The 57,671-nt window shown below is 40.4% G+C and carries 49 protein-coding genes, 5 tRNA genes and 1 other annotated feature (1 of these 55 running past the window's edge); of the genes, 49 read left to right on the forward strand and 5 right to left on the reverse strand.

Translation table 11 applies throughout. The annotated features are described in order from the left end of the window. On the forward strand, positions 1-1,124 hold a 1,124-nt coding region (locus tag HMPREF3182_RS07495), incomplete at its 5' end, for a YadA C-terminal domain-containing protein (protein WP_206445537.1). 150 nt (positions 1,125-1,274) lie between these two features. Here HMPREF3182_RS07495 and rpsD read toward each other — a convergent pair. The 3 genes from rpsD to HMPREF3182_RS02830 form a co-directional block, all read right to left on the reverse strand. Continuing rightward, on the reverse strand, positions 1,275-1,862 hold the full coding sequence (gene rpsD, locus HMPREF3182_RS02820) for a 30S ribosomal protein S4 (RefSeq protein WP_007392711.1): 588 nt from the start codon (positions 1,860-1,862) through the stop codon (positions 1,275-1,277). Between the two features lie 112 nt (positions 1,863-1,974). Further along, on the reverse strand, positions 1,975-2,625 hold the full coding sequence (locus tag HMPREF3182_RS02825; RefSeq protein ID WP_062485350.1) for a hypothetical protein: 651 nt from the start codon (positions 2,623-2,625) through the stop codon (positions 1,975-1,977). A 9-nt stretch (positions 2,626-2,634) separates the two neighbouring features. Beyond that, positions 2,635-3,894: a DEAD/DEAH box helicase gene (locus HMPREF3182_RS02830; RefSeq protein ID WP_062485352.1), complete on the reverse strand. Its 1,260-nt coding sequence runs from the start codon at positions 3,892-3,894 to the stop codon at positions 2,635-2,637. A 135-nt stretch (positions 3,895-4,029) separates the two neighbouring features. After that, positions 4,030-4,251, forward strand: a binding site (T-box leader). A 37-nt stretch (positions 4,252-4,288) separates the two neighbouring features. On the opposite strand from HMPREF3182_RS02830, the gene trpS reads away from it, so the two are divergent. From trpS to HMPREF3182_RS02865, 7 genes are all read left to right on the forward strand, one after another. Beyond that, positions 4,289-5,278 carry a tryptophan--tRNA ligase gene (gene trpS / locus HMPREF3182_RS02835; RefSeq protein ID WP_062485354.1) on the forward strand — a complete coding sequence of 330 codons (990 nt, stop codon included), beginning with the start codon at positions 4,289-4,291 and terminating at the stop codon, positions 5,276-5,278. A gap of 8 nt (positions 5,279-5,286) precedes the next feature. After that, positions 5,287-5,868, forward strand: a complete 582-nt coding sequence (yfbR, locus tag HMPREF3182_RS02840; protein ID WP_007392714.1) for a 5'-deoxynucleotidase — start codon at positions 5,287-5,289, stop codon at positions 5,866-5,868. Positions 5,869-5,965: 97 nt separating this feature from the next. Next, positions 5,966-6,373, forward strand: a complete 408-nt coding sequence (locus HMPREF3182_RS02845) for a hypothetical protein (protein WP_007392708.1) — start codon at positions 5,966-5,968, stop codon at positions 6,371-6,373. Positions 6,374-6,394: 21 nt separating this feature from the next. Continuing rightward, positions 6,395-7,690 carry an NfeD family protein gene (locus HMPREF3182_RS02850; RefSeq protein ID WP_062485356.1) on the forward strand — a complete coding sequence of 432 codons (1,296 nt, stop codon included), beginning with the start codon at positions 6,395-6,397 and terminating at the stop codon, positions 7,688-7,690. A 28-nt stretch (positions 7,691-7,718) separates the two neighbouring features. Then, positions 7,719-8,753, forward strand: coding sequence for a flotillin-like protein FloA (gene floA / locus HMPREF3182_RS02855; RefSeq protein WP_007392707.1), 1,035 nt, complete (start codon positions 7,719-7,721; stop codon positions 8,751-8,753). A gap of 8 nt (positions 8,754-8,761) precedes the next feature. Continuing rightward, positions 8,762-9,193, forward strand: a complete 432-nt coding sequence (locus tag HMPREF3182_RS02860; RefSeq protein ID WP_007392705.1) for a hypothetical protein — start codon at positions 8,762-8,764, stop codon at positions 9,191-9,193. A gap of 15 nt (positions 9,194-9,208) precedes the next feature. After that, positions 9,209-9,946, forward strand: coding sequence for an alpha/beta fold hydrolase (locus HMPREF3182_RS02865; protein ID WP_007392715.1), 738 nt, complete (start codon positions 9,209-9,211; stop codon positions 9,944-9,946). A gap of 50 nt (positions 9,947-9,996) precedes the next feature. Here the strand turns inward: HMPREF3182_RS02865 and rarD are convergent, their stop codons facing one another. Then, entirely contained in the window at positions 9,997-10,860 is an 864-nt protein-coding gene (gene rarD / locus HMPREF3182_RS02870; RefSeq protein ID WP_007392257.1) for an EamA family transporter RarD, read from the reverse strand. A gap of 120 nt (positions 10,861-10,980) precedes the next feature. On the opposite strand from rarD, the gene HMPREF3182_RS02875 reads away from it, so the two are divergent. From HMPREF3182_RS02875 to HMPREF3182_RS03020, 30 genes are all read left to right on the forward strand, one after another. Further along, the gene (locus tag HMPREF3182_RS02875) at positions 10,981-11,964 is read left to right on the forward strand and encodes an asparaginase (RefSeq protein WP_062485358.1); all 984 of its coding nucleotides are present in this window, start codon (positions 10,981-10,983) and stop codon (positions 11,962-11,964) included. An 80-nt stretch (positions 11,965-12,044) separates the two neighbouring features. Then, on the forward strand, positions 12,045-13,148 hold the full coding sequence (locus HMPREF3182_RS02880) for an S-layer homology domain-containing protein (protein ID WP_007392227.1): 1,104 nt from the start codon (positions 12,045-12,047) through the stop codon (positions 13,146-13,148). A 10-nt stretch (positions 13,149-13,158) separates the two neighbouring features. Then, on the forward strand, positions 13,159-14,175 hold the full coding sequence (locus HMPREF3182_RS02885; protein WP_062485360.1) for a hypothetical protein: 1,017 nt from the start codon (positions 13,159-13,161) through the stop codon (positions 14,173-14,175). A 79-nt stretch (positions 14,176-14,254) separates the two neighbouring features. Continuing rightward, entirely contained in the window at positions 14,255-15,943 is a 1,689-nt protein-coding gene (locus HMPREF3182_RS02890; protein WP_062485362.1) for an LPO_1073/Vpar_1526 family protein, read from the forward strand. 384 nt (positions 15,944-16,327) lie between these two features. Beyond that, entirely contained in the window at positions 16,328-16,546 is a 219-nt protein-coding gene (locus HMPREF3182_RS02895) for a hypothetical protein (protein ID WP_007392197.1), read from the forward strand. A gap of 84 nt (positions 16,547-16,630) precedes the next feature. Beyond that, entirely contained in the window at positions 16,631-16,924 is a 294-nt protein-coding gene (locus HMPREF3182_RS02900; RefSeq protein WP_007392161.1) for an HMA2 domain-containing protein, read from the forward strand. Between the two features lie 2 nt (positions 16,925-16,926). Next, entirely contained in the window at positions 16,927-17,574 is a 648-nt protein-coding gene (locus HMPREF3182_RS02905) for an HMA2 domain-containing protein (protein ID WP_007392236.1), read from the forward strand. Positions 17,575-17,576: 2 nt separating this feature from the next. Beyond that, positions 17,577-19,664 carry a heavy metal translocating P-type ATPase gene (locus HMPREF3182_RS02910; protein WP_062485364.1) on the forward strand — a complete coding sequence of 696 codons (2,088 nt, stop codon included), beginning with the start codon at positions 17,577-17,579 and terminating at the stop codon, positions 19,662-19,664. Positions 19,665-20,101: 437 nt separating this feature from the next. Further along, the gene (locus HMPREF3182_RS02915) at positions 20,102-20,287 is read left to right on the forward strand and encodes a hypothetical protein (RefSeq protein ID WP_062485366.1); all 186 of its coding nucleotides are present in this window, start codon (positions 20,102-20,104) and stop codon (positions 20,285-20,287) included. Positions 20,288-20,980: 693 nt separating this feature from the next. Beyond that, positions 20,981-21,397: a SoxR reducing system RseC family protein gene (locus tag HMPREF3182_RS02920; protein WP_036257358.1), complete on the forward strand. Its 417-nt coding sequence runs from the start codon at positions 20,981-20,983 to the stop codon at positions 21,395-21,397. A gap of 121 nt (positions 21,398-21,518) precedes the next feature. Then, positions 21,519-22,706, forward strand: coding sequence for a pyridoxal phosphate-dependent aminotransferase (locus tag HMPREF3182_RS02925; RefSeq protein WP_007392213.1), 1,188 nt, complete (start codon positions 21,519-21,521; stop codon positions 22,704-22,706). 139 nt (positions 22,707-22,845) lie between these two features. Further along, a tRNA-Asn gene (locus HMPREF3182_RS02930) sits at positions 22,846-22,921 on the forward strand. Between the two features lies 1 nt (position 22,922). Next, positions 22,923-22,998: transfer RNA gene (locus HMPREF3182_RS02935), tRNA-Glu, on the forward strand. A 5-nt stretch (positions 22,999-23,003) separates the two neighbouring features. Then, positions 23,004-23,079 (forward strand) — tRNA-Val (locus HMPREF3182_RS02940). A gap of 141 nt (positions 23,080-23,220) precedes the next feature. Then, entirely contained in the window at positions 23,221-23,916 is a 696-nt protein-coding gene (locus HMPREF3182_RS02945) for a TerC family protein (protein ID WP_235808634.1), read from the forward strand. Positions 23,917-23,969: 53 nt separating this feature from the next. Further along, a tRNA-Pro gene (locus HMPREF3182_RS02950) sits at positions 23,970-24,046 on the forward strand. Between the two features lie 27 nt (positions 24,047-24,073). Continuing rightward, positions 24,074-24,165: transfer RNA gene (locus HMPREF3182_RS02955), tRNA-Ser, on the forward strand. A gap of 261 nt (positions 24,166-24,426) precedes the next feature. Beyond that, complete coding sequence (locus HMPREF3182_RS02960; RefSeq protein WP_007392245.1) at positions 24,427-24,837, forward strand: Fur family transcriptional regulator; 411 nt, start codon at positions 24,427-24,429, stop codon at positions 24,835-24,837. A 74-nt stretch (positions 24,838-24,911) separates the two neighbouring features. Then, positions 24,912-26,057 carry an exonuclease SbcCD subunit D gene (locus HMPREF3182_RS02965; protein ID WP_235808635.1) on the forward strand — a complete coding sequence of 382 codons (1,146 nt, stop codon included), beginning with the start codon at positions 24,912-24,914 and terminating at the stop codon, positions 26,055-26,057. Then, the gene (locus HMPREF3182_RS02970; protein WP_062485370.1) at positions 26,054-29,101 is read left to right on the forward strand and encodes an AAA family ATPase; all 3,048 of its coding nucleotides are present in this window, start codon (positions 26,054-26,056) and stop codon (positions 29,099-29,101) included. Before HMPREF3182_RS02965 ends, HMPREF3182_RS02970 begins: the two co-directional genes overlap by 4 nt. 77 nt (positions 29,102-29,178) lie before the next feature. Then, on the forward strand, positions 29,179-29,544 hold the full coding sequence (locus tag HMPREF3182_RS02975) for a VOC family protein (RefSeq protein ID WP_062485372.1): 366 nt from the start codon (positions 29,179-29,181) through the stop codon (positions 29,542-29,544). Continuing rightward, positions 29,545-30,252: a tRNA threonylcarbamoyladenosine dehydratase gene (locus HMPREF3182_RS02980; RefSeq protein WP_007392186.1), complete on the forward strand. Its 708-nt coding sequence runs from the start codon at positions 29,545-29,547 to the stop codon at positions 30,250-30,252. 216 nt (positions 30,253-30,468) lie between these two features. Beyond that, the gene (gene nrdD, locus HMPREF3182_RS02985) at positions 30,469-32,616 is read left to right on the forward strand and encodes an anaerobic ribonucleoside-triphosphate reductase (RefSeq protein ID WP_007392147.1); all 2,148 of its coding nucleotides are present in this window, start codon (positions 30,469-30,471) and stop codon (positions 32,614-32,616) included. Between the two features lie 11 nt (positions 32,617-32,627). Further along, the gene (gene nrdG / locus HMPREF3182_RS02990) at positions 32,628-33,134 is read left to right on the forward strand and encodes an anaerobic ribonucleoside-triphosphate reductase activating protein (protein WP_007392162.1); all 507 of its coding nucleotides are present in this window, start codon (positions 32,628-32,630) and stop codon (positions 33,132-33,134) included. Between the two features lie 295 nt (positions 33,135-33,429). Then, on the forward strand, positions 33,430-38,631 hold the full coding sequence (locus HMPREF3182_RS02995; RefSeq protein WP_062485374.1) for a TonB-dependent receptor plug domain-containing protein: 5,202 nt from the start codon (positions 33,430-33,432) through the stop codon (positions 38,629-38,631). A gap of 300 nt (positions 38,632-38,931) precedes the next feature. Continuing rightward, positions 38,932-39,813, forward strand: a complete 882-nt coding sequence (gene glyQ, locus HMPREF3182_RS03000) for a glycine--tRNA ligase subunit alpha (protein WP_007392241.1) — start codon at positions 38,932-38,934, stop codon at positions 39,811-39,813. Continuing rightward, complete coding sequence (gene glyS / locus HMPREF3182_RS03005) at positions 39,810-41,858, forward strand: glycine--tRNA ligase subunit beta (RefSeq protein WP_062485376.1); 2,049 nt, start codon at positions 39,810-39,812, stop codon at positions 41,856-41,858. Before glyQ ends, glyS begins: the two co-directional genes overlap by 4 nt. Before the next feature lie 67 nt (positions 41,859-41,925). Beyond that, positions 41,926-43,164, forward strand: a complete 1,239-nt coding sequence (gene alr, locus HMPREF3182_RS03010) for an alanine racemase (protein WP_328587209.1) — start codon at positions 41,926-41,928, stop codon at positions 43,162-43,164. 257 nt (positions 43,165-43,421) lie between these two features. Then, positions 43,422-43,790, forward strand: coding sequence for a DUF805 domain-containing protein (locus tag HMPREF3182_RS03015; protein ID WP_062485378.1), 369 nt, complete (start codon positions 43,422-43,424; stop codon positions 43,788-43,790). Positions 43,791-43,810: 20 nt separating this feature from the next. Further along, positions 43,811-44,146 carry a DUF805 domain-containing protein gene (locus tag HMPREF3182_RS03020; RefSeq protein WP_007392277.1) on the forward strand — a complete coding sequence of 112 codons (336 nt, stop codon included), beginning with the start codon at positions 43,811-43,813 and terminating at the stop codon, positions 44,144-44,146. A gap of 574 nt (positions 44,147-44,720) precedes the next feature. Here HMPREF3182_RS03020 and HMPREF3182_RS03025 read toward each other — a convergent pair. Continuing rightward, entirely contained in the window at positions 44,721-45,278 is a 558-nt protein-coding gene (locus HMPREF3182_RS03025) for an Ada metal-binding domain-containing protein (RefSeq protein ID WP_007392212.1), read from the reverse strand. A 255-nt stretch (positions 45,279-45,533) separates the two neighbouring features. On the opposite strand from HMPREF3182_RS03025, the gene HMPREF3182_RS03030 reads away from it, so the two are divergent. The 11 genes from HMPREF3182_RS03030 to gatB all read left to right on the forward strand — a co-directional run. Continuing rightward, positions 45,534-45,749, forward strand: a complete 216-nt coding sequence (locus HMPREF3182_RS03030) for a FeoA family protein (protein ID WP_007392224.1) — start codon at positions 45,534-45,536, stop codon at positions 45,747-45,749. A gap of 17 nt (positions 45,750-45,766) precedes the next feature. Continuing rightward, positions 45,767-45,988 carry a FeoA family protein gene (locus tag HMPREF3182_RS03035; protein WP_007392263.1) on the forward strand — a complete coding sequence of 74 codons (222 nt, stop codon included), beginning with the start codon at positions 45,767-45,769 and terminating at the stop codon, positions 45,986-45,988. 13 nt (positions 45,989-46,001) lie between these two features. Continuing rightward, positions 46,002-48,182 (forward strand): ferrous iron transport protein B, encoded by a 2,181-nt coding sequence (feoB, locus tag HMPREF3182_RS03040; protein ID WP_062485380.1) that lies wholly within the window; start codon positions 46,002-46,004, stop codon positions 48,180-48,182. Positions 48,183-48,205: 23 nt separating this feature from the next. Then, a complete protein-coding gene (locus tag HMPREF3182_RS07405; protein WP_007392248.1) occupies positions 48,206-48,334 on the forward strand; it encodes a FeoB-associated Cys-rich membrane protein in 129 nt (42 codons plus the stop codon). A gap of 394 nt (positions 48,335-48,728) precedes the next feature. Then, positions 48,729-48,851 carry a hypothetical protein gene (locus tag HMPREF3182_RS07805; RefSeq protein WP_007392149.1) on the forward strand — a complete coding sequence of 41 codons (123 nt, stop codon included), beginning with the start codon at positions 48,729-48,731 and terminating at the stop codon, positions 48,849-48,851. 485 nt (positions 48,852-49,336) lie between these two features. Continuing rightward, the gene (locus HMPREF3182_RS03050) at positions 49,337-50,608 is read left to right on the forward strand and encodes a manganese-dependent inorganic pyrophosphatase (RefSeq protein ID WP_062485384.1); all 1,272 of its coding nucleotides are present in this window, start codon (positions 49,337-49,339) and stop codon (positions 50,606-50,608) included. Between the two features lie 63 nt (positions 50,609-50,671). Further along, the gene (pcrA, locus tag HMPREF3182_RS03055) at positions 50,672-52,870 is read left to right on the forward strand and encodes a DNA helicase PcrA (RefSeq protein ID WP_062485385.1); all 2,199 of its coding nucleotides are present in this window, start codon (positions 50,672-50,674) and stop codon (positions 52,868-52,870) included. A 14-nt stretch (positions 52,871-52,884) separates the two neighbouring features. Next, complete coding sequence (gene ligA / locus HMPREF3182_RS03060) at positions 52,885-54,882, forward strand: NAD-dependent DNA ligase LigA (protein WP_062485387.1); 1,998 nt, start codon at positions 52,885-52,887, stop codon at positions 54,880-54,882. 70 nt (positions 54,883-54,952) lie between these two features. Then, positions 54,953-55,243: an Asp-tRNA(Asn)/Glu-tRNA(Gln) amidotransferase subunit GatC gene (gene gatC, locus HMPREF3182_RS03065; RefSeq protein WP_007392163.1), complete on the forward strand. Its 291-nt coding sequence runs from the start codon at positions 54,953-54,955 to the stop codon at positions 55,241-55,243. 20 nt (positions 55,244-55,263) lie between these two features. Beyond that, positions 55,264-56,721, forward strand: coding sequence for an Asp-tRNA(Asn)/Glu-tRNA(Gln) amidotransferase subunit GatA (gene gatA, locus HMPREF3182_RS03070; RefSeq protein WP_062485416.1), 1,458 nt, complete (start codon positions 55,264-55,266; stop codon positions 56,719-56,721). After that, positions 56,718-57,671, forward strand: partial view of an Asp-tRNA(Asn)/Glu-tRNA(Gln) amidotransferase subunit GatB gene (gatB, locus tag HMPREF3182_RS03075; RefSeq protein WP_062485389.1) — the 5' portion only. 486 nt of this gene lie beyond the right edge of the window; 954 of the gene's 1,440 nt are visible here — the first part of the coding sequence; it begins with the start codon at positions 56,718-56,720; its stop codon lies off the right edge, out of view. The genes gatA and gatB overlap by 4 nt, the downstream gene beginning before the upstream one ends.

The following is a 57,671-nucleotide window of genomic DNA, read 5'->3' on the forward strand; positions in this document are numbered from 1 at the left end:
TTAAAGATGAAGGAACGGGAACAAGTAATGTAACCTTAGGCGGTGATACAGCACCGACTATTGAATTTGCCGGCGATGGAAATTTGACATCGAAGGTAGAACAAGGAAAGATTACCTACAGCTTGAATAACAAAATTACTATCGGCGATAAGAAAGTCACCGTAGATGGAACGACAGGAACGATTACGGGACTGACGAATACAAAATGGGATAGTAAGAATATTACATCCGGTCGTGCTGCTACGGAAGATCAGTTGAACGATGTTCAAGCTTCCGTGCAAAAAGAAATAAAAGACATAAAAGAATTAAGTGATAAAACTGTGACTTACAAGGATAAGGAGAAGAATGAGATTGCTCTTGCCGGGAAAGCCGGGACGAAAATCACCAATTTGAAAGATGGAGATATTTCTAAGGATAGTAAGGATGCAGTCAATGGCGGACAACTGTTTGCAGCCAAGAATGATTTGCGTTTGAAAGAAGGAACTGTTTCCTATGACGAAAAGACAGGAAATGGGGTAATGACACTTACGCAAGGAGATGGAGAAACAGCTAACAAAGTTGAAGTTAAAGGGTTGCAGAATACGTACACAGCAAGTGGTCGATATGATGAAAAAGGAAAGAAAATCGAATTTAAGCGCAACGATGGCAAGCTGTATAATGTTGATATGAGTCCGCTTGTTAATGGTATTCAGCAAGGCATGAATGTGTTGCAAGATAAGGTAGTTCGTGCTGGTGCAAGCTCGGCCGCATTAGCTAGTTTGCATCCGCTGGAATATGATCCTGATGATAAGTGGGATGTAGCGGCAGGTGTTGGCAACTATATGGGTGCTAATGCCGTGGCTATTGGTGCTTTCTATCGGCCGAATGAAAATACGATGTTCTCGATGGGAGGTTCTTTCGGTAGTGGACATAATATGGTGAATGCAGGCGTATCCTTGAAAGTAGGGAGAGGTATTGCCCTTATATCAACGAAAGCGGTGATGGCACGAGAAATTATTCAGTTGAAGGAAAATAGTGATGTGAAAGATGAAGAAATTCGCTATTTGAAAGAAAAAGAAGCAAAACATGAAGAACAGATACAGCAATTGATGGCAATGGTTACGGCTTTACAACAGAAAAAATAGGTTGTTTGGTAGTAATGAGAGCTAGTCGATAGCAAAGGAAAAACCCACGGAAAGGAATTTTTTCCGTGGGTTTTGTTTTGCGAAAGTGAACTTTATGGTAGTACAAAAAAAGCAGATACCTTGTAAAAGGAATCTGCTTTTTTTTGTAGCTTATTTAGAATACAATTCGACAATTAGTGTTTCATTGATTTCTACGGGGATTTCATCCCGTTCAGGCATTCGTGTTAAGGTTGCTTCAAAGCCATCGAAGTTCTTTTCGATATAAGGAAGATCGAAAGTTTTGATTTCTTGGAATGTCTTTTTGTACATTTCATTGTTGCGAGAAGCTTCTTTTAATGTGATAGTAGAACCAACTTTTACTGAAGCTGATGGAATATCACAACGTTTGCCATTTACTAAGATGTGCCCATGATTTACCATTTGACGAGCTTGACGCATGGAATTAGCGAAGCCAATACGATAGACGATGTTGTCTAAACGGCATTCTAATAATTTCAGCATGTTTTCACCAGTAACGCCATTCATCTTTTTGGCTTTATCGTAATAACGAACAAACTGACGTTCGAGCAAATTGTAATATGCTCTCAGTTTTTGTTTTTCTAATAATTGGGTTCCATATTCAGACATTTTTTTCTGACGTTGATCTTTTTTCACACGTTTTAGTGCTTTCGGGTGGCCGAATACATTCAGTCCAAAACGACGGCATTGTTTAAAACGTGCTTCTCTCCTCGTTGCCATTGTGCATTTCACCTCATAAATTTATTTTGTGCTATGTATAGTCACAATATGTCTAAGCATACCATAATAGAAAATGATTTGTCAATTGCTAAAGGTTGTTCTGAAGTGGTATTTATTTTTTTACACCAGGCGAACAATTGATAACGACATCTGTATAGGTAGTACCGCTTAGGTTGTGAATGATAGTAAAGTTTCCCTTGGTTTTAGGTATACTTTTGCGGAGTTTTTCGCTGTGCCAGTGTTGGGTGATCATTGTTATTGAGCCAATAACTTTTTTCTTGGTTGTGACGAGAGAACGATCGTCTGGTAATAAATCGTATTGTAAGGGATTTTTGCCATCTTGAGAAATCAAGGTAATAGAGGTGGCATGGTCGTTTTCAAAAATGACTTTACATGCTCCTTCTTGATATATTTTAAGGGTATTGCCTTGCGTATAGGGATGACCAAAATGGTGATTCCAAGAGGCAGGTGTAGCCCCTAATCCGTTAAGATCTGTTGATTTGTTCGATTGTTTGCGCTTGCGGAGATTGCGTGTTAGTGATGGGGTTTCTTCGTCATCAACGTTTTCTTTGTCTACGGTTGTACGGGAGGAGTGTTTCGATTCGGGGGAGGTTGTAGTATCTCTTTCGTGGCGAGAGGAGATGTCTTGGTGTATTTTTTTGATTGGTTCATCTGGTTTATTATCTGTGTAAGTAATGTTTTTACAGCCTGTGCAAGATAGGATGAAAAAGGTTAATAGACCAATGCATAGTTGTTTTTTCATGACAGCTCCTTACCGGCGGCGACGGTTGTCGCTACCTTTGTGTAATGTTTTATGTCGTTTGCTTTTGGTAGTTTGGTATGTTGAAGGAGGTAAGGTAGGGCGAGGGTTTTTCTTCTTTTTCCAGGTTTGGTGAGATTTCTTTACTTTTACTTGGCCCGTTGCAGTGTATTTGGTGATTGTCGCTTGGATGTGTTGCTCAATTCGGCGGACAGTCATTTCGTCCTTGTTTGTAGCATACATGATGGATAATCCCGTTTGACCTGCCCGTCCGGTGCGACCAATGCGGTGGATGTAGTAATCGACATCACGGGGAACATCATAATTAAATACATGGGTAATTCCTTCTATATCAATGCCGCGGGCGGCGATATCGGTGGTAACTAGTAATTGCGTTTTAGCTTTGGCGAAGTCCTTTAATACTTGTGTTCGTCTGCCTTGGGACATATCGCCGCGGAGTTCACTGACTAAAAAACCAGCTTGAATGAGTTGCCCCGCTAAGATGGAAGTACGTTCGCGCGTGTTGCAGAAAACCACGGCTAAGTAGGGGGACATTTCATGAATTTGTTGACATAAGAGAGATAATTTTTTTTCTTCTCGGATCATGTAAATGCGTTGTTCAATTTGTTCTAATGTAATGGTGTCGCCTTCTTGAATGGATAGGACGAGGGGGGCATTCATGTGTTTTTTTGCAAGTCCTTTGATTTTATCGGGAATGGTTGCTGAGAAAAAGAGTAGTTGACGACGTTTAGAGGTCATGCCGATTAAGGTATCTACTTCTTCTAAAAAGCCTTGTTGCAGCATTTGATCAGCCTCATCGACGATGATACGGCGTATACCGCTCAAATGGAGAGCTCGCCGGGTACAATGATCTAATAAGCGACCTGGCGTACCGATGATGAGATGAGGATGGCGGTGTAATTTTTGCAGTTGATTTTCGATGGTTTTACCGCCGATGAGATTTAACACGTCAATGTGCAATGGTGCACCTAAGGTTGTAGCAACGGAGGTAATTTGATTGGCGAGTTCTCGCGTGGGAGCAAGAATTAATACTTGCTCTTGGGACTGAGTGACTTGTATTTGTTGTAAGATTGGCAGAAGAAAAGCCAAGGTTTTGCCCGTTCCTGTTTGTGCACGGCAGAGAATATCTTTCCCCTTTAAGAGAGGGGGAATGGTTTGTTGTTGTACTTTAGTGGGAGTGGTAATGCCTTGTTTTTTTAGGGTCTCCGTGAGGCATGTAATAAGGCCTAATTGCTGAAATGTATCGGTCATAGTGTATTCCTTTCTTTATATAATCTAGGATTATCTTTTTATTATACCAACTTGTTAAGCTAATGACTAGCATATCGCAAGTTGGCATAGCGTTGACAGTAGGGATAAAAAAGTATAAAATAACCATACGTAAAGAAAAAATCAATGATCAGGTGCAAGTACTTTTATTGTAGTTGTTACAGCGAGTCGGTGTAGGTGTGAGACCGCTATGGACGGGTAGAGGAAATGGACTTGGGAGATACGATTTGAAATGATAGTAAGAATCAACGGATCCGCTCCGTTAGGTGGGGACTTGATGAGTGAGCTATAAGCTAATCAGGGTGGTGCCACGGAAAGATCGTTCCTTTCGTCCCTATATGGAGGGGCGAAAGTTTTTTTTTTAGGAGGAAAGCATATGGCAGTTATTTTTTCGGGGATTCAGCCCAGTGGAAATCTTACATTAGGTAACTATTTAGGGGCATTGAGAAATTTTTCAAAAATGCAAGAAGAAAATGAATGTTATTATTGTGTGGTTAATCAACATGCGATTACAGTGCATCAAGAACCATCGTTATTACATCAACGGACGCGTGAATTGGCAGCTATTTATTTGGCATCAGGATTAGATCCGGAAAAAGCAACGTTGTTCGTTCAATCGGAAGTGCCGCAACATGCACAATTAGGTTGGATTATGACTACTTTATCGTATGTGGGTGAGTTAGAACGGATGACTCAATATAAAGATAAAGCGTCAAAGCAGGGCGATTCTATTCCAGCAGGATTACTTACATATCCTCCTCTTATGGCAGCAGATATTTTATTGTACCGAACGAATTTTGTGCCAGTTGGTGAAGATCAAAAGCAACATTTGGAAATTACGCGGGATTTAGCACAACGGTTTAATCGGTTATATGGTGAAGACATTTTTGTCGTACCTGAAATTTATTTGGGGCAAGGTGGTACACGGGTTATGAGTTTGCAAGAACCGACGAAAAAGATGAGTAAATCTGACGCTAATACGACCGCAACGATTTACGTGTTAGATGAACCAAAGGTAATTGAAAAGAAGATTAAACGGGCACAAACGGATAGTGAAAATTCGGTGCATTATGATGTGGTTCAAAAACCAGGCATTTCTAATTTAATGGATATTTATGCAGCACTTACCGATTCAACGCATGAAGAGGTAGAACGGGAATTTGCTGGACAGGGGTATGGAGCCTTTAAAAAAGCAGTGGCAGAAGCGGTTATTGCGGCTTTGGAACCAATTCAACAGCGATATGCTGCGTTGTTAGATGCAACGGAATTGGATGATATTTTGGATCAGGGAGCACGGAAGGCGGAAGCAAAAGCAGCTGTAACATATCAACGTGTGGTAGAGGCGATGGGATTGTATCGAAAGTAGGAGGAGACATGAGTCATTTTTTTGCGATTCTTTCGAGAATGAAGTTAATACGTCGGTGGAGTTTGATGTATAATCGTCGCAAAGAAAATGTACAAGAACATGCGTTAGAAACTGCTCTTTTGGCGTATCATTTGTGTGTCCTTCATAATACTTATTTTGAAGGACATGTAAATTGCGAACATGCAGCAGTGTTAGCCATGTATCATGATGCGACAGAGGTGTTTACGGGCGATATGCCGACGCCAGTAAAATATTTTACACCGCATATGCGACAAACTTACGGGGATGTTGAAAAGCAGGCAGCACTGCGGTTATTGTCTACGTTGCCACAAGAGTTGCAACAGGTATATGAACCCCTTATTTGTCAGCCTGAAGCGGATCCTGTGTGGCCTTTTGTGAAGGCCGCAGATATTCTTTCGGCATATTTAAAATGTGTACAAGAAGTAACGGATGGCAATCATGAATTTAATGATGCTTTTCAGACGTTAGAAGCACGGTTACAATCTTTACATTTACCTGAAGTAACTTTATTTTTGAAAGAATATGCACCTAGTTTTCGTTTATCGCTGGACCAAATGCATAAAGTGTAAAACAAATAAAGGAATTTAGTTATATGAAGTAGAATATTAAGGTATGTGAAGTATAATGTAATCGCATATAATGATACAGAAGATGGAGGTTGTCACGATGACACTCAGTTTGTTTTGGTCGCGATATACGTTGGAATTGCGGGCACAACATATGCGCGAGGTAGATGAGCAGTATCATTATCTTATTGCTCGAGAACGGTGGAATTGGTTTTTGACCAAAATACCCGAATCGGAGCAGGTTAGGTTGTTGCATGGGCATAATCATGGCACAGAAGAATGGACTTGTCGCGTGTGGTTAGAGCATATGGTTGCGTGGGTAAAAGAACATCGATCTTCGGCTGTATATGCAGCAATTATAGAAAAAATGGCAAGAGAAAAAGAAAAAAGTATGGAGGCGTTGGAAAAACAAGTCGCTTATACGTTATCTGAAGAAGAATTGTGTTATTTTCAAAAAGCAGGATATTTTCAAGGTGTTTCCTCTAAGGAAAAAATCATACCTAGGTAGTATGCACAGGAGGTTATTTCTATGCGGAAAGGAAAGTGGTTTTGGGTAGGGGTAGTCAGTTTATTATTTTGTTTTTTTGCTAGTTTTGGTTCATCTACCCAAGGTGCTAGCGTACAAGTACTTACGTTGCAGGGACAGCTTGATGGTAGTCAGGTATCATTGTTGCAACGAGGATTGAAAAAGGCTGCAAAACAAGGTGATAAGGCTGTTGTGTTGAATTTGGCATTACAAGGTGATGATATAAGAGCGGCACAGACCTTGAATAGTATTATTCGTGCTTCTTCGGTACCGACTATTGCGTATGTTACGATGGATGCGGGAAGTCGTATGAATACTATTGCGGCGTTGTCTTGTCGACATATTGTCATGTCGCCTCAGAGTCGTTTAGGTGGGGCAAAACAAGACTCGTTGGAGGATGCAACAAGACCGCAGTGGAATGAGTTGGCACAGGCACTTGCAACGTTAACTGGACGTAATGCACAAGTAGCTATGGCTCTAGTGGATAATCAGGTTGCTTATCCACCGTATTCGGCACAGGGGATGTTTTTGCGGCTTACGGCAGATCAGGCAAAAACATTGTCTATATCGGAAGGAACGGCAAAAACACTTGTTGATGCGTTGCATTTGTTTAGTTTAGATAATCTTCCTGTGTATTATGAAACACAAACGTGGAGCGATCGTCTATCGGGAGTGTTGCAAAATGATTATATTCATGTAATTATCGTGGTATTGATTGCACTGACGATTCTTGTGGAAATTAAGATGGCTGGTATTGGTATCGGTGTGATAACAGCGATTGTTATTGGTGGTATTTTATTTTGTTTTGGCGTGGAACCAGAATACGCAGATATACGAACGTTTATGGCCTTTGTTGTTGGGATATTGTGTTTGATGTTAGAACTAGTTATTCCTGGTGTAGGCATATTTGGTGTGATGGGTATCTGTCTATTATATGGTAGTTTATTCTTCTTTTTTGGAGCAACGGTTCACGCTATATACATATTGGCAATTGGTTCTGTTGTGGCAGCAGTTTTGTTTTATATCATCTTGCGTCGTTTGCCTAAAACGTCGATAACGGCTGAGCTTATTTTGCATGAAAGAGAATTTGGAGATGTGGAGTATGCTACTAATGTAGATAATCATCGTTATCTTGGGATGACAGGTGTTTCTGTAACTACATTGAAACCAGTGGGGATGATAAAAATTAATGGCGAATTATTGGAAGCGGTAACACGGACTATGGTTATTGAGAAGAAACGGCCTGTACGAGTTATACGTCTAGAAGGTAATCGTTTGGTTGTTGCTGAAATAATTTAGTTTAGAGTACAGTAAAGGAGGCGTGTGTATGTTTATTATTTTTCCAGTGTTTATCATTTTTGTCGTTATTGTAGGACTTTCGTTGCTTTTGCATTTTGTTCCCTTAGGGTTGTGGATTTCAGCAATGGCAGCGGGTGTTCCTGTAGGCATTCATACGTTAATCGGTATGCGGTTACGGCGTGTTGTTCCGTCTAAAATTGTATTACCGTTAGTGAAGGCGAATAAAGCTGGGTTGGATATGAATGTAAATCAGTTGGAAGCACATTATTTGGCAGGTGGCGATGTAGATCGTGTGGTGGATGCTTTGATTGCTGCACATCGGGCGGCGATGGCGTTGACGTTTGCTCGTGCTTGTGCGATTGACTTGGCCGGACGCGATGTATTAGAAGCCGTACAGATGAGTGTCAATCCTAAGGTTATTGAAACGCCTTTTATTTCCGCAGTAGCACAAAATGGGATTGAATTAAAGGTACGGGCCAGAGTTACCGTGCGGGCGAATATTGAACGCTTAGTTGGTGGGGCTGGTGAAGCGACAGTTATTGCTCGTGTTGGGGAAGGAATTGTTACGAGTGTTGGTTCGGCAATGGATCATGCATCTGTGCTAGAAAATCCTGATGAAATTTCAAAAACGGTGTTAAATAAAGGGTTAGATGCAGGTACGGCATTTGAAATTCTTTCTATTGATATTGCAGATATTGATGTGGGGCGGAATATTGGCGCACGATTACAAACGGATCAGGCGGAAGCAGATAAGCAAATTGCACAAGCGAAGGCAGAAGAACGTCGGGCTATGGCTGTAGCGAAAGAACAAGAAATGCAGGCGTATACACAAGAAATGCAAGCAAAAGTGGTGGAAGCACAGGCAGAAGTGCCGTTGGCGATGGCCCAAGCTTTAAAAGAGGGAAATTTAGGTGTAATGGATTATTATCAAATGCAAAATATTATGGCGGATACGCAAATGCGTGATGCTGTAGCGAAGGCGGGCGTTCCTAAAAGTAAGGGGAAATCAGCTGGCGGAGAGAAGCCTAAGGGGAGTCATGATACGCCCCGTACAGAACAGTAGGTGAGCGTATGGATGTGATTTGGCAATGGTGGCATCACGTGCAGAATGCATCGGCGTTTTTTCCTATTTTGGTATTTTTAGTGGTTTTTTTATCGGATGCATTGCGGAAGAAACGGAGGTACAAGCCACGTAAGGGGCCTGTGCCTGTCCCGGAAAGGCGCTCTAAAGCAGGGCAAACAATGGTAGAGGAACCGGTGTTAGCACCTGTTCCGCCGGTGGTGATTCGGCCGACAACAACAGTTGTCATGCCTAGCCAAATGGTAGCACCAGCAACGGTAGCTACTACAACACATGTAGTGGTTACACCTGTGCGAAGAGAGGAACCAATAGAAGGGTGGCAAGAGTTGACACCAGAAACGCGTGATATTTATGCGGGATTGGTGTGGGCTGAATTATGGGAGCCACCGGTATCGCAACGATATCGGTATCGGCATAAATAGAAAAGGGGGATATTGATGATTGACGTAACGAAGCATTATATGGAGGGTTTTCCTTGTTTGCATGTATCGTGTGGACAACGCCCAAAAGGAGTTATTCTTTTTTATCATGGCTGGTCATCGAATAAAGAAAATCAGTTAGTACGTGCTCGTTTATTGGCAGCGTATGGTTATGATGTGATTATTCCGGATGCGGTTAATCATGGCGAACGGGGTACGTTAGATTATGACTCTCCGCGTTTATACGGTTCTTTTTGGAAAACTATTTTCCAATCTTATCGAGAAGTGACTTTATGGTTAAAGTATATTATTCATTGGAATCGTCGTGTTCCTAAAATTGTTATGGGACATTCGATGGGGGCGATTACCGCTCTGGGTATTATGACTTTTTATGATGAATTTTGTGCAGCTGTTGCTATCAATGGTACAGGTTGGTGGGAAGAAGCGGACCGACATTTTCATGAAGATTTAAATATTCCTCCTTTACGGACGCAACATGCGTTGGATATGAATTTCCGTGTGACTGATCCGTATCGGCATATGCATTTATTAAAAGGGCGAGCTATTTTAGCTTTGAATGGAGCGGACGATAAGACGGTTAATCCCCTTTCCCAACAGGGATATATGCAAGCTTTAGCAACGCATGAAGAGGTGCGGAGTTTGTATAAAACGTATGATGGGGTTGGTCATGTTGTGACGACAAATATGATGGGCGATGCCTTGGAATGGCTTGATAAAAACATTCCGCGGTATTAATAAAAAAAGCAATTTCATGGTTAACATGAAATTGCTTTTTTGTAGGAGTTTTATTGTTTATATTGGAGAAATAATCCTGTTAAGTAGAGGATAATGGAAATGCCGGTAAAGAAAAAGGTAATTTGCAAGGGAAAGGTAAAAGCTTCACCAGTGAGCAGTCCGATAATTAAGGATAGGGTAGGTGAAACGTACAAACAAATACCCGAAACGGTGATGGGAGCATATTTGATGCCTGCTGTAAAAAAGAGCATGGGAATAGCTGTTACGGGTCCCGTTGCGGGTAATAAGAGCCATTGCCAACCTGTTAAGACCCCGTATGCACCGATATGATTCCATTCGGAAAAGAAAATAAAGAGGAGTGCAAAGGGAACCATGCTAATTGATTCGAGTCCGACCGAAAGAAGGCTGTCTAAGGTGATTCGTTTTTTTAATAGGCTGTATGCTGCCCAAGTAGCACAGGTAAGGATTGCGATATAGGGTACTTCTCCATATAAGAAAATGGCGATGACAAAGCCTAGACTTGCAAAAAATACGGCGAGTTTTTGCAAGCGGCTGAGGGGTTCGTGAAAGAGAATACCGCCAAAAAAAATGACCACTACGGGATTCACGAAGTAGGCTAAACTGGATTGTAAGATGTACTCATGCGTCATAGAATAAATAAAGATGGCCCAGTTACATGTAATCATTAGACAGGCACCGAGAATGTAGAGCCATTCCTTTTTTATTTGTCTAAGACAGACTGAAAGGGAGAATTTCTTTTGGATGAAAAGGATGATAACACATAGTACGGCGGACCAAATAATACGGTTAGCTAAAATGTAAAGAGAGGGAACTTGTTGTAGTAATAACCAAAATAAAGGCAGTAATCCCCAGATACATTGCCCTATTAATACGTTCATTATATGTTTTTTCATAGAGCCTCCTGTTTATCAATATGACTCATTATAACAAGAATAGGCTGAATATGAAAAGGGAGAAGATGAATTTGGGATAAATATGTTATACTGAGGTAAAGTCTATGGGAGGACGAGGAAATGAAGCGAAAGCGTATTTATTTGATTGCTTGTGGTGGTACGATTGCCGGAATTGGCACGGATGCCTGCGATCTTACGCAATATAAGGCAGGGCAAACAACGTGGCAAGAAATGGTACAAGCCGTACCATTTGTACGGGAGATAGCAGAGCTAGAAGGGGAACAGTATTGTAATATAGACAGTTCCGATATGACAGAAGCTCATTGGTTAGGATTGGCTGCACGTGTACAAGCGATTGTGGATGATCCAATATATGATGGGGTTGTGCTTACGCATGGTACAGATACTCTTGAAGAAACGGCGTATGCGTTGAATCTTTTGGTGCATACGGAAAAACCGGTGGTGATAACGGGGGCGATGCGGCCGGCAACGGCGTTAAGTGCGGATGGTCCATTGAATTTTCTAGCAGCCGTACAAACGGCTTGTGATGCTGCGGCTGGTTCGTATGGCGTGTTAGTACTGCTTAATAATCGTTTGTGTGCTGCTCGTTTTGTGGAAAAAATGGATACGATGCAGGTGGACGCGTTTCAGTCACGGCAACAGGGATATGTGGGGATCGTTCAAGATGGAAAACCCGAATTTTATCAGCGGCCAGTGAAACGGTGTACGCAGCAATCGCAATTATATTTACCCGTGACAAATACCTTGCCCTATGTACCGATTGTGTATTGTCATGTCGGTATGCGTGGTAATATTTTCCCCTTTTTTGCTAATGACAATGCTAAGGCGATTATTTTGGTAGGTATGGGACATGGACGTGTGTCAGAAGTGATTAAAAATGAGGTTATGGCGTTACAACAGCGAAGAATTTTATGTGTGCGTACGAGTCGAACCTTCGGTGGCATGGTGACGAAAGTTGATGAGTATGCAACGTGGTTGTGGGCGAATTCTTTGTCGCCACAAAAAGCAAAGATCGTTGTGCAGTTGGCCTTATCACAGGGGTATTCAGCTGCACAGATACAAGATATCCTTAACACACATTAGGGGGATTTTCTTGTTCTCTTTTTGTTACTATGGTACAATAACAGCGAAAGAAGGCTATTGCTGTTTTTAAGGAGGATTGGATGATGAAGGCAATAATGCGTCGGATTTGCTTGATGAGTATGGTGATGACGTTAGGTATGGGGTGTATGCAGGGTGATATAATGGGAAAATCCCCAGAAAGTACGTTGGCGATAGAGTCGTTTTATCAGCATAAGTTTATTCAGGGACGAGGCGAGGCTTTTCATCCGAATGAATATATTACACGGGAAGGATTGGCGACGATTCTTGCACGTATGATTGGTTCACCTGTTGGGCGGATGCATTCATATAAGGATGTAAAAGGACGTTGGTCGGAACAAGCTATTGCTACCGTACAGCAAAAGAAAATTATGACGGGTACGAAGACACGGCTGTTTTATCCAGAAAGACGAATATCGCGGCAGCAATTTGCTATTATTTTATATAATTATATGAAATATCAGAAATGGGATGTATCACGTCAAGGAAAACGTTATCGAGATGATAAACAGATTGAGGCGAAGGCGAAACGGGCGGTGTATGCTGTTGCTACGTATGATATTATGCCTATGACGAAAGAATCCTTTTTACCTCGTGCATGGGTTACACGGAAAGAAGCGGTAATGTGGTTGCATCGGTTATATGTACAGGAAGAAGCACGGATGAAGCAGGCTCATACGACAAATCTTATGGAAACCAGTGGTGTGAAAGGAATTGTACCTGCATCAGCAAAAGGTGTTGTACCAGTTGTAGTTGAGGAAAAACAAATCGAACAGGCTGTTTTTGCGATACTAGAAAAGGAATATGGTTCCATTAAAGCGTTTTCGGAAGATGGCGTATTGTATTGGCAAGGGGATATATTGCATGTGCGTATGAAAAGCACGGTGCATCGAGAAGCCGTACAACGTTGTGTAGCGGTGATGCCGCAGACTATGGCGGTACGGGTTACCGTACAAGCTGCACAGTATAGCACAGTCGATTATCAGCGATTGATAGAGAAAGCAAAACAGGTGTACATTGCTCATAATCCACAAGGCAAGGTACAAGATGCTCGCATTAATTACATACAGGAAAAAATTGTGTTTAAAATGAAAGGAATGTCGACCGAAACGCGTCAAGCGTTACAAGATGCGGTGGGAAATGTCTTGTTATTGATCGTCATATAGGATGGAAGAGATGAAAGTAAAACAAGTTATATGCTGTTTGCTGATTGGAGGTATATTCTCTTTGTCGGCATATGGGATGGAGCCATATCAAGATATCGCATTAGTACAGGGACAGGATGCGATCACTTATTTGCAGCAGACCCAGGGTTTACGTGTGTTTCCTGGTCCGTTATTGCAGCCTCATAAGCCCATTACACGGCAAGAATTGATGCAGTTGATTTGGGATGTCGATGGGAATTTGGGGAGATTGTCATTACAGGAGAAAAGATTCGCTCCGCTAGTGTTGGCGATGATTGTGCCATCTTCTTGGAAAGAACAGACACTGTCAAAAGTAGTGACAAAAGCGGAATTAGCGGATATTTTGGAGGCATGGCAGAAGGTAAATCAATGGCAGCCAATAAAAGGACAAACGTTATCTATGTCAACAACGCCTGTATCACGGTTAGAAGCGATACAAGCGGTGTACGCTGCGTTATATGGAAATAAAGTACATGTAAATTATCAGTTACGAGAAGAGCAGATTTGGCAACGATTGCTGTCATATTATGGTTCTTCAACGGCATTTTTGACAGAAGGGGTACTATATCGTCAAGGGGAAACGTATATTATTGGCGTGTATCCGGAAAAAATGGAACAAATGATAGCTCTCTTTGCAGAAATGCGAGAATTCGTACGTATTAAACCGATTCGGTGGAGTTATGAAACGTATACTACGTATATGAAAGAGGTACAACAGGTGCTTGCGGTAAGGGAACCGCTGAATGCAACGGGATATATCATTCCCGATTTTGAACAAGAACGCTTGCTTTGTGTGGTACCTCATCCTGTTGGCGAAAAGACAAAACAACAGGTTGTAGCATTGGTGGGATCTAGGCATGTGCAGTTTGTTTTGCTTGGTGAGAAACCGGTAAAAGCAGATCGTGATACCACCGTAAAAGGTATTTATTATGCACCTTATGCAGTGGGGATTACAGCTGATATGGAACGGCTTATTCGGGATTTTGAGTATAGTTTAATTCATGGATAGCTGGATTTAAGTAATAGGTTAAAGCAGTTGTTTTTATATAGTCTAGAGGATGTTTCGAGGAAGAATAGGGGAGAGAGTTATGAATAGTTTTTTACCATATGCTATTGTTGTGGGTGTAGTGGTAATTTTTTTCTGTATTTGCTATGTTTTGTTTTCAGGATCATCAACGAAAAAAAAGAAAAAACGTAAACTCCTCAAGATGGAACAGCAAGGGTATCTAGATAATCGGGGTATGCAAAATTCCTTTCAGACGTCACCAGTGCCACGAGTATCGCAAGTACCGATACAGCAACGGGAGGAAAATCCACAGGAAACACGGTTTGTGACGACGAAGGGGGAAGTTGTACGGCGTGATGGAAAAATGGTGTATGAAGAACCTCCAGCAACGGCATCTGGCACAACGAATAGGGAATTTACACGGGCTTTATCGCGAGCGGAATTATTAGCAGCGATGGAAAAAGTAGATAAAGAAGAGGCTGCATCGAAAAAGGCAATACAGGAAGAGCAGAAAAAAAAGACATGCTTACAACAGGCGGCAGAAGAAACAAATCCGTTAGATCAATTAGGGGCGATTGTGACGGCCGATTTATTAGCTAAGACACAGTCTTCTTCCTCTATGGGAGAAAAAGACGATGAGGTGGACGAAGCAACACAGATTATTCAGCGGCAGGATCTTTCCAAAGAGGTACCACGCAAGGAAACGTCGCTTTTGGGAAGACGAGAAAATATTATGATTACTGAGACGAGTGTGCCGGCATCCCCCCTTGTTATACTTACGGATAAACAGGCAGAACAAGCCGTAGCGGCTTCTCCCTTTATGCAAGAATGGGTACAGCGGTTTATTCAGCGTTTTGGTGAAGGCATGGGAGAACGGCGTAGATTAGTTAGCTCTATTACGGCTTCTGCCTTTGCTTGTGTGGGATGTCAGAAGGATGCGGAACGGCAACAGTTGGTAGCCTCTCTTTCTGTACAAGAAGCGTTGGAAAAAGTACAACGAGTGTATGTAACTCAACCGTATCCTTATGTGAAACATATGGCATTAACCGCATTTTATGATATTGCCAGAGGTCGCACTATTTCGACACGACCTGTTGTCGCTATGGATGCACTTAATGTGATGCCTTATTTAACAACGCCCCATTATCAAATTTTATCTATTTTATTACGCTTTTTATATTTGCCGGATCAAACTAATGTAGATAAAGAAACGTTTTGTTCTTTTTTGGATACAAAAGTATTACCTTTTTTTACGAATTTTCCTATGGCTACGGCATATTATCAACAATTAGAGCATGTACGGTGCTTATTTAGAGAAAATAAAGAAACGCGTTTTGCTGAAATATTAGCTAATTCTTATCCCTTATTATTTGGTTATCGAGGGATGACGGAGGATGAATTGCATCAGGCTTTGCATGGTAAGTATTCTCCGAAGGGGTGGATAGTACCATCGGTTTATGCGTCTTTCTTCAAATTAGCTTTGGCGAATGAGCTAGGAATGACGAAGTTTTTCCGAGATGCGTGCATTCAAGATAGGAAAATACAACAACGGTTATTGCAATTAGCGAAAAAACGTCCCGTTCACTTTAGTGGCGAAGAAGCCCTATATATTATGGAACGTATTTCACCCATATTGTCAGAATTAAGTGATATTTGGGATAGTTCGCCTTTGAAGGTGTCAACACTATCTTTATTAGGCTTATATTTAGCACAAGGTTATATTAAAAGTGAGATTGGTGAAACAGTCGATATTTCACGCTGGGTAGAATAGACAATATATCCATACAGCAAATGCCTGTATGGATATATTTTTTTGAAAAGTATTGTTAGTATTAATGTAGTGTACCGGCCGTTTTGTTTTAAGAGATATTCGTTTTTGTAATACTAGAAAAGGGAGCAATAAATAAAATTCATAAAAATAAATGGGATAAAGATGAGAAGGCATGGTTATTTTGTAAATATTTCTTATTAAATATGGAACACAAAACTGTTAACAATTAAAGATAATGAAAATGAGAATAACGGTAAATAGGTAAAATAAGCCGAAAAATAAATAAAAAAAACGCCCATTCTCATTGACAAATAAACATTACCGTCGTATAATAAAAACATCAAAATTATTAAATTTGTTTATATGAAAAGGAGAGGTGCTATTATGTTTCAGAATAGTGATTTTTGGATTGGTTTAGGTGTTGGTGTAATTGCAGGTATTTTTGGTTATAAATTGATGAGCGAAAGAGAACAACAATTGATGGCATTACAACAACCTGCAGGTGGAGCAGTTGCAGCAAATGTACCATTAGCTGAATTGCAACGGCAGAAAGAAGAATTAGAAGATATGATCGCCGCACAGGAAGCAGCTCAGCAACAATAAGATAGTCAAAAAAGACTGTTGCCTTGGAGGTAGCAGTCTTTTTTCGGCATGGTATCATATAGTGCATAAAAAGGAGGGAGCAAGTTGGGCTTTTTTGGTCTGGCGAATGTAAAATGGGAGTTTATATTGCGTGCCGTACAGATTTCTTCTTATATTCCGGGACGCATTCGATTGCGGAGTAGTAAATTAATTGGTAATACGGAGTTAGGGAACAAGTTGACGACAATGGCTAGTGAATACCCAGAAATTCGCAAAGTGGAAATTAATACAACGACCGGCTCAGCTTTGATCTTATATAATGCTCAAGCGGTTCGTGTCAATAGTCAATTTGCTAAGGTAGAACAATATATTAAGATGCATGCAGAAAGGAGAGGGTAGCCATGTCTTTAATTTCAGGGCTTATGTTAGGGGCTTCCATAGGGAAGGCAATTCATGGTATGTTTTTAAAAAATGGGTCCGCAGGACTACATGTGTCACCTTTATTAGGTAGAAAGGTAAAGCAAGGAACGGAAGCACCAAAACAGGGGCAAGCAGATACTGGTCATATGTTGGCGTTTTCTTGTGTAGCGGCTACGCCAGGAAGACGGCGGTATCGAGTTGCTTCGTTAGTGCAAAATCAGGAATTAGCCACGTTGTTGGAAGAACAGTTGTCTCAATTATCGCGAGTGGATAAAGTGCAAGTTAGTGCGTTGACTGGTAGTATTTTAATTTGTGCACATGAGGAAATCGTTTTAGATGAAATTGAACAATTTTTGCGTTTTCAATTATTCCCCCAAGTAAAACAAGAAGAAAATGATGTATCGTCGTCACATGGCGGACCGACGGTATATATGGAAAAGATTTATGAAACGTTAGATGTATTGAGTCATTTTATTTTACAAAAAACGGGACGGTTATTTGATTTGCGTTCTATTATCTCGTTGGTGCTCATTGTTAGGGGGATTCGTAAGATTTTGACATTTGATCAAAGACCGACAGGACCGCAGATGTTGTGGTGGGCTGCCGCCTTGTTGAGAGGACGGCGATAGGCATGTATGTTCGTACAGTAGTGACGTTACAAAAAAAATTGCCCCCTCGTGTACGACCATTATTGGGAGCAAAATTGCGTCATGTTTCGGGAATTGTGTCGGTTACAATTGAAGATAATAGGCTTAGTCTGTTTCATCGAGGTGAAATAGATTGGTTATATGTTCGCTCCCTTATTTCGCTTTTTGAAAAAGCATATGGGAAACAAAAGGAAGAGAAAAAAGAATGGGACGTAGCAGCTTATCGACGGGAAGCAATTTTATCGGTCGGCGGCTTTATTGTGATGAATATATTGCGTAAGACGAATCCAGAATTTTACGATAGTATGTTAATGGTTCGTCGCTTGTTTACGTTGTTTATTGCTCGTCGTATCATGAAAACTGGGGTTATGGGCATCATTAAAGATCATCAAGCAAATGCGGATACGTTGACTGCAACGGCTGTTGTGGCATCTGTCTTGGCTGGTAAGCCTGAATCTAGTCTGACCCTTCTTGCCTTGTCTAATGGTGCGGAAATGTTGACAGAATATGCCGCAGAAAAAGCTCGGCGTCAGATTTCGGGCTTGTTAAAATTGGATCAGCGTGATGTATGGCTTATTGAAGATGGGCGTGAACGGAAAGTTCCTGTTGAATCATTGCAGGTGGGCGATCACATTGCGGTGCATTTAGGTGAAAAAATTTGTGTTGATGGGGTCGTCTTGGCTGGTAATGCTGCTGTTAATCAGGCATCTATTACAGGGGAATCGAATCCGGCTATTAAACAGGGGGGATCGGTTGTCTATGCAGGTAGTATCATTGAGGCAGGGGATCTGGTTATTACTGTAGAAAAGGTAGGAGCCGATACATCATTAGCACAAATCATTCATTTGGTAGAAGAAGCACAAACTCGTCGGGCACCCGTACAAAATTTTGCTGATAAAATGGCAAATATGCTAGTGCCGATTTCTTTTATTGGTGCGGCTATTGTGTATGGTGCTACGAAAGATTGGCAGCGTGTGTTAAATTTGCTCTTTATTGATTTTTCGTGTGGTTTAAAATTATCTACAGCAACGGCGATTTCGGCGGCTATCGGCTTATCGGCTCGACAAGGGATTCTTGTCAAAGGTGGTAACTATATTGAAAATTTAGCGAATATTGATACGGTTGTTTTGGATAAAACGGGGACGATCACGATGGGCGTACCACAAATTTCACACATTGAAACGATTGATGGCGTTACGGAAAAAGAAATGGTATTGCTTGCGGCATCGGCAGAAATGCATTCGGTTCATCCGTTAGCGGTGGCGGTGCAGAAATATGTCAAAGAACAAGGTTGGGAAACACCTCATCATGACCTTTCGGAAACGGTTGTGGCACGGGGAATGCGTGCCATCGTGCCACCATTTGAAGATTTTATTGGTGGGACTGTATTAGTTGGTAGCCGGCGTTTCATGTCGGAAGAACAGGTGTTAGGCGTTCCTTTAGTTAGTGATACAACGTGGGGCAATAATATACTGTATATTGCTCGCGATGGCCAATATATAGGTAGTTTGACTATACAAGATCCAGTACGACCAGAAATGAAAAAAACATTAAATCAAATGCGTCGTATTGGTATTGATGAAGTGGTAATGCTGACGGGTGATTCCAAGGAAGTAGCAGCAGAAGTAGCAAGAAATATGGATATTGATTCCTATCATGCGGAAATTTTACCAGAAGATAAGGCAAATTATGTCTTAAAATTGCAAAAACGCGGAAACGTTATGATGGTTGGCGATGGAATTAATGATGCACCAGCTTTGGCTTGGGCCGATATCGGCGTTAGCCTGGGAGGGAATAAGACAGATATAGCTGCTGAATCGGCAGCCATCACTATTCGTTCGGAAGATCCTAGTCGCTTGTATGAAGCTCTGCGGATTGGTAAACGGACGATGAAGGTAATCAATCAGAATTTTACTGCTACCATTGTAGTTAATTCGGCAGCGATGTTGCTGGGAGCATTAGGCCGTATTAGTCCATTATGGGCAGCGGTTATTCATAATACGGCAACGTTAGCGGTAGTGCTTAATAGTGCAAGTATTTTAAGGTCGACACGGAAACGTATACGCCGGTAAGGACAATAAAATCGTACCACCCGTAGGATAATCCTTTGGTGGTACGATTTTTTTTGTTATCCGTATTAGTGGTAATGGATAAGAGGATCGTAAAGATTTTTGAAAAAATGATTTATATTTAGAAAATAACAACAGAAAAGTAATTGATGAAATATATTTTTGGGAGTAATATACAATATAATAATAAAACATTGTTTATGAAAATCTGTGAAGGAGAAGTTAAAATGGTGTCGTGCATGTACAGAGAATTGATCGAATGCAGCGTGTCAAAAGGAATGTTGAGAGGGCAGTTAAAGGAAAAATCCGGGTATTTTTCGAGGCGGAAGTAATATGTTGACATTCTATTCATAATAGGAGGCAAGTCTTAAGCCAAGGTGTATCTCAGATGTATCCGTCCCTGACAAATAATTGTCTGGACGGATTTTTTTGGAAAGCATATGTTATCGTTTAAGAAAATAGATACATATAAAGATGGGTATACGGTTGTGTTAGTGAGTACATGTATGCTTGTCGATGGATGTATACTAATTGAAATGTTGTGTCGATTACGTCAAGATAGTGTTAGTGGTTATATTTTAGAAAGTAGGGCGATCACAATTGTTGAGATCGATATACCTTTTTAGGTTTTACGTTGTTACTAGAAATTTCTGGGAACAATGGTACGATTACCGATAAATAGGGGAAGGAAACCACTGTACATGACAAACGCTAGGTTGTATTATAGCAGGTGTTGCAGCAGTATAAGAACTTAATTATACTGTTATTAACGTATTTTGAAGGTAGATTAGTAAGGTGTTTTTTGCTATGCTGAAATGGTATTGATGCATTGTCCGCGATGGGGCTGCATCTCTTTCCATTTATGGTACGTGACTTTTAAGTGGTTATTAGTTGAGAAGCACGGTAATAGGCACTTAAATAAGAAGGTAAGTTGTTTGTAGCTGTATTAGTTTGTATGGGGGAGAGTAATGCGATGGGCATGTTTTATCACGTTATTCTTGAATGGTAAGTGTAGTTAATAGGCTGTGCAGTGACGGGTAAAGGCATGGATACAAAAATGCAAGCGGTGACAACACACGTAGAGAAGCATATGACCTCAACACAATAGGGTATGTGTCAATGTGTTTTTATAACTGCAAAAGAGGGAAGGAAATACCGACGGTCTGTGATAGGCATATTGGTTTAGTACATCATTTTGTATTGTTTCAAGGAAAAAACAATGGAGGAGGATATTTTTTTTCGGTTACGATGTATTATCGTTAGAATGGGAATATGGTATAATGAAGAAAAATATAAGAATAAAAGAAAGAAGGGATGATATGAAAATAGAAGAAGGTTCAGTCATTATGGTGCATGAAAATGGATTGGCTGAAGTTAAAGTAGGGCGTCATTCCGATTGTATAGCGTGTGGAGCCTGTCCAGGATCGGATAACATCGTGGTTATGGTTGTTGATCCTATTGGTGTAAAAGTGGGACAACAAGTGAAATTTGAAATGCGTGAAATGAATGTTATCATGGGGGCATTTGTTTGCTTTATTTTGCCTTTACTGTTAATTGGGTTAGGGGCAATTGGCGGCTATTATTATGGACTTTCAACGGGTGTTGAAGAAGTACATTTTGCGGTTTTTGGTGGCATAGTTGGGCTTGTTATTGGTGTTGTGCTTATGAAATGGTTTGATCGAACCTTTCGGACGGACGATACAATTAAACCCAAAATTATTGAGATTTGTGAGTAAAAAAAACAGGTTCTAAAAAGAACCTGTTTTTTTATTAAAATATCAAGAAAAAGAAATAAAATATTTTATAATATAATAGAAGTGTGGTATGATTATAAAAAGTGTAATGGAGGCGATAAATATGGCATCACCAGATATGATGGCGTTAGGATCACAAGCATCGGTTATTCGCGATTTATTTGCTTATGGGCAGGAACAAGCTGCCAAGATAGGAAAGGAACATGTATTTGATTTTAGTATTGGAAACCCGACTGTACCTGCTCCAGCGTGTGTGGCAAAAGCTATTCATCAAGTATTTATGACATATTCGTCAACGGATATCCATGGTTACACGGCAGCGGCTGGTGATAAGAAGGTGCGCGATGGGTTGGCTGCGTACATGAATGAGCAATATGGCGCTAATGTAACGGGTGATTGTTTTTACCTTACCTGTGGGGCAGCAGCGTCTTTGACGATTACCTTGAAGGCGATTGTGGAAAAATCATCAGATGAAATTATTGTTATTGCTCCATTTTTCCCTGAGTATACCGTGTTCATCAAAAATGCAGGTGCAAAGGTGTGTGTCGTGCCACCCGACACGGAACATTTCCAAATTCCGCTGGCTGAGTTTGCCAACGCAATTAATGAGCACACACGGGCGGTTATCTTAAATTCGCCGAACAATCCTTCAGGCGTCGTATATACACCAGAAACATATCAGCAAGTAGCGACTATTTTAGCGGAAAAATCAAAGGAATATGGACATCCGATTTATATTATTGCGGATGAACCATATCGTGAAATTATTTATGACGGTAAGCCGATTGTGTATGTCCCTTCGCATTATCAGGATACGATTATCTGTTATTCTTATAGCAAATCGTTGTCCTTACCGGGAGAACGTATTGGGTATATTTTAGTACCACCACAAGTAACCTCAGCAGCAGATGTATATACGGCGATTTGTGGTGCTGGTCGTTCTATGGGTTTTGTATGTGCCCCCCATCTTTTTCAACATGTTATCTTACAATGCTTGGGCGAGGTGTCAGATATCAGCATTTATGATAGAAACCGTAAATTATTGTATACTGAGTTGACGAAGATGGGCTATGAATGTGTGTATCCTGATGGTGCATTTTATCTCTTTGTTAAATCACCAGAAACGGATGCCAAGGCCTTTTCGGATAAGGCAAAAGCCTTAAATTTGCTTATTGTGCCAGCTGATTCATTTGGCTGTCCTGGCTATGTGCGGATTTCGTATTGCGTAGAGGAAGATATGATTCATCGTGCTTTACCCGTATTTGAACAAGTAATGCAACAATATAAGTAAGAAAAAAGCAAGCTGTAACCCGAAATGTAGGGACCAGTTTGCTTTTTTAGTAAAAAAATAAAAAAATAAGAAAAAAGTACTTGCCAAAGAATGAAAGTCATAGTATAATTCTTATTGTTCGATAGCGAACAATACATATTCCTCAATAGCTCAGTTGGTAGAGCAATCGGCTGTTAACCGATTTGTCGTAGGTTCGAGTCCTACTTGAGGAGCCATGGCCCCTTGGTCAAGTGGTCTAAGACACCGCCCTTTCACGGCGGGAACATGGGTTCAAATCCCGTAGGGGTCACCACATATGGGCGATTAGCTCAGCTGGGAGAGCGCCTGCCTTACAAGCAGGATGTCGGCAGTTCGATCCTGTCATCGCCCACCATATGAATAGGAGAACTTTCAATTTGTACATGTGTACAAAATTGAAAGTTCTTTTTCATAATAATAAAATAAGGTTGCCTTTGTTTCTATGTGAACGGAGCGAGCAAGTGGTGATATTTATGTTGAGGATAATGGAGGTAGTGTGTTGCAATCGTTAGAATCTATATTAGTATTTGATATCACGATGGTTATACAAGTTATTTTAATTGATTTAGCCTTAGGTGCCGATAACTCAGTTGTTATTGGCTTAGCTGCTAAAAATTTAAGACCGGAGTTGCAGCGGAAAGCTATATGGTATGGTACGGCTGGTGCTATTTTATTGCGTTTCTTAATGGCGTTTGCCGTTTCATGGGTACTGCAAATTCCCTATGCCAAGACGATTGGAGGCTTGATATTGGTGTATATTGGTATTTCCCTAATTGGTGCTAAAGAAGCAGAGGGAGATATGAAGGTAGACGCAAAAAATACCTTGCTGGGTGCAATCAAAACTATCATGATGGCTGATATGTTAATGAGTATGGATAATGTTCTAGGTATCGTTGGCGTTACGAATAATCACTGGGGATTGTTGATTTTGGGCATGTTGATTTCTGTTCCGATCATCGTCTTTGGTAGTACTGTTGTAGTGAAGGTGATGCATAAGTTGCCAGTCTTGATTTATATAGGGGGTGCTATTTTAGCTTGGGCTGCGGCGTCTATGGTGATTACGGATCAGTATTTAGCTACTCATATAGGCGATATTCGTGCATATAGTGGAATCGTAAAAGCCGTTTTTTTAGTACTTACTGTTGGTGGCGGTTTCCTATGGAAATACAGCCATAGTAAGGGGGCGGAATGAAAAAATAGCTTGACTTTTTTATGATGTGTGGTATCATATACAAGTCAGGATAACGGGGCGTGGCGCAGTTTGGTAGCGCGCTTGGTTCGGGACTAAGAGGTCGCAGGTTCAAATCCTGTCGCCCCGACCATATAGCAAAAGCGGTTCCAATATACTTGGAGAGGTGTCCGAGTGGTTTAAGGAGCATGATTGGAAATCATGTGTAGGGCTATCGCTCTACCGAGGGTTCGAATCCCTCCCTCTCCGCCAGCATACAAAGAATCTACTATGGTAGGTTCTTTTTTTTTTGTGTATTTGCGTAGAAATGGAAAAAGACAGTTGCTATATAAGCATAGGTGGCGTATAATCGATTTTATTGATGCATAATAAATAGGTATAAGGGATAAAAGTTATATTATAATATTGTAATTCTTTTTAATAACGGTTACAATATAATAAATGATGTTCATTAAGATGCAAGTTGTTTACTATTTATTACAATATGCATCGTAATAGCAAAGGAGGTTTTTTATGAATATTGCCGAAAAGCTGAGAACGAATGGATATAAGGTTACACCACAGCGATTGGCTGTATATGATGCGATCAATAATAACATGTCTCATCCTAATGCGGAGTCTATTTATAAAAAGTTACAACCTAATTATCCCTCTATGAGTTTAGCGACCGTATATAAAACGATGGAAATTTTTGCTAAGATTGGTGTAGTTAGGGTATTGCAATGTGGAGAGGATTCACATCGATATGACTATAAAATAGATTCGCATGCACATATTCGTTGTGTGAAGTGTAATCGTATTTATGATGTCAATATTGATCAGGCACCATTAATCGAATTAGCGGCTAGTCAAACGGGCTTTACCATAGATGATGTAAGCCTATCATTTATTGGGACATGTAAAGATTGTCAAGAAAAAGAATAATATAGTAATATAAAGGGTACAGGACGAATGGTCTGTACTCTTTTTTTTGGGGCAGTCATATGAGTAAGGAGTAGATGATGAGAATATTGCATACGGCCGATTGGCATTTAGGTAAGATGTTTTATGGTGAATATTTGACGGATGATCAAGAATATGTGTTACGACAACAGTTTTTACCGCTGTTAAAAGAAGCGGCGGTGGACGTGGTTGTAATTGCAGGTGATATTTATGACCGGAGCTTACCACCGACAGGGGCAGTGGAATTATTTGATGAAATGATTACCAAAATTGCCAATGAAGCACATATACCTTGTATGATTATTAGTGGCAATCATGACAGTGCTACTCGTCTTTCCTTTGGTAACAATCTATTGTCAGCACAGGGGATTTATATAGCTGGTGATTGGAATAAATTGGTTAATCCCGTGATTATGGAAGACAAGTTTGGGAAGGTGTCTTTTTATTTGATTCCTTTTGCTGATCCAGCGGAAATACGACAACAATTTGGCAATCGGGATGTGCATGATCATGAAAGTGCGTTGCGACAGGTGTTAGCGTATTATCCTCGAGGAACAGCACGTTCCGTTTGTGTCGCACATGCCTTTGTTAAGGGGGGAATTACCAGTGATTCAGAACGCCCGTTGGCGATTGGGGGAACAGAAGTGGTCGATGTGTCTTGTTTCGATGGTTTTTCCTATACTGCACTGGGACATTTACATGGACCACAACAGGCTGGGAGCAGAAAAAACGTTCGCTATGCGGGGAGTTTATTGAAATATTCCTTTGGAGAAGCACGGCAGAAAAAATCATTTCTTCTTGTTGATATGGATGGCAATGGGCAGGTGGGCTTTGAGTCCATTCCCATTATGTCGCGGCGCGATGTACGTATTATCGAAGGTGATTTTGCTACGTTGATGGCTGCGGAGGATACGCAGACGGATGATTTTATCTTGGCACGAGTGTTGGATAGTGAACCTATTTTAGATGGCATGACGAAGATTCGACAAAAGTATCCTAATGCGTTGGCCTTAGAAACCCCAAATCGCCGTATGATGGGAATGCAGGAAGGGCCACGGGCGGTGGGAAAAACGACAGAGTTTGAGTTATTTCAGAGTTTTGTACAGTCTATGCGAGGCGAGGGGCTATCGGTGCAAGAACAAGCATGTGCAACGGATATTTGGCAACGGTTACTAGCAGAGGATGGTGATGGAATGTTATGAGGCCTTTATATTTGGAAATGCAGGCTTTTGGACCATATGCGGGTAAGCAGTGTATTGATTTTAGAGATTTGAAAGAACGGCGGTTATTTTTAATTTATGGGCCTACTGGTGCAGGTAAGACGACGATCTTAGATGCTATGTGTTATGCCTTGTATGGTGATACGAGTGGTAATCGCCGTTCGGGGGCACATATGCGGAGTGAATATGCCTCGCCACAGGTGCCGACTAAGGTGAGCTTTGCTTTTACAGTGGGATCTCATTATTATCGGATTGAACGTAGTCCCGAGCAAGAAATTGCAAAATTACGAGGTTCGGGGTTAAAAAAGGCGGCCGCAATGGTGGCTTTGTATGAAACAGATGCGAATGGTGAAGATACGAAAGTGATCGCAACGAAGAATGTAAATGCACAGGTAGAATCTATCTTAGGGTTTAAGTCGGAACAATTTCGGCAAGTTGTTCTTTTACCACAAGGAGATTTTCGTAAACTCCTTTTAGCCGGTTCAGCTGAACGACAACAAATTATGCAGATTTTGTTTCATACAGAGCGTTATGCACGGTTTCAACTTTTTATGAAAGAAAAGCATGATGCCATACAGCAAGAATATCAGCAACTGGTGCAACAGGAAAAACAGGGATTAGAAAGTGCAGACTTATCAACGGTAGAGTTGTTACAAGCACGGATAACTGAAAATACTCATCAGATACAAGCGATAAAACAGCAGATTGAGGTAGCTCAACGGTTACAGGAACAGCGAACGCAAGAATTACAAGTGGCAACGGAGTTGGAGAGCCATTTTAAGGCACTTGCGGAAGCACAGTTAGCGTATGAACAGTTACAAAAGCAAGAAAAGGAGATGGCACAGCGGAAAGTATATATAGAACAGCTTGAGCAGGCACATATCTTAGTGGATGCTTTTCAACAAGTAGATGATATTATAACGAAAGGAAAAGAAGCAAGTATTCGTAAGCAGCAAGTAGAACAGCAGCGGAATGACGCATGTGAAAAGGCAAAGCAAGCGGCACAAACCTATGCAAAGTTGCAGGCACAACAAGGAGAAATTGAGGTGTTGACGGGTACAATTCAACAGTGGAAAGGATGGCAATCGCGGATTAACGAATACCATAAACAGAAAAAACGGTGGGATTTAATACAAAAGAAAGAAAAGGATGTAAAAGAAAAAGTGGCTGCACAGGAAAAGCTGCGGGTTGAAGTTGAGGCAAAAATACAACACGTACGTCAAGCGGAAGTACAGTTAGCACAGATACAAACGACGATAGGGGATAAGCAACTAGCGTTGAAACAAGCCCACGATGAACAAAATAGGGCAAATAGTAGACAAGAGTATAAGCAGAAAATAGAGACCGAAGAAAAAAATATGCAGTTTGGGTTAGACCAATTGAAGCGTATGCAAGACGAGGCATCTCGTCTTACACGGGAGTATGAACAAGTGTATTGTTTGTTTATTCAAGGGCAGGCAGCGGTACTGGCAACAACTTTACAGGATGATATGCCATGCCCTGTGTGCGGTTCGCAAGAACATCCGGCACCAGCGATACCGTTGGCAGCCATACCAACGCAAGACGAGGTAGAGGAAAAGAAGAAAAAGGTAGAAGAAGTAAAGGAAAAGTGTCAGAAAAAAGAAGTAATTATTCAGGAAAGTATGACGAAGATAGAAAACTGGAAACGGGAATACGGGAAACTTATAACTGGAGATGAGGCGGATAAAACTGTGGCACAGTGTCAAAAGGAGATAGATACATTAGAAGAGATGCTTAAGACTTTATCGACACAGGTACAGATGATAACGACAAGTCTTCAGTGTATGCCGGATATGGAGAAACAGTTACAAACGATAGAGGTAGATATAAAGGAACAACAAGATACATATATGACATATCATGAAGAAGCCATTCGGTTAGCCACGGACATAGCAATAGTAGAACAGGAAATTCCCGTGGAATATAGAATGCCTAACGCGGTAGATAGGGCGATACAAAAGGAAGAAAAAACGGTAGCTAAGTTTAAAGAAAACGTACAGCAGGCCGAAAAAGAACGGCTTCAGCAAGGGCAATTAGAAGTGCAGTTGCAAACCGTATTTGATCAAGAATGCAAGAAGCATAAACAGTTACAAGCGGATTATAAAGAAGCATGGAAGCTGTTAGTTACACGTGTACAAGAGGCTGGTTTTGATAGTCCGGACCGGTGTCGTATGTTGCAAGAACGTTGGAAAGAACGGGACAAAGAAAAACAAATACTTCAGGATTACGAAGAAAAACAGTCGCGGCATATTGGCGTGATCAAAAAAGAAGAAGCATGCATACAAGGACAGGTTCGCCCCGCCGTAGAAGAAAAAAAACAAGCCATGCAAGCAGTGAATGAACAGGTGCGACAGGCGAGTGAAAAAAAAGCAACCTTGAATGAACAGGTGCAACAAGATACTAAATTATATGAACGGATGCAAGCAGGGAAACAGCGACAAAACGTGTTAATGGAAGAATATAAGGTGGTTGGTTCGGTGTATGAACTGGTCAGTGGTAAGCAAACGGGAATTAATTTTGAACGCTATGTCTTAGGTGCGTTATTAGATGAAGTATTGGCAGCAGCGAATTTGCGATTACATACGATGAGTAGGCAACGATATGAATTGCAGCGTTCTCATAGTTGGGATGATAAACGGGTGAAACAAATTGGCTTAGATATTGAAGTGTTTGATAACTATACAGGCTATGCTCGTCCAGCCAATACGCTTTCTGGTGGTGAAACTTTTTTAGCTTCACTGGCACTTGCCCTGGGATTAGCAGATGTAGTACAGACCTATTCGGGCGGTATTCATTTGGATACTATTTTTATTGATGAAGGCTTTGGTACTCTTGATGATGAAACCCTTGATTTTGCACTGAAAACGTTGTTGCAATTACAAGGTAATGGTAGGTTGGTAGGGATCATTTCGCATGTAGCTGAATTAAAAGAACGCATTACGACTCGTTTGGCTATTCAAAAAACAAAACAGGGAAGTACGGCGGCTTTTGAATTGTTGAATTAACGATTATATTGGCAGTGGTTAAAGAAGCGAGTATAATCGAGTATAATAGGGAACATTGCAGAAAGGAAGCGTATAAGATGCAATTTACATTTCGACATACTAATTTTAATGTATTAGATTTATCGCGAAGTCTTGCTTTTTATGAAAAAGCGTTAGGATTAAAAGAAATTCGGCGGATTGAACGACCAGATTTTACGATTGTATATATAGGCGATGGCGTTTCTTCGTTTTGTTTGGAACTCACGTGGCTTAAGGCTCGTACTACCCCGTATAATTTAGGGGAGAATGAATTTCATACGGCGTTTGCCGTCTCGGATATGGATAATGCATTGGCTTTACACCGAAGTATGGATTGTGTGGTTTATGAAAACCCTGATATGGGTATTTATTTTATTGTCGATCCCGATGGCTATTGGTTAGAAATTATTCCAGAGGTACTATAAATGGAAGAAAAATATACACAGCGAACGGCATGGCTTTTAGGCAAGGATAATGTGCAGAAATTGGGCGAAAAGAAGATCTTGCTGTTTGGCGTAGGTGGGGTAGGGTCGTTTGTAGCCGAAGCGTTGATTCGTGCTGGTATTGGACATCTTGTACTTGTCGATGCAGATGTTTTTGAACCGTCAAATATCAATCGTCAATTAGGTGCTACTGTTATTACGATAGGACAGCCAAAAGTAAACGCTATGAAGGAACGATTGCTAATGATTAATCCTACTGCGGATATACAAACTCATCAGTTTTTTTATTTACCGGAAACGCATCGTGACTTCATTTCGCAGATACAACCAGATTATGTGGTTGATGCGATTGATACGGTGGCGGCCAAGATTTCTATTATTGAAGAATCATACACCTTACATATTCCCGTCATCTCTTCTATGGGAGCTGGCAATAAATTACATCCTGAACAGTTTGAAATAGAGAAGATTGAAAAGACGTCTGTTGATCCGTTGGCAAAAAAAATACGCAAAGAATTAAAGCAACGAGGCATACAAGGTATTTTGGTCGTGTATTCCAAAGAAAAGCCGATAATACCGCAAAAAGAGGAAACGGAAAATGCATCGCCAGGAAGTATTTCTTTTGTTCCCGGGGCGGTTGGACTTATTATCGCTGGTGCGGTGATTCGTGAATTGGTACAGATTGATTAAAAAACGACATGTAAAATGAGAAAGTAGTCTCTGTGTAGGATGTGTGTTTTTTTGATAAAAACTAAAAACAACATGATAGAGTATATTTATATTGACACTCTCTACTATATATAGTATTATTAAAGCACGTTAAAAAAACCATCGAAATGGTGTTTATTTACAATATAAATTAGATAAATATAATCCGTATTACTTATATATGGGGGGTACATAGAAGTGGAAGTAATCAAACGTAATGGAAAACGCGTTCCTTTTGATCGTAATAAAATTGTTATTGCTATTGAAAAGGCAATGAATAGTAGTAGTGGTGTTTATGAACCAGGACAAGCGGAACGCATTGCCCAAGAGATTGAAGCGTATGCCGTAGCGATTCGCAAAGATATGACTATATATGGTATTGAAGATAAGGTTTATGAATACTTATTAAAGTACAATAATCCGGCTACGGCACGGGCTTATGAAAATTATAAGGCCATTCAAGCGTTTAAACGCCAGACCAATACGACTGACTCAGATGTGTTTGGTTTGTTGGATAATACAAACGTGGATGTGTTGAATGAAAATTCTAATAAAAATGGTCATGTTGTATCGACACAACGCGATTTAATTGCGGGGGAAGTATCTAAAGATATTGCTCGGCGTAAATTGATTCCTGCGGATATTGTGCAGGCACATGATTCGGGGGCAATTCATTTTCATGATATGGATTATATCATTCAACCCATGTTTAATTGTTGCTTGATTAACTTAGAAGATATGTTGGCAAATGGTACGGTTATTAATGGAAAAAGAATTGATACGCCGAAATCGTTCCAAGTAGCTTGCACGGTGACGACTCAAATTATTGCCCAAGTAGCGAGTGGTCAATATGGAGGTCAGTCGATTAATGGTATTGATCGTATTTTAGCGCCCTATGTACGGAAATCTTTTGAAAAATACATGGCGGCTGTCGTGGAAGAACAGCAAGAAGTATATGGTATTGAACCGGATATGAAAAAAGCGGAAGAAATTGCATGGAAGCGTACACGTAAAGAAATTAAAGATGGAATCCAAACCGTACAATATCAAATTAACACCTTGATGACAACGAATGGGCAAGCACCGTTTGTAACTCTATTTATGTACTTTAAACCTGATTATGAATACGCTAAAGAAGCGGCATTGATTACGGAAGAATTGTTGCGGCAACGGATTCAAGGCATAAAAAATGAAGCAGATGTATATGTAACTCCTGCTTTTCCAAAATTGATTTATGTCTTAGATGAACATAACGTGACGGCTGATAGTCCTTATTTTTATTTGACGAAATTAGCGGCAGAATGTACGGCAAAACGAATGTATCCTGATTATATTTCTGCAAAAAAGATGAAAGAAAATTATGAAGGAAATGTATTTAGTCCAATGGGGTGTCGTTCCTTTTTATCACCGTGGAAGGATGAAACTGGCAAGTATAAATTCGATGGCCGCTTTAATATGGGCGTTGTTTCGATTAATTTACCCCAAATTGGCATTTTAGCCGATGGCGATGAAGAAAAGTTTTTTCAAATTTTGGATAAGCGCTTAGAACTTTGCAAAAAGGCATTGCTCTTGCGGGTAGAATTATTGAAACAAATCACGTCGGATGTATCGCCGATTCATTGGCAATACGGTGCTATTGCACGGTTAAAACCAGGCGAAACGGTAGAACGTTTTATTTATGGTGGTTATGCAACGCTTTCATTAGGGTATATCGGCATGTATGAAGCGACGATGTTGACAAAACATTGTTCCCATACAGCTCCGGAAGGTAAGCGGTTTGCACTGAAAGTTATGGATGTTTTTGATGAACATATTCAAGCGTGGAAAAAAGAAACGGGTATTGGTTTTGCTTTATATGGTACGCCGGCAGAAAACTTGACCCATCGTTTTTGCAAGATTGATCAGACTCGTTTTGGCGATATCGAAAATGTGACCGATAAAGGCTATTACACGAATAGCTATCATGTCGATGTGCGAGAAAAAATCAACGTTTTTGATAAATTTGCTTTTGAATCAGAATTTCAGAAAAAATCTACGGGTGGTTGTATTTCCTATGCAGAAATACCGAATATGACTCATAATATAGATGCCGTATTGGCGATGATTCAGTATATCTACGACAATATTTCCTATGCTGAATTTAATACGAAGTTGGATTATTGCCATAATTGCGGTTTTGATGGCGAAATTGTGTTGAATGAACAAAATGATTGGGAATGCCCACGGTGTCATAATACAGAACGCACAAAGTTGACGGTTATTCGCCGTACGTGTGGGTATTTAGGTGAAAATTTTTGGAATGAAGGACGGACGAAAGAAATTAAAAATCGGGTTCTTCACATTTAGGTGATGATAGTATGCGGTATGGACAAATACGGCAGTTTGATATAGCCAATGGTCCAGGGATTCGCGTATCCGTGTTTGTCACGGGATGTACGCATGGATGTGTAAATTGTTTTAATGTAGAATATCAACGATTTGATGCAGGTAACGTATGGACGAAAAAAGAAACACAGCAAGTATTGACGTATTTACAAAATCCCGCTGTGAAGGGACTCACCCTCTTAGGTGGAGAACCGATGCAAAATACGGAAGGATTGATTCCCTTAGTCCAAGCGGTGAAAAAGTTTTTTCCGCACAAAGATATTTGGGTGTATTCGGGGTTTGTATATGAACAAATTATTAAGGATAAAGAGAAAAAAAAACTTTTGTCCATTTGTGATATTCTTGTCGATGGACCATTTATAGATGCGTTGAAAGATCCGGCGTTGTATTTTAGGGGATCTTCAAATCAGCGTATTATTCAGATTACACCAAGTTTAGAGCAGGGAAAAATAACATTGTTATGGCCAGATGGGCGATAACAGCAAATGATAAAGGTGGTAGCTATAAAAGGTATGGCTACCACCTTTTTTTGATAATCATATACGAATTATAGAACGCTGTTTTGAAAGAAATTTTTGAATAGTTTCATTGTATTTTTGGTGGAAATATAGTTAATAAAGGAAAAAGACACAAATATGCAGAAATAAATGTCTGAATGGATTGTTTTGTGTCTAAATGGAGTTGATAAATTATACTATATACCATATACTTAAAAAAATAATGAAATAAATATTCAAAATACTAGTCATCAATTTTACGAAAAGAGGGAATGAAATGCGTTTTCAGAGCAATTTGAAAAAACAACGAATGGGATTATTGTTATCCTGCGCTGTTTCGCTGTGGCTGACAGCACCACTTATAGGTCAACAAGGGGTAGAAGCAAAAACGGTTTCGACACATGATGTTGTAGTTAAAGCTACGGCAGCGGAAGAAGAAGCGAAATTTAATTCGCAACAGGTATCTATTATTACGCGGAAAGATATCGAACAGAAACAAGCAAAGACCGTTGAAGATATTATTTTTACACAAACGGGCGTATCCCGTACGGTTGATTCTATGGGACGTGTAGGCGTATCCATACGAGGCGCGGAACCGCGGCATACGTTGATTCTTATAGACGGACAGTCCGTTATGGGAGATTTGTCAAAATACTCCGGACAAATGGATGAAGTCATGCGGATCGGGACAGAAAATGTCGATCATATTGAAGTGATTCAAGGGGCGGCCAGTGCAAAATACGGATCCGATGCCATCGGCGGCGTTATTAATATCGTTACGAAAAAGGCCACTAAAAAACCGCAAATTCTCTTTAATGCAGAAGGTATGCGTGTTGCTGGTATGAGTGGAATAGCTCCTTATGCCAATTACTTCTTGCGGGCTGATTCAGGCAAGATAGGTAAAGCACGAGTCGGCGTATACATGAGTAAACGGGATGTGATGCCCGTATTGGCAACACGGGAGTGGAAGAAAACCAATTCTATTTTGGTAGGACAAGATAAAAACCAATTTAAACCGAATGCGTTGCGCTTTTATGGTACGGTAAATTCCGTCGGGATAACTGGTGCGTATGATGTGTCCGATAATCACAAACTGAATTGGCGAGGCGAACATTATACGGAAGATTTAGAACGCACGATGAAGCATACGGATAATGAATTGGAGCCACAGCAAATTTTTCGTCGTAATTCTACACGGGACAGCTATAATGTTGCATGGAACGGTAGAAAAGGAAATACTGATTGGAATATAGAAGCAAATTATTCTAAATTACAAGAAGATGACATTTCTTTGATTAATTATTTTGGCAAGTCACAATATGACGGAAAAAATGAATTGCGTTATGTAGATGATGTTCGTCATCGCCAAACGGATTTAAAGGCAACGGCAAATACACAGGTCAATGATAAGCACTTGCTTTCTTATGGTGTAGGTTATGTGCATGAATTTGGCGAAGGTAGTCGGTTAAAATCATCGCCTAATACAAGATATAAATATGTGGATCCCTTTGATTACGATAAAGAATTGTTAGTAGAAAAATTAGATAGCTTTATGAAAGATGATAATCGTCAAGGGGAATATATTTGGTCTCATTTGCATGACCATAAATTTCAAGAAGACGGTAAAACTTGGGATAAAGATTTTGAATACTATGGATATGATGAAAAAAATAAGCAGACGTATAAACCACAATTGACGATTGATGATTATTATAATTATAAGCTTTGGAAGAGCGGGGATATTGACAGCGAAGTTTATGGCTCCATGTCTGATGAAAAAAAAGATGCGTGGCGTGAGTTGAAAAATCGTTTAGAAAAAGAAAATCATGGAGTTGCACGAGGCAATATTGTCGGGGATTATTTTAAGTACGGCATTGAATATGAAGAATATAAGGCGAAAAACTTAGCAACTCAGCCAGAAAAGTGGAAAGATTTGGAAAAGAAAATTCCTCGTTTAAATGGGAAACGCTTTTTGGAAAATTATTGGGAACGGAATAATCGTATTACCACTGGTTGGGGAACCATAAAAAAATATAATGCTTTTTTACAAGATACGATTAAAATTAATGAAAATACGATTTTTATGCCGATTATTCGTGTAGATAACAGCTCGTTGTTTGGTACGCATGTATCCGGAAACATCGGTTTGACACACAGTATTAATGCCAATCCGCATCGTCGTTTTAAGGTGAACATCGGAACGGGATATACCGAACCGGGGATGGGAGAATTATGGTATAACTGGGAAATGTATGGAAGTAATCCCGTAAGTATGAATCGGGCTAAAATGGGATGGTATTGGCGTGGTAATCCGGATTTAAAACCGGAAACATCTATCAATTTTGACATGAGTATTGAAGGTGAAAGCAATCGCACATCGGCACGTTTAGGCGTATTCCACAATCGGATAAAAAATTATATGACGGTATATTATACGGGCGAATGGCAAGATTTTGCTCCCGATTTACGACCGGAAAATAAATGGACCCAAGCACCTGATTTGATTTATAGCTTTAAAAATATAGGTCAAGTTGAAATTACAGGTATAGAAGCGGAAATCAAGCATCATTTCAATCAACACTGGTCATTAAAAACGGGATGGACCTATTTACATGGAGTCAATAAAAGCGATCCATTGATGCCGAAACAATTGCTTGATAAGCCTGTTCATAAGGTGGATATTTCCTTAAACTATGACAATCAACAATCCGGTTGGAGTGGACAATTATGGGGCGATTATTATATTAATATGCTCGATAGCCATACGCTTAAAGGCAAGGGAAATTATTGGCCGGATATATTGTCGGAAGTACCGCAAGCAGGAACGAAGAAAACGGTAACGATGTACGAGCGAAAAACGTTTGGCACATGGAATGTGATGGTACAAAAAAGAATTTCCCCGGATATGAAAGTATATTTTGGTATTAATAACTTATTTGATCATCGTGATGACGATCGGGCAACGCAAGAACGCATGTATCGTTGGGGGATTAATGTGAAATGGGGTGCATCAAAAGGCATTTCGCCGAAAGCTGTTCGTAAAACTTTAAAACAGACCGTATTGACTGATTTTATTACCCCTGGATTTGTTGAAGATGAAAAAACGGGATTACAGATAGTAGGATCATATCAAACTATTTTCGCTTCTGTTGGGGGACGAAAGCGAGCTATTCCTCCTTTCCGCAGTAATACGATGGTAGAAAAAAATGCATGGCGTAATCTTAAAAATGCACCGGAACATGGGTTTGAACAACGATTGACCGTAGGCGTTAAAGGAAAGTTGTCATCCCATACGTCGATTGATATCCAAGGGAGTCTTTCGGCTTCTGCACAGGTATCGACTAAGTATGATATAGCACCATCTCGCGGCTTGACTAAGATGCGTTTAGAAAAGGCCGACGTAACACAACATGCCGGTAAGTGGGATGTTTCGTTAGGTCGTTTGCAAGAAGTGATGGGGGTAACGGGATATTGGTTCGGTCGTGAATTTGATGGTATCCGTGCCGTATATACGAAACCGCAGACTCAGGTTCGCGTTGGTTTTGGTGCCTTTGATAAGAGTACGGGTATTCATGATTCAGCGTATACGCATTCGGTGTACACGGAATTCTATCGTCCCCCCACAGCAGCAGAGTTGTTAGGTTTGGGGTATGGTGATGCCAGTGATACCGATTTAGCTAAACAGACTGAAAAATACGATAAGATTTATAAAGAAAAATATCAACAAGATGTAAAAGCGGGCAAACAGGTAGATATGTTCTTCTATCAACAATTACGGGATATTTCAGATGAATGGGATGCCTATTTAAAAACAAATCCGCCGAAAGGTCCGGAACGTGATAAAAAAGAGGCTGTTTTTGTAGAACGCCAGTTAAAATTGGTGAAACGGTTCCAAGAAATTTTAACCCATGCTTATCCGGATGCTTTTTATCAGTATGATAAGAAGACGAATACGAAGACATCCAGATTTGTTCCTTTTGAAAGAGATTTGGGTGATGGTACGGATCAGTCCAAGAAGATTTGGATGTATCGGTTGAAAAATAAAAAAGGTGAATATATCTATCGTGCAGCGACGGATACTGGTGTAGAACCGGGTGTGTTCGATTCTGATATTATTAAAGAGGCTCGGGCAAAAGCAAAGGAAGCATTGCAATCATATGCCGGATTGAATTTAAATGATCCGAAGGGGTTGACGATGGTGCATAATCCGGATGGTACGGTTGGTATTGAAGCCTTTAACAAGATGTCTCCTAAGACCCAAGAAGCCTATAAATTGCTAGCTCGTGCGAATGCGTTAGCTGAGTTGGATAATTACAGTCAAGGCAATTTAAATGATACTGCTGGCATGTTTAAACGCAATGAAAAAGGGGAATGGTATCAGGATAGAGATGATACTAAGGAATATAGATATGCTGGTAATGGTAAGTCCATAGAAGATGCTGAAGATGATGAATGGGTATTAGATGGCGTAGAATCTCATTTAATCGGTCGCCTGGACCAAGATGAGGCGGCGACGACAGAAGCACGGAAGAAATATCCATCGCGAACGATGTATAAGTTTGATAATTATGGAGATAAATTGGGTGAGATTTTATATAAGGGGAATTATACCTTGGCTAAAAATAATAGACAAGGCAAAGATAGTATTTATGACTTACATATGCCCCAGTTTGTGGCAAACTTCTTAGAACAATTGGATAAGACTGTTTTACGAGCTTCCGATAGTGGCTCTCAAGGGCCTCGAGCAGCTTTGGAAAAACAATTGGGCAGACCGATCAAAACAAAAGGATTGGTTACTCGTAAGGATGTCATTCCGTCTCTTTCACGGGCAGCTTTCTTGCAAGTAAAACGACAAATGAATACACGCCTTGGGGTACAAGCGTGGTATTTCCGTGGACAAAATAACACTGCTGAGAAGATGGAATATGCTAAGCAACAAGCTGGTGCGGCAGAGCAAAATGGAGTTGCTTCATTCACGCAATTAGCTCAAGTTGTGGGTATTGGTGTAAAAGCACAAATCGGATCAGATTTGTCCTTATCTTTTGATTATGGTCGTAACTACACTGACTTCGGGCGTTTTATGAACGGTTCGAGTATTTTTGAGCATACGAAAGGCACGGCCGATTTTAGAGTACTTGGCAGAACTGTCGGTTCTACGCCGTCCTTCTGGGCAGTGAAATTAGCAATGGGGCGTAGTAATATTAATGTGGAAGGTAGCTGGAATGCGTTTGTCGATTATAAGGCATTTCAACATGGTGCCTTCTTCGGCGGTACCGGCGCGGAAGGTGTGCCGGATCGGTATTTGGATGGCATTCGTAGCTTTACGGTCGGTGCAGGATATGTCCCAAGAAAGAATGTCTTTTTACAAGGATATTACACTTTTGATGCAAAGGGCATGAAAGCACGGGATACCATTTATGGACCAGAAAACTTCCGGCTTGGTGATTATGCACGGGTACAAGTTACATATTTGTTTTAAGTAAACGGTCATGGTAGACGAAAATAAGGTTTGACAAGATTTCATGGGTTTGCTATGATGGAGAAGACAATAAAAGTGGCGATGCAGGAGAGTAGTAGGTATCATGTATAGCGAAACGGGATGGTGTAAGCCGTTACGATGCTGAAGGCGCTCTGAAGGCCGAAGCCGGAAGTTCAGTTGAATGTGTATGGCTTAGTCAAAAAGTGGGTCAATGACCAATGAGGGTGGAACCGCGGGTGTATACTCGTCCCTGTAACACATGGTGTTACAGGGACTTTTTGTATGTAGGAGGTAGAGTGGATGAATTTTCAGGATATGATTTTTGCATTGAAGCGTTTTTGGGCCTCCCAAGGGTGCATTATTTATGAACCATATGATGTGGAAAAAGGGGCAGGCACGATGAATCCAGCGACATTTTTACGCGTTATTGGACCAGAACCATGGAAGGTTGCATATGTGGAACCGTCACGGCGTCCTGCGGATGGTCGGTATGGTGATAATCCGAATCGGTTGTATCAACATCACCAGTTTCAAGTTATTTGTAAACCGTCACCTGATAATATTCAAGAATTATATATTAAAAGTTTGGAAGAATTGGGTATTAATCCGAAAGAACATGATATTCGTTTCGTTGAAGATAACTGGGAATCGCCAACACTCGGTGCGTGGGGATTAGGTTGGGAAGTATGGCTTGATGGCATGGAAATCACGCAGTTCACGTATTTTCAACAAGTGGGTGGCATTGATGTGCATCCAGTGGCATCGGAAATTACGTATGGTATGGAACGACTTGCTATGTATATTCAGGGCGTAGAGAATGTATACGATTTGCAGTGGAATGATCAGGTCACGTACGGTGATATTTTCCATCAAAATGAGGTGGAACAGTCAACGTATTCTTTTGAACAGAGTGATGCGAAGTTATTGTTTGCGTTATTTGATCAGTTTGAAAGCGAAGCAAAGCGGGTTGCGGCGGTTGGATTGGTTATTCCAGCATATGATTATGTGTTGAAATGCTCGCATACGTTTAATTTATTGGATGCACGAGGTGCTATCAGTGTGAGTGAACGAGCTGCGTTTATTGGTCGTGTACGTGCGATGGCACGGTTATGTGCGAAGACGTATTTGACACAACGTGAAGCGTTAGGCTTTCCGTTGCTTAAGAAGGAGGAACACAAATGAGCAAAGATATGGTATTAGAAATTGGTACAGAAGAAATACCGGCTCATTATATGCCGGGAGCGTTAACGCAAATGGCCGAATTAGCACAGCGGTCTTTTCAAGAAGCACATATTTCGTATGGCAATGTGAAAACGTGGGGAACTCCTCGGCGGTTGGTTTTATATGTCACCGACGTAGCTGAATGGCAAGATGATATTTCGACTGTGCGCAAAGGTCCATCTGTTAAGATTGCCTATGAACAAGACGGAAAACCAACTTCCGCTGCGATTGGGTTTGCTCGTGGTCAGGGAATTGAGGTAGATAAGTTAGCTGTAGAAGACGGATATATTTTTGCCAAGGTGTTGCATAAGGGAAAAGAAACGGCATTGTTGTTGGGCGATATTTGCAAGCAAGTGGTTACGGGCTTATCTTTTCCACGTAGCATGCGCTGGGGCGATGGAGAGTTTCGCTTTGTTCGTCCCTTACGGTGGTTGGTGGCTCTTTTTGGTGATGAGGTTATTCCTTTTGAAGTGGCACGAGTCGTTTCAGGCAATATGAGTAGAGGTCATCGTTTTTTGGGAACGGGCGATTTTCTTATTCCTTCGGCAAAGGCGTATGAAGAAACGGTGCGGAATAATTTTGTGTTAGTCGATCCGGAAGAACGGAAACAGCGTATTGTGGCAGGATTGGAAGAGATGGCCAAGCAGCAGGGCGGTATGGTCTTAATGGATGAAGATTTATTAGAAGAAGTGGTGTATTTAGTTGAATATCCGACTGTCCTTTGTGGCACGTTTGATCAAGCTTATTTACAGCTTCCTGAAGCGGCCGTTATTACTCCCATGAAAGATCATCAACGGTATTTCCCATTACGTGATGCAGATGGTACCGTGATGAATCGCTTTTTAACTGTTCGCAATGGTGATGATTTTCATTTGGCAACAGTGCAACATGGGAACGAGCGAGTGTTGCGAGCTAGGTTAGATGATGCGGCATTCTTCTTTGCGGAAGATAGGAAAGTACCTTTAGCATCACGAATTGATAAATTAAAGAAAATTGTTTTTCAAGATGGCTTAGGTACATTATATGATAAGTCGCTGCGGTTACAACAGCTTTGTTATTATTTGAATCATAAACTAGATTTAGGCTTGTCTGATGACGTGTTGCAACGAGCAGCCTTTTTAGCAAAGACCGATTTAGCAACACAAATGGTCATGGAATTTACGGAATTGCAAGGTGTGATGGGCAAGGAATATGCTCTGCTTGATGGGGAAGATGAAGTTGTAGCGGAAGCGTTGAAGGAACAGTATGAACCACGGTTTGCTGGTGATGTATTACCCACCACGATGGTAGGAACGGTGTTGAGCTTGGCTGATAAAGTAGATACCATTGTAGGGATGTTTAGTTTAGGCCATGTACCAACGGGATCACAAGATCCCTTTGCATTACGGCGACAGACCATAGGTGTACTGCATATGCTATTGACATCGGGGTGGAATATTAATTGTCATGAAATATTCACGGTCGTATTGGAATTATTGGGTGTAGATGCGGATAAGGCGGCAGCTGTGCAAGCGACTTTACATGATTATTTCCAATTGCGGTTTAAGAATATGTTACAAGAAAAAGGGTACGACTACCGTATTTTAGAATGTGTGTCTGAAGCGGATACGTTGAATGTTGTGGATATAGAGAAACGAGCAGCCGCGTTGACTAAGGTGGATATTATGCAGCAAGAAACGCTTTTACAGGCGTATACGCGGGTGGGCAATATGGTTAAAGAAGAATCGATTATAACCGTAGATCCTACTTTGTTTGAAACACCCGAAGAAGAAGGGCTGTATCATGTATGCCAAACGTTAGCGAATGCTTTGTCAGCTTGTTATGCTGTATATGATTACGCAGAAGCGTTGCGTCTATTAGCACGTGGTGTAGAACCAATTCATCAATTTTTAGATCATGTATTGGTTATGCATGACAATCTAGCGGTAAAAGAAAATCGCTTACATCTGTTGACTTGGGTATATCAGTTGATTCAGCCTTTAGGTGATATTAAACGATTGAGCTAGGTTGCTTGATAGCCCCATATATAACGCAAATATGGGGCTATTCTTTTATTTAGGAAGAGAATTTTGTGTGTTTTATATAAATTATGAAGAGAAAGAAGCGTGTACTGTGGATAGAAATCTGTCAATTCAGCATTTTATGCAACGTCCTGTTTGGGCACAAATAGATTTAGATGCAGCCGCGTTTAATATACGTCAGATTCGTCGTATGGTTGGACCGGATGTGGCGATTATGTCTGTCGTGAAAGCGAATGCGTATGGGCATGGATCGGTAGAGTTAGCACGGGTGTTTTTGGAGCATGGCGCTGATCGAGTGGCTGTGGCCTGTCTTGGTGAGGCTATCGAGTTGAGACAAGGGGGAATTACGGGGCGTATTGTTATTTTAGGGCATACCGATGGCAGTCAGGCGGCGGAGTTGGTGAATTATGGTATTGATGTGACGGTTTTTCGGTATGAAGATGCGCTTGCTTTTTCGCAGGCGGCTGTAGCACAACAACGTATGGTTCATGTTCATATTGCCGTGGATACGGGGATGGGGCGTATTGGGTATCGACCGGATGCGGCTAGTATTGCCGAGATACAACAAATAGCGATGTTGCCGCATGTTCAGTTAGATAGTGTGTTTACTCATTTTGCCGTATCCGATGAAAGTGATGTGGCTTCTATTGAGTATACACAATTGCAATATAAGCGATTACAAGCGTTTTTAGATGAGCTGCGACAAGTGAATATTGTACCGGCGTATGTTCATTGCTGTAATAGTGCTGGCGTAGTGTGGGGAAAATCGCTTTTGGCAGGCATGGTGCGTCCGGGAATTTTACAATATGGTTATCATCCATCGGCAACGGTACAGGCTACCTCGTTTTGTCCACGTCCCGTCATGTCTTTGCGGGCTTGTATTACCCATATTAAGGTTTTAGAAGCGGGGGAAACGGTTAGTTATGGACGGCATTTTCAAGCCAAGGAACAACGAGTAATTGCCACACTGCCGATTGGTTATGCTGATGGGTATCCTCGGGCATTATCTAATCGTGGCGATGTATTAGTGCGAGGAAAACGAGCAAGGCAGGTAGGGAATATTTGTATGGATCAATGTATGATCGATGTTACGGATATCCCTCAGGTAGCCGTTGGCGATGAGGTTGTGTTGTTTGGACAGCAAGGTGATGAGTCGGTGCCGTTAGAAGAATTAGCATGTTGTATTGGTACGATTGCACATGAAATTCTTTGCAATATTAATCGCCGAGTGCCACGTGTGTATGTGCAGGGTGGTGAAGTGGTACGGCGGTTAGAATATTTAGTGGAATAGGGGTATTACTTTTTTACATACGTTATAAAAGGCACATGCTAATTTGTAATGTAAAAATGAAAGTGATAATGATATAGTTATATATACGCCTCTATATGAGTTATAATAAAATAAATGAGAAAACGCAGACAATATGAACGGATAAGATTGTTTTACTTTTCACAAATACGTGGTATACTAAGCATAGAAAGAATACCACATTGGAGTGGTATTACCCCTTTCGGTAGAAAGGCTGGTAGAAAGTGAGGCGTTACATCATGAAACAAGTACAAGAAGATGTCTATAAACAGAACCAAGGCATGATTACATGTTTTTTCTCTTGTCAAGGTTGCCTTAGACAAAAACAATATGTTTGGCGAATGATTGCATTGGCATTGGTAGGAATGATTGCATCCAGTTTGATACAAGCACAAGGTATGGATGCGGTTGTTGGTGGTATATTAGCTATCGTTGCTGGTATTTCGGGGATTACCTTAGGTATTCGCCGGTTTCATGATTTAGGTAAAACCGGTTGGTGGATGATACTGGGAGTGATCCCTGGCGTTAATATAGGTGTTGTATTATATTTGCTAGGCACATCCGGAATGTATCGTACACAACAATATAGCTTTTCAAAAGTATCTTAAATTACGAGGAGTGATACGGAATGGGAGCATTTCTTTTTTCTTCACGAGGACGAGTGAATCGTAAGCCATATATTATATCTATGATTATATTAGGCATTGTGACAGGATTCTTTTCTTGCCTTAGTGAGGGGGCAGGGGATATATTTATAGTGTCGTTAGTTAGTGTGATTGTTATTTGTTTATGCTCCATCGCATCTATTCTATTAACGATACGCCGGTTTCATGATTTAAATCGATCTGGATGGTATACTTTATTGGGTTTTATTCCGATCGTTAATTTCGTTGTGAGCCTATACTTATTGTTTAAGCGTGGTACTGAAGGTGAAAATAAGTATGGGGCTGATCCGCTGTTGTGAGTTGTGCGATCATTACTTGTTATAAAGCACGTAAAAGAGCGTTTTCCTGAGAAATAGGGAGAACGCTCTTTTATATTGCTTATAGTTGATTGGTATCCTCTTGGAGCTTTTTTGTCAGATAGAAGAAAAACTTAAAATTTATAATAGCGATTATCTGAACGAGAAGGTAAATCTGGATTTGTCAATAAGGATTATAAATTTAATTTTTATAAAAGCATACGAAAAAAGAATATATTTGAAGATAAATTGAAAAAAACGTATAAAGAAAAATGAGAAAAGAAAGCAATATATTTGATAAAAAAGTGGTAAGACTGTATAAAGCCTGTTTTAACAGTAATCTTTAGATGGAGAGAACGGTGACAGAAAAAAACGATAGTTTTTAAAATGAGTTACAATTGAGATTAAAGAGAATTTTTATTCATTTTTTGAATAAAAAAATATATGAATATAAAACCGTAAAAATAGTATTTATATAATAATATGAACGAAAATTCATTTAACCAGATAGAGTATAAATGATGATGAAGATGATAATCTTATTCTACATATAAATAAAGTACACGCAAAAAAAAATTTATTTTTTTTTGCGTGTATGAGTAAGTCTATATATGTGGGGGGTACTATGTATATATTTCTTAAACACCCGTGAAAAATGGGAAGCCGAGGCATAACCGACTATTGTCGCAATATAGGCAATGGAGTATTCGTTAGATCGTAGCAGTTTTTTTGCTTCCTGGCAACGCAATCGATGATGATACGATAAGGGAGTTTCTCCCGTCGTTTCGTGAAATACGCGTACGAGATAGCAAGCATTGACATAGAGTGTTTGACTTAGTTGTGGCAATGAAAATTTTTCTGTATAGTGTTGTTGGATGTACTTTTGTGCTTGTTCGGTTAACTCTTTTTTTGCTCCTTTCCATGTCGGAAGGTCGGGACGACAACGAAAACAAGGACGATAGCCATGCATTTCGGCTATTTTAAATGTAGGAAATATAACGATATGACTAGGGTTTGCTAAGCGTGTCGAACAAGAGGGACGGCAAACTATTTTTGTCGTGCTCACGCCATAGACAAACTGGTCATCATATTCATGGTTACGTGTCTTTATGGCGGTCCATTCTTCATCGGTCATGGTAATGTACTCCTTTCTTTACGAGGGGGTCTTATTAATTGTTATTATAACATATGGAGTGTGTAAAATATATTGATATTAACATTCATTTTTATGGCAGGTAAATTTGGAATAAAAATAATTGAATAAGAAGTCAATATTAGAATAACATATGCAGAACAATTCATGTATTATTATTGAAGGGGTAGTACGTCATCTAGCATTTGTGTGTGAAGGCGCTGCTTCTAAAAAATAATAAGAGGGAGGTAAGCGACAATGCCATTATCAATGTTGCAACGTGGAGAAAGCGGTGTTGTAAAATCGATTCACGGAAAACAAAAAGACATTCGGCACTTAGCTGACTTAGGAGTAGTGGTAGGCGCTACAGTTAAAGCTGTGAATGAAATTGAGGGTAATATTATTATAGAAGTAAAAGGCTCTCGGCTAGCCATGAATAAAATAATGGCGAATCGCATTATCCTCGACGTATGATGAAAGGAGAGAGCGGCATGAAAACTTTACGTGATGTGTCTGTAGGCGAAACTGTAACGGTCGTAAAAGTCCGTGGCGATGGTGCGTTAAGACGCCGTATTTTAGACATGGGGATTACAAGAGGTGCGAAAATTTATATTCGTAAATCGGCACCGTTAGGGGATCCATTAGAGCTTACTGTACGGGGATATGAACTTAGTATTCGTAAAAGTGACTCAGAAATGGTAGAAGTTGAATAAAGGAGAGGAAATTATGACTATTAGAATTGCACTTGCCGGGAATCCGAATACTGGGAAAACAACGTTGTTTAACGCGTTGACTGGTAGTGTTCAGCATGTTGGTAACTGGCCTGGTGTTACGGTAGAAAAGAAAGAAGCTGCTTTACGTTATGATAAATCAGTTATTATCGAAGACTTGCCAGGTATTTATTCGTTATCACCATATACAACTGAAGAAATTGTTACACGTACGTATATCGTAAATGAACGTCCTGATGCTATTTTGAACATCGTCGATGCATCGAACCTGGAACGTAACTTATATTTAACGACACAACTCGTTGAAGTAGGGGTTCCTGTGTTGCTTGCGTTAAACATGATGGATATTGTTAAGCGCAATGGCGATAAGATTGATATGGAAAAATTGGGCGAAGAACTGGGCTGTACAGTAGTCCCTATTTCCGCATTAAAAGGGGAAGGGATTAAAGAAGCTGCATTAAAGGCAGTAGAATTAGCTAAAGCGAAGAAACCTCATGTATCTCGCCATACATATAACGATCAATTAGAAAAGTGTTTGGATGAAATTGGTGCTTTGATTAAGGATAAGGCGGATCAAGATGGTATTCGTTGGTATACAACGAAAGCGTTTGAACGAGATGCACAAATTTTAAAAGCACTTGATTTAGATGCAGATACACAAGCTAAAGTAGAATCAATTATTAAAGACTGTGAAGAACGCGAAGATGACGATAGTGAAGGTATCGTTACGAATGCTCGATACGAATATATTTCTGGTCTTATAGAACATTGCTATGAAAAGAAAAATAAAACAGGCTTGACTGTTTCCGACCGAATTGACCAAATTGTTACAAACCGAATTTTAGCATTGCCGATTTTTGTATTTATTATATTTATCGTTTACTATCTTTCGATTTCGACAATTGGTACAGCTGGTACAGATTGGATCAATGATAACTTGTTTGGCGATATTGTTCCTAGCATCTTAGATCCGTTCTTAACATCTATTGGTCTTTCCGAATGGTTACATGCATTGATCATGGATGGTATTGTTGCTGGCGTAGGTGCCGTTATTGGTTTCTTACCGCAGATGTTAGTCTTGTTTATTTGCTTGGCTATTTTGGAAGACTGTGGGTATATGGCTCGTATTGCCTTCATCTTAGACCGTATTTTCCGTAAATTTGGTTTATCGGGTAAATCTTTTATTCCTGTATTGGTATCTACTGGTTGTGGTATCCCGGGAATCATGGCTTCGCGTACGATTGAAAGTGATAATGACCGTCGGTTGACTGTTTTAACGGCTACATTTATGCCATGTGGGGCTAAGTTACCTATTATTGCATTGATCACGGGTGCGTTATTCCCTGATTCTACATGGATTGCACCATCTGCTTATTTCTTAGGTATTCTGTCCATTGTTATTTCTGGTATTATATTAAAGAAAACATCTCTCTTTGCAGGAGATCCGACACCGTTTGTTATTGAATTGCCGGCTTATCATATTCCAAGTCCATTGAACGTATTACACGTTATGTTGGATCGTGGTTTGGCCTTTGTAAAAAAAGCTGGTACGGTTATCTTATTGGCTACGGTTATCGTTTGGTTCTTATCCAGCTTTGATTGGCATTTATGCATGGTTGACGATATCGGTAATTCTATTTTGGCTACGATTGGTCGTGTTATTGGTCATATCTTTGTGCCCGTTGGTTTTGGCGACTGGAAAGCAACCGTTGCGTCTATTACGGGCTTAATGGCAAAAGAAAACTTGGTTGGTACATTTGGTATATTGTATGGCTTTGCTGATGTGGATGCGGATGACAGTGTTGCTATTTGGCAGACGCTTCATAGTCAATATACACCGCTTGCTGGGTATAGCTTGATGGTATTTAACTTATTGTGCGTACCTTGCATGGCTGCTGTTGGTGCGTTACGTCGTGAAATGATGTCCGCTAAGTACACTTTATTTGCTGTTACTTATCAATGCGTATTTGCTTATGCAATGTGCTTGATGATTTATCGTATTGGCTTGTGGATTACGACTGGTGCCTTTACTATTTCCACAGTTGTAGCTATTATTGTTGCTCTTGTCTTCTTATACCTGATCTTTGTTAAGAAAGCGGCAAAACCAAAACAACAAGATCAATTTGAAGTTATTGAAGCAGTGGAATCAGCTGTTCAAGGAAATAAAAATAAATAATGATTTGAAAGGAAGTAATTATTATGGCAAACATTATTGTAGGAATTATTGTGTTGGCTGTTATTGTAGGAGCTGCCCGTAGTGTATACAAGAAAAGAAATTCTTGCAGTTGTGGTTGTGGCAGCGATTGTGGTACGAATTGTCACCATTAATTTAATAATAGTTACGAAAAAGTTACGCAAACCAAAAGGAACCGTTCATATGAACGGTTCCTTTTGGTTTGATGGATTAGGTAAAAAAGATTTATTCCTTTCGTCAGGTCGGCTGATTAAAGCGAACGATGATATTTCTTTTTCCTTTTGAGAAGGCGAAACGGGGTGCGGAAAATCTACGTTAGCACGATTAGTGGTGGGGTATATATACCAACGGCTGGCATGATTTATTTTTGAGATATGCTGTTGTTGGCGATGACACAACGTTGTAAGGGACATTTGTCGATTTATCTTACTTTTCAAGATTCGGATAGTGCGGTTGCCCCACGGATGTCCGTCAGGAAAGTTTGGCTGAGGCACTCTATTTGAGTGGTACGGGATAGGGGGAGGAACGATGGGCATAGATGAATTGTTAGATAGCGTTGGTTTGAAATTACGTTATCGGTATGCTTATCTAGGAAAAATTTTTAGTGGGCAACGGATTGTGATGATTTTTGCACCAACGATTTGGCGGTAGTACGATATATTAGTACTCGCACGCTAGTGATGCTCAGGAAAAATCAAGGAAAGGGGGGCCTGTCGGAAACATTATTTACTAATCCGTGTCATGCTTATAATGAAGTTATTATTATCAGCTATTTTGCAACTTGATGCTACGATGGAAAGGCAAAAAGTGTCGTCAATATGGGAAAATGATATATCTGTACAAGGGTATTTATAAGAAGTGGAACAAGAGGCAGTTTGTGCGAAAAGACGCATAGTAATGGAGTGAGAAAAGAAGTTGTATATAGACACGCAATGAGGCGAGATATCATTGCGTGTTTTTTAGTGAGAAAGAGAAAAATGTGACAAAATTGGACTAGAGCAAATCATAATGGTGTTTACGGATATGGCTGTTACAAAACAGCATACGATAATAATTATTTTTAGTAATTTTGTATGCATTAATTGGGGCGGTGTGTTATAATCAACATAGTTATAATTTTAAATGAGGTGATTTTTTTGTCTAAGCCGATTTTTGTTACGGGGCATAAAAGCCCGGATACTGATTCTATTTGCACTTCTATTGCATTTGCAACATTGCGTCAGTTACAAGGCATGAATACGATACCTATACGAGCAGGTGAAATAAATAAAGAATCGATGTTTGCTTTACAATATTTTAAGGTTGAGCCACAGCCGTTAGTAACCGATGTATATCGAAAAGTGGGAGATGCAGTGCGTTGCGATGTGCCTGCTTTGCCGAAGCAGGCAAGTTTAAAAGATGCAGTTCAGTGGTTTTCTCAACAGGGTGTAGATGTGGCACCTGTTGTTGAGGGAAATACGTTTGTCGGTGTGGTGGATAAACAAGTATTTGCCGATGCGTTTATTCTTTCGGTTTTGGGGAAAGAATTACCACTAATTGCCGATTTAGTGCATACACCTAAACAGGTTTTTGCTCCGAGTGATAAGGGATTAGATGTTCCTGACACAGGGGAATTTGTTGTTGTTGATGGCGAAACTTATGTGGGCATGATTAATGCTGCCGATGTAGAATTGGCTGAAAAACAAAAAGTGATGTTAGTTGACCACAATGAACAAAAACAGATTATTGATGGAATTGAAGATGCTGAAATTGTAAGTGTGGTAGATCATCATCGCATTGGTGGAACGTTGATGACGGATGGCCCTATCTTTATTTTGTTCCGTCCCGTAGGATGTACGGCAACGATTGTTACTTCTCTGTATGAGCAAGAGGGCGTAGAGATACCTAAAGCGATTGCGGGATTATTACTTTCGGCAATTCTTTCGGATACGGTATTGTTCCGCTCTCCAACGTGTACAGCAGAAGATAAGAAAACGGCGATTAAATTAGCGGCAATAGCTGGTGTCGATGTTGAAACGTATGGGATGGAAATGTTGAAAGCAGGTGCGAATGTATCTGATTTAACACCAGATCAAATTGTTCATAATGATATGAAAGAATTTTCAGATGGTATTCATACCTTTACGGTTGCACAAGTACAAGTAATGGATACGACTGATGTGTTAAAGCAAAAAACGGAGTTATTAGCTGCTTTAGAACGGTTGCGTGCATCGAAAGATTTTATTGCGTCCTTTTTGATGGTTACGAGTATTATTGATGAAGCAACGACGTTTTTGTTTGCTGGGGACATAGAACATGTAGTGGCCAAGGCGTTTGCTAAGGACGTAGCCGATCAGGCTGTTTATTTACCTCATGTTATGAGTCGAAAAAAACAAATTATACCTCCTTTGTTAGAGGCAATGAAGTAAAGAGAGAAAAAAGGCTCATCGTGAGGTGAGACTTTTTTTTTGAGAGAGTGAGGAGATATGTTGATGAGTTCTATTTTAGAAGGACTAAATTCACGACAACAGGAAGCGGTATTACAGATTGAAGGCCCTGTTCTTGTTACGGCTGGTGCTGGGTCAGGAAAGACAAAGGTGCTTACGTGTCGAATTGCTCATATCTTGGAAACGGGCGTGGCACCGCAACGAATTTTAGCGATCACATTTACCAATAAAGCGGCTAAAGAAATGCAGGAACGGGTAGCTTTGTTAATTGGCGATGTGGCAAAGTCTATGTGGATTAGTACGTTTCATTCGTTTTGTGCCAAACTCTTGCGTATGCATCTTGATGGGAAATTTGGTTATCATCGCAATTTTGTTATATATGACAGTACGGATCAATTGACGGTTGTCAAAAAGATGCTCAAGGAATTACAGCTGGATGAAAATAGGTTTTTACCTCATGTTGTATTAAGTACGATTTCTAATGCTAAAAATGCTTTGCTTACAGCGAAAGAATGGGCAAAACAAGCAGGTGATTTTTATCAGCAGAAAGTGGCAGAAGTGTATTTTCGGTATGAACGGGAATTACAGGAAAATAATGCCTTGGATTTTGATGATTTATTGACATATACAGTGAAATTATTGCAAGAAGACGAAACGATACGGGCGAGGTATCAAGACCGATTTCAATATATTCTTATTGATGAATACCAAGATACAAATTATGCACAATATATGTTGACAAGGATTTTAGCAAAAAAGTGGCGTAATATTTGTGTGGTCGGTGATGCAGATCAGAGTATTTATGCCTGGCGTGGCGCAGATATTCGTAATATTATTGATTTTACACGTGATTATCCTGAAGCGGTTTCTATTAAGTTGGAGCAAAATTATCGCTCAACGAAAACGATTTTACAAGCGGCAAATGCGGTTATTTCGCATAATGAAAAACGGCCATCGAAGGTTTTGTGGACGGATAATGAATGTGGCAAAAAGATTATTCATTATCAGGGTGCCACAGAACGTGATGAAGCGGATTATGTGGCGGGATGTATTTATAATCGCCATGATAAAAGAGGCGAGCCTTATGGTGATATGGCAATCTTATTTCGCATAAATGCTCAATCACGTATATTGGAAGAAGAACTTATTAGGCGAGGAATTCCTTATACGATGGTAGGCGGAACAAAATTTTATGATCGCAAAGAAATTAAGGATGTTATTGCCTATTTGCGTTTGTTAGTAAATCCGCAAGATAGTCTAAGTTTGCTACGGGTTATTAATGTGCCCAAACGGGGCGTTGGACAAATCACGTTGGAAAAGGTAGTGGCATATGCGGAAGAACGGCAAATGAGTGTGTTTTATGCCTTGACAGAAGTGGAAAATATTGATATAGCTGAACGGGTAAAACAGACAATGAAGGCTTTTATTGATGTTATTTTTTCTTTGGCAGAAAAAGCGACAACGATGGATGTATTTTCTTTATTGGAAACGGTTATAAAGGATACGGGATATGGTGATTTATTAGCCGCTGAAGCTCGTAAGGATACGCGAGGCGAGACTAGGCAAGCCAATGTAGGGGAATTTTTGTCAGTTGCAAAAGAGTATGTTGATGGGAATCCTAACGGGACGATACAAGACTTTTTAGAAACGGTAGCATTAGTTAGTGATGCTGATTCTTTTGAAAATAAGGAATCGCAAGTTACGCTTATGTCACTGCATGCAGCGAAGGGATTAGAGTTTCCTATTGTCTTTTTAGTGGGGTTAGAAGAAGGGCTGTTTCCGCACAGTCGTTCTTTGATGGATCCGATGCAATTGGAAGAAGAACGGCGACTGGCTTATGTTGGGATTACACGAGCTAAACGTCAATTATACGTGACAAATGCTGTCTCGCGTATGTGGTATGGCAGTATATCATCGCATATGCCAAGTCGATTTTTAGAGGAAATTCCAGCAGAATTAAAAGAAGTAAAAGAAATGACTCGTTTGATGAAGCAAAAACGGCTTTCTGTTTCTAATAAACAACGTGTTTCTGTATTATCGACTGCCGTGTCTACGTCCTTACCAAAGAAACATCAGGTGGATATGTCCATTCAAAAAGGTGATCTGGTACAACATAAAATTTGGGGTAAGGGAAAGGTAGTAGAGGTTTTTGGTTCGGGTGATAGCATGCAATTAAAAATACAATTTCCAACGCAAGGTGTACGGCAGGTGATGGCAAAGTATGCACCGATTGAAAAAGTATAATAGGAGGATAGCGGATGTGTGAAGTAACGGAAAAGCAAATAAAAGAGCTACGTCATAAAATTGAAGAGTTAAGTTATCAATATTATACGTTAGATGCACCGACTGTTTCTGATTATGAATATGATATGTTGTATCGGCAATTAGAACAGGCAGAAAAAGCTCATCCTGAATGGATTACTCCTGATTCGCCGACACAACGGGTCGGATCTAAGTTAGCTGGTGGCTTTGCCAAATATACGCATGATCAGCCGATGCTTAGTTTAGGTGATGTGTTTTCGGATGATGAAGTGCGAGAATTTGATGCACGGGTACGTGCGGAATTACGATCCACACCGATTCAATATGTTGTTGAATTGAAGATTGATGGCTTAGCGGTTAATTTGATTTATGAAAAGGGGCGTTTTGTTCGAGGCGTAACCCGTGGAGATGGACGGGTAGGTGAGGATATTACGCATAATGTGCGGACAATTCGGACTATCCCGTTGCGTATTCCGACTACCGCTGCACATGTGGAAATTCGGGGCGAAGTTTATATGCCTATTGGGTCTTTTCAGATCTTAAATGAACAACGGCTTGCTGATGGGATGGAGCCTTTTGCTAATCCACGCAATGCCGCCGCTGGTTCATTGCGGCAACAAGATCCGCAGATAACGGCAGAGCGTAAATTGGCCTTTTTTGCTTATGCCGTAGGTGGCATGGATGGCTTGGTTATATCAAGTCAAGCGGAGTTGTTACAGCAGTTGCAAACGTGGCACTTTCAAGTTAATCCCGAATATCGTGTTTTTTTTACTATTGAAGATGTTATCGACTATATTCATACGTGGGATGAAAAAAGAGATAGTTTAGGGTATGCTACGGATGGTATGGTGATCAAGGTAAATGCTTTTTCACAACAACGCCAATTAGGCAATACGGTTAAAATTCCTCGTTGGGCAATTGCTTATAAATTTCCGCCGGAACAGGTGAAAACACAGGTTGCTGATATTTCGATTTCCGTTGGTCGTACGGGAGTCTTGACTCCGACGGCTGATTTAAAACCAGTCTCTTTAGCTGGGACGATAGTAAAACGAGCGACATTACATAATGAAGATTACATTGCAGAAAAGGATATTCGCATTGGCGACACGGTGATCATTCAAAAAGCTGGTGAAATTATACCAGAAGTAGTACGGGCAATTACATCTGTGCGAACGGGAAGTGAACAGGTTTATCGTATGCCGACGCAATGCCCTAGTTGTGGTAAGATGGTTGTACGTGTTACTGGTGAAGCCGCTATTCGTTGTGTCAATCCAGCATGTCCGGCAATGATTGCTGAACAAGTGATTCATTTTACTTCGCGACAGGCCATGAATATAGATGGGGTAGGTGATGCGTTAGTACGGCAATTGTTAGAACATCAATTGATTCGGGATGCGGCTGATTTATATACATTGCAAAAAGAGCAACTCCTTTCGTTAGAAGGATATGGTGAAAAGGCGGCAGATAATGTGCTGGGGGCCATTGAAAAGAGCAAGGTAGTTGGCTTAGGACGTGTGTTGTTTGCGTTAGGCATACGGTTTGTTGGTGCAAAGACCGGGCAAGTATTGGCAGAACATATGGGATCGTTGGCTGGATTGAGAAAAGCAACGGAAGAAGAATTAATGGTGATTCCTGATATTGGTCCGCGTACGGCGAAGAGTGTGGTGTCTTTCTTTCATGATGAGGAAAATCAAAGACTCGTGGATAAATTAGTTAGGGCGGGCGTGCAAATGACTGTACCAGAAAAAATGGTTATTAATCATACTTTTGTCGGTGAACTGGTAGTGGTAACGGGTAAGTTAGCATCTTTTTCAAGGAAAGCAGCTGAACAAGCTGTGGTTTTGCGAGGGGGAAGTTGTTCTTCTACGGTAACCAAAAAGACGACATTGCTTGTTTGTGGAAGTGATCCTGGAAGTAAATATGATAAAGCAAAAAAAATGGGTGTGCCGATTATTAGGGAAGAAGAATTTCAAGCTCGCTTACAGGATGAGTAGATGTAAAAGTGTAAAAATGATATAATATGAAGTTGTAAATGATTAGTATTATTGGCTAAGGGGTGTCTTTATGAAAATCACTAGCGAAGAAATAAAAAAAATAGCCCTCTTATCACGGCTTACTGTGAAAGAAGAGCAGATGGCAGTAGTAGAAAAACAGATGAGTGATATTTTGTCTTATATGGATTTAATCGGGGAAGTAGATTTGACGGACGTAGAACCGACAGCTCATGCCGTTCCGTTACGGAATGTTATGCGTGCGGATGAACCGCGTAAGTCGTTAGATCATGGAGAAGCATTATCCAATGCACCAGAGGAAGAAAATGGATATTTTAAAGTACCGAAAGTGTTACAGGATTAAGGAGGGATATTGTGAAATCAATGACGATTCATGGATTGCATGACAAATTGATACATCGTGAAATTACGGCTGTGGAATTGACGGAAGCGTATTTAGCACATAAAGATAAGGTAGAACCGAAAGTACAGGCCTTTTTATCAGATCAGCGTGAAACCGCTTTACAGCAAGCGGCTGCTGTGGATGCGAAACTTTCGGCTGGTCAGGAAATTAGTATGATGGCAGGGATTCCAGGGGCGATTAAAGATAATATTTGTGAAAAAGGACAGCAATCATCTTGTGCATCACATATTTTGGAATCTTTTCGTGCTCCTTATGATGCAACGGTTATTGAACGGTTGCTGCAGCAGGATTATATTAGTTTAGGTAAAACGAATATGGATGAATTTGCTATGGGTAGTTCGACAGAAAATTCTGCTTTTCATCCCACTTATAATCCGTGGAATGTTGCACATGTACCAGGAGGCTCTTCCGGTGGTAGTGCTGCTGCAGTTGCTGCAGGGGAATGCGTTTGGTCATTGGGTTCGGATACGGGGGGGTCGATTCGACAACCCGCGTCATATTGTGGTGTTGTCGGGTTGAAACCTACATATGGGTTGGTTTCGCGGTATGGCCTTATCGCTTATGCTTCTTCTTTAGATCAAATTGGACCTATCACGCAGGATGTTATGGATTGTGCTATTGTTTTAAATGCAATTGCTGGACATGATGAAAAGGATAGTACATCTATATGCCAAGAAGAAAAAGATTATACAAAAGCACTTATACGGGATGTCAAGGGATTAAAAATTGGTGTTCCTCAAGAATTTTTTGGTGATGGGTTGGATGCTACTTGTCGTCAAGCATTAGAAGAAGCGATAAAGACCTATCAATCGTTGGGGGCAGAAATTGTATCCGTTTCTATGCCGCATTTGAAATATGGTTTAGCCGCGTACTATATTATTGCTCCAGCGGAAGCAAGTTCTAATTTAGCACGTTATGATGGCGTTGGCTTTGGCATGCGTGTACCAGGTAAAAATATTGTTGAAATGTATGAAAAAACGCGTACCGCTGGGTTTGGCCCGGAAGTACAACGGCGTATTTTGTTAGGGACATATGTACTTAGCTCAGGCTATTACGATGCGTATTATTTGCGGGCTATGAAAGTGCGTACTTTAGTGAAGCAAGATTATGATAAAGCTTTAAAACAATGTGATGTATTGCTCACCCCAACGGCACCAGATGTGGCCTTTTTAGTGGGTGAACATGTGAATGATCCGTTGGCAATGTATCTTGCGGATGTATGCACTGTAACGTTAAATTTGGCAGGATTGCCTGGTATGAGTATTCCTTGTGGGTATAAAAATGGATTGCCTATAGGGATGCAGCTAATTGGCAGAGCTTTAGGAGAAGAAACGTTGCTTCGCGTTGCTTATGCTTTTGAACAAGAGCGGACAGATGTGCAGCAACAAGCACCTGTCGGGGAGGTTACGCTATCATGAAATATGAATCTGTCATTGGATTAGAAGTCCATGCTGAATTAAAAACAAAGACTAAAATTTTTTGTGGTTGTAGCACAGAATTTGGAGCAGATCCCAATACACATGTATGCCCTGTATGCTTAGGGTTGCCTGGGGTATTGCCCGTATTGAATAAAGAAGTATTGCATTTTGCTGTGAAAGCTGGGTTGGCTTTACATTGTGATATTTTACCATTTAGCAAGTTTGATCGGAAAAATTATTATTATCCTGATTTGCCTAAAAATTTTCAAACATCTCAGTTTGATTTGCCTATTTGTTTAAATGGGTATGTGGATATTGAGGTAGGGGGTAAACAGCGTCGTATTCATTTAACCCGTATTCATATGGAAGAAGATGCAGGCAAGTTAGTGCATAGTGGCTCTACTATTGATACATCCGATTCCTCTTGTGTCGATTATAATCGTACGGGTGTACCTCTTATTGAAATTGTGTCGGAACCAGATATTCGAAGTGGAGAAGAAGCACGTGCGTATTTAGAAAAACTCCGTTCTATTTTACAGTATTTAGGTGTTTCGGATTGCCGGATGGAAGAAGGAAGTATGCGGTGTGATGCCAATATTTCTATTCGACCAGTTGGGTCAGAAACATTAGGTACGAAGACAGAAATTAAAAATATTAATTCCTTTAGTGGGGTGCAAAAAGGAATTGAGTATGAAGCGGTACGACAAGCACAAATTTTAGAAGAAGGCGGTACGATCCAGCAAGCAACACGCGGATGGGAAGAAGCCAAGGGAATTACGGTATTACAACGTATTAAAGAAGGAAGTAGCGATTATCGGTATTTCCCTGAACCCGATTTAATTCCTATTGAAGTATCGTCAGAATATATTGAAGAGGTACGGCGTGAATTACCAGAATTACCAGATGTTCGGAAAGAACGATTTAAAACGGAATTTGGTTTATCCGATTAT

Origin of the sequence: Megasphaera hutchinsoni (assembly GCF_001553405.1) — a bacterium.
Taxonomy (GTDB): domain Bacteria; phylum Bacillota; class Negativicutes; order Veillonellales; family Megasphaeraceae; genus Megasphaera; species Megasphaera hutchinsoni.

What these genes read in the sequence shown, in the direction of transcription:
- rpsD (WP_007392711.1), bottom strand. Translation starts at nt 1,862, where the DNA reads ATGGCAACGAGGAGAGAAGCACGTTTTAAACAATGCCGTCGTTTTGGA.
- HMPREF3182_RS02825 (WP_062485350.1), bottom strand. Translation starts at nt 2,625, where the DNA reads ATGAAAAAACAACTATGCATTGGTCTATTAACCTTTTTCATCCTATCT.
- HMPREF3182_RS02830 (WP_062485352.1), bottom strand. Translation starts at nt 3,894, where the DNA reads ATGACCGATACATTTCAGCAATTAGGCCTTATTACATGCCTCACGGAG.
- trpS (WP_062485354.1), top strand. Translation starts at nt 4,289, where the DNA reads ATGGCAGTTATTTTTTCGGGGATTCAGCCCAGTGGAAATCTTACATTA.
- yfbR (WP_007392714.1), top strand. Translation starts at nt 5,287, where the DNA reads ATGAGTCATTTTTTTGCGATTCTTTCGAGAATGAAGTTAATACGTCGG.
- HMPREF3182_RS02845 (WP_007392708.1), top strand. Translation starts at nt 5,966, where the DNA reads ATGACACTCAGTTTGTTTTGGTCGCGATATACGTTGGAATTGCGGGCA.
- HMPREF3182_RS02850 (WP_062485356.1), top strand. Translation starts at nt 6,395, where the DNA reads ATGCGGAAAGGAAAGTGGTTTTGGGTAGGGGTAGTCAGTTTATTATTT.
- floA (WP_007392707.1), top strand. Translation starts at nt 7,719, where the DNA reads ATGTTTATTATTTTTCCAGTGTTTATCATTTTTGTCGTTATTGTAGGA.
- HMPREF3182_RS02860 (WP_007392705.1), top strand. Translation starts at nt 8,762, where the DNA reads ATGGATGTGATTTGGCAATGGTGGCATCACGTGCAGAATGCATCGGCG.
- HMPREF3182_RS02865 (WP_007392715.1), top strand. Translation starts at nt 9,209, where the DNA reads ATGATTGACGTAACGAAGCATTATATGGAGGGTTTTCCTTGTTTGCAT.
- rarD (WP_007392257.1), bottom strand. Translation starts at nt 10,860, where the DNA reads ATGAAAAAACATATAATGAACGTATTAATAGGGCAATGTATCTGGGGA.
- HMPREF3182_RS02875 (WP_062485358.1), top strand. Translation starts at nt 10,981, where the DNA reads ATGAAGCGAAAGCGTATTTATTTGATTGCTTGTGGTGGTACGATTGCC.
- HMPREF3182_RS02880 (WP_007392227.1), top strand. Translation starts at nt 12,045, where the DNA reads ATGATGAAGGCAATAATGCGTCGGATTTGCTTGATGAGTATGGTGATG.
- HMPREF3182_RS02885 (WP_062485360.1), top strand. Translation starts at nt 13,159, where the DNA reads ATGAAAGTAAAACAAGTTATATGCTGTTTGCTGATTGGAGGTATATTC.
- HMPREF3182_RS02890 (WP_062485362.1), top strand. Translation starts at nt 14,255, where the DNA reads ATGAATAGTTTTTTACCATATGCTATTGTTGTGGGTGTAGTGGTAATT.
- HMPREF3182_RS02895 (WP_007392197.1), top strand. Translation starts at nt 16,328, where the DNA reads ATGTTTCAGAATAGTGATTTTTGGATTGGTTTAGGTGTTGGTGTAATT.
- HMPREF3182_RS02905 (WP_007392236.1), top strand. Translation starts at nt 16,927, where the DNA reads ATGTCTTTAATTTCAGGGCTTATGTTAGGGGCTTCCATAGGGAAGGCA.
- HMPREF3182_RS02910 (WP_062485364.1), top strand. Translation starts at nt 17,577, where the DNA reads ATGTATGTTCGTACAGTAGTGACGTTACAAAAAAAATTGCCCCCTCGT.
- HMPREF3182_RS02915 (WP_062485366.1), top strand. Translation starts at nt 20,102, where the DNA reads ATGTTATCGTTTAAGAAAATAGATACATATAAAGATGGGTATACGGTT.
- HMPREF3182_RS02920 (WP_036257358.1), top strand. Translation starts at nt 20,981, where the DNA reads ATGAAAATAGAAGAAGGTTCAGTCATTATGGTGCATGAAAATGGATTG.
- HMPREF3182_RS02925 (WP_007392213.1), top strand. Translation starts at nt 21,519, where the DNA reads ATGGCATCACCAGATATGATGGCGTTAGGATCACAAGCATCGGTTATT.
- HMPREF3182_RS02960 (WP_007392245.1), top strand. Translation starts at nt 24,427, where the DNA reads ATGAATATTGCCGAAAAGCTGAGAACGAATGGATATAAGGTTACACCA.
- HMPREF3182_RS02965 (WP_235808635.1), top strand. Translation starts at nt 24,912, where the DNA reads ATGATGAGAATATTGCATACGGCCGATTGGCATTTAGGTAAGATGTTT.
- HMPREF3182_RS02970 (WP_062485370.1), top strand. Translation starts at nt 26,054, where the DNA reads ATGAGGCCTTTATATTTGGAAATGCAGGCTTTTGGACCATATGCGGGT.
- HMPREF3182_RS02975 (WP_062485372.1), top strand. Translation starts at nt 29,179, where the DNA reads ATGCAATTTACATTTCGACATACTAATTTTAATGTATTAGATTTATCG.
- HMPREF3182_RS02980 (WP_007392186.1), top strand. Translation starts at nt 29,545, where the DNA reads ATGGAAGAAAAATATACACAGCGAACGGCATGGCTTTTAGGCAAGGAT.
- nrdG (WP_007392162.1), top strand. Translation starts at nt 32,628, where the DNA reads ATGCGGTATGGACAAATACGGCAGTTTGATATAGCCAATGGTCCAGGG.
- HMPREF3182_RS02995 (WP_062485374.1), top strand. Translation starts at nt 33,430, where the DNA reads ATGCGTTTTCAGAGCAATTTGAAAAAACAACGAATGGGATTATTGTTA.
- glyQ (WP_007392241.1), top strand. Translation starts at nt 38,932, where the DNA reads ATGAATTTTCAGGATATGATTTTTGCATTGAAGCGTTTTTGGGCCTCC.
- glyS (WP_062485376.1), top strand. Translation starts at nt 39,810, where the DNA reads ATGAGCAAAGATATGGTATTAGAAATTGGTACAGAAGAAATACCGGCT.
- HMPREF3182_RS03015 (WP_062485378.1), top strand. Translation starts at nt 43,422, where the DNA reads ATGAAACAAGTACAAGAAGATGTCTATAAACAGAACCAAGGCATGATT.
- HMPREF3182_RS03020 (WP_007392277.1), top strand. Translation starts at nt 43,811, where the DNA reads ATGGGAGCATTTCTTTTTTCTTCACGAGGACGAGTGAATCGTAAGCCA.
- HMPREF3182_RS03025 (WP_007392212.1), bottom strand. Translation starts at nt 45,278, where the DNA reads ATGACCGATGAAGAATGGACCGCCATAAAGACACGTAACCATGAATAT.
- HMPREF3182_RS03030 (WP_007392224.1), top strand. Translation starts at nt 45,534, where the DNA reads ATGCCATTATCAATGTTGCAACGTGGAGAAAGCGGTGTTGTAAAATCG.
- HMPREF3182_RS03035 (WP_007392263.1), top strand. Translation starts at nt 45,767, where the DNA reads ATGAAAACTTTACGTGATGTGTCTGTAGGCGAAACTGTAACGGTCGTA.
- feoB (WP_062485380.1), top strand. Translation starts at nt 46,002, where the DNA reads ATGACTATTAGAATTGCACTTGCCGGGAATCCGAATACTGGGAAAACA.
- HMPREF3182_RS07405 (WP_007392248.1), top strand. Translation starts at nt 48,206, where the DNA reads ATGGCAAACATTATTGTAGGAATTATTGTGTTGGCTGTTATTGTAGGA.
- HMPREF3182_RS07805 (WP_007392149.1), top strand. Translation starts at nt 48,729, where the DNA reads ATGGGCATAGATGAATTGTTAGATAGCGTTGGTTTGAAATTACGTTAT.
- pcrA (WP_062485385.1), top strand. Translation starts at nt 50,672, where the DNA reads ATGAGTTCTATTTTAGAAGGACTAAATTCACGACAACAGGAAGCGGTA.
- ligA (WP_062485387.1), top strand. Translation starts at nt 52,885, where the DNA reads ATGTGTGAAGTAACGGAAAAGCAAATAAAAGAGCTACGTCATAAAATT.
- gatC (WP_007392163.1), top strand. Translation starts at nt 54,953, where the DNA reads ATGAAAATCACTAGCGAAGAAATAAAAAAAATAGCCCTCTTATCACGG.
- gatA (WP_062485416.1), top strand. Translation starts at nt 55,264, where the DNA reads ATGACGATTCATGGATTGCATGACAAATTGATACATCGTGAAATTACG.